Annotated in this window: 55 protein-coding genes and 1 pseudogene (1 of these 56 only partly in view); 34 read left to right on the plus strand and 22 right to left on the minus strand. The window is 58.7% G+C overall.

The window, feature by feature from the left end; translation table 11 throughout:
- Positions 1–456 precede the first annotated feature (456 nt).
- The 5 genes from BMZ63_RS03715 (at position 457) to BMZ63_RS03735 (ending at position 2469) form a co-directional block, all read left to right on the plus strand.
- Positions 457–720, plus strand: coding sequence for a BrnT family toxin (locus BMZ63_RS03715; RefSeq protein WP_091701871.1), 264 nt, complete (start codon positions 457–459; stop codon positions 718–720).
- On the plus strand, positions 710–991 hold the full coding sequence (brnA, locus tag BMZ63_RS03720) for a type II toxin-antitoxin system BrnA family antitoxin (RefSeq protein WP_091701877.1): 282 nt from the start codon (positions 710–712) through the stop codon (positions 989–991). The genes BMZ63_RS03715 and brnA overlap by 11 nt, the downstream gene beginning before the upstream one ends.
- Positions 992–1062: 71 nt before the next feature.
- Positions 1063–1473: a GFA family protein gene (locus BMZ63_RS03725; RefSeq protein WP_091701879.1), complete on the plus strand. Its 411-nt coding sequence runs from the start codon at positions 1063–1065 to the stop codon at positions 1471–1473.
- A 115-nt stretch (positions 1474–1588) separates the two neighbouring features.
- The gene (locus tag BMZ63_RS03730; RefSeq protein WP_091701881.1) at positions 1589–1996 is read left to right on the plus strand and encodes a GFA family protein; all 408 of its coding nucleotides are present in this window, start codon (positions 1589–1591) and stop codon (positions 1994–1996) included.
- A gap of 35 nt (positions 1997–2031) precedes the next feature.
- Positions 2032–2469, plus strand: a complete 438-nt coding sequence (locus BMZ63_RS03735; RefSeq protein WP_218141218.1) for a PAS domain-containing protein — start codon at positions 2032–2034, stop codon at positions 2467–2469.
- A 70-nt stretch (positions 2470–2539) separates the two neighbouring features.
- Here BMZ63_RS03735 and BMZ63_RS03740 read toward each other — a convergent pair whose 3' ends face one another.
- The 4 genes from BMZ63_RS03740 to BMZ63_RS03755 form a co-directional block, all read right to left on the minus strand.
- On the minus strand, positions 2540–4732 hold the full coding sequence (locus BMZ63_RS03740) for an OsmC domain/YcaO domain-containing protein (RefSeq protein ID WP_091701884.1): 2193 nt from the start codon (positions 4730–4732) through the stop codon (positions 2540–2542).
- Positions 4733–4781: 49 nt separating this feature from the next.
- The gene (locus BMZ63_RS03745) at positions 4782–5621 is read right to left on the minus strand and encodes a M90 family metallopeptidase (RefSeq protein WP_227663500.1); all 840 of its coding nucleotides are present in this window, start codon (positions 5619–5621) and stop codon (positions 4782–4784) included.
- The gene (locus BMZ63_RS03750) at positions 5622–6041 is read right to left on the minus strand and encodes a universal stress protein (protein WP_091701887.1); all 420 of its coding nucleotides are present in this window, start codon (positions 6039–6041) and stop codon (positions 5622–5624) included.
- A gap of 96 nt (positions 6042–6137) precedes the next feature.
- A complete protein-coding gene (locus BMZ63_RS03755; RefSeq protein WP_091701890.1) occupies positions 6138–7112 on the minus strand; it encodes a ribonuclease Z in 975 nt (324 codons plus the stop codon).
- A 91-nt stretch (positions 7113–7203) separates the two neighbouring features.
- On the opposite strand from BMZ63_RS03755, the gene BMZ63_RS03760 reads away from it, so the two are divergent.
- Both BMZ63_RS03760 and BMZ63_RS03765 read left to right on the plus strand, forming a co-directional pair.
- Complete coding sequence (locus BMZ63_RS03760; protein WP_091701893.1) at positions 7204–8058, plus strand: crotonase/enoyl-CoA hydratase family protein; 855 nt, start codon at positions 7204–7206, stop codon at positions 8056–8058.
- Positions 8059–8102: 44 nt separating this feature from the next.
- Complete coding sequence (locus BMZ63_RS03765; RefSeq protein WP_177187024.1) at positions 8103–8693, plus strand: CPBP family intramembrane glutamic endopeptidase; 591 nt, start codon at positions 8103–8105, stop codon at positions 8691–8693.
- Positions 8694–8701: 8 nt separating this feature from the next.
- On the opposite strand, the gene BMZ63_RS03770 is transcribed toward BMZ63_RS03765, so the two are convergent.
- Positions 8702–9106: a DUF2721 domain-containing protein gene (locus BMZ63_RS03770; protein WP_091701896.1), complete on the minus strand. Its 405-nt coding sequence runs from the start codon at positions 9104–9106 to the stop codon at positions 8702–8704.
- Positions 9107–9215: 109 nt separating this feature from the next.
- Here BMZ63_RS03770 and BMZ63_RS03775 point away from each other — a divergent pair, with 109 nt between their 5' ends.
- Both BMZ63_RS03775 and BMZ63_RS03780 read left to right on the plus strand, forming a co-directional pair.
- Positions 9216–9821: a LysE/ArgO family amino acid transporter gene (locus tag BMZ63_RS03775; protein WP_091701899.1), complete on the plus strand. Its 606-nt coding sequence runs from the start codon at positions 9216–9218 to the stop codon at positions 9819–9821.
- A 47-nt stretch (positions 9822–9868) separates the two neighbouring features.
- Positions 9869–10339 carry a DUF4442 domain-containing protein gene (locus BMZ63_RS03780; protein WP_091701902.1) on the plus strand — a complete coding sequence of 157 codons (471 nt, stop codon included), beginning with the start codon at positions 9869–9871 and terminating at the stop codon, positions 10337–10339.
- Here the strand turns inward: BMZ63_RS03780 and BMZ63_RS03785 are convergent, their stop codons facing one another.
- A complete protein-coding gene (locus BMZ63_RS03785; protein WP_091702495.1) occupies positions 10340–11389 on the minus strand; it encodes an alpha/beta hydrolase in 1050 nt (349 codons plus the stop codon). It abuts the gene before it with no gap.
- 119 nt (positions 11390–11508) lie between these two features.
- Between BMZ63_RS03785 and BMZ63_RS03790 the strand changes: the two genes are divergently transcribed.
- The 7 genes from BMZ63_RS03790 to BMZ63_RS03820 all read left to right on the plus strand — a co-directional run bounded on the left by BMZ63_RS03790 (position 11509) and on the right by BMZ63_RS03820 (position 16343).
- Positions 11509–12180: an SDR family oxidoreductase gene (locus BMZ63_RS03790; protein ID WP_091701905.1), complete on the plus strand. Its 672-nt coding sequence runs from the start codon at positions 11509–11511 to the stop codon at positions 12178–12180.
- Between the two features lie 28 nt (positions 12181–12208).
- On the plus strand, positions 12209–12745 hold the full coding sequence (gene thpR, locus BMZ63_RS03795; RefSeq protein ID WP_091701908.1) for an RNA 2',3'-cyclic phosphodiesterase: 537 nt from the start codon (positions 12209–12211) through the stop codon (positions 12743–12745).
- 99 nt (positions 12746–12844) lie between these two features.
- Positions 12845–13234 (plus strand): hypothetical protein, encoded by a 390-nt coding sequence (locus BMZ63_RS03800; RefSeq protein WP_091701911.1) that lies wholly within the window; start codon positions 12845–12847, stop codon positions 13232–13234.
- Positions 13235–13237: 3 nt separating this feature from the next.
- Positions 13238–13846 (plus strand): ABC transporter ATP-binding protein, encoded by a 609-nt coding sequence (locus BMZ63_RS03805; protein WP_227663502.1) that lies wholly within the window; start codon positions 13238–13240, stop codon positions 13844–13846.
- Entirely contained in the window at positions 13833–14636 is an 804-nt protein-coding gene (locus BMZ63_RS03810) for an ABC transporter permease (RefSeq protein ID WP_091702498.1), read from the plus strand. Before BMZ63_RS03805 ends, BMZ63_RS03810 begins: the two co-directional genes overlap by 14 nt.
- Before the next feature lie 59 nt (positions 14637–14695).
- Positions 14696–15697 (plus strand): CobW family GTP-binding protein, encoded by a 1002-nt coding sequence (locus tag BMZ63_RS03815; protein WP_091701913.1) that lies wholly within the window; start codon positions 14696–14698, stop codon positions 15695–15697.
- Entirely contained in the window at positions 15687–16343 is a 657-nt protein-coding gene (locus BMZ63_RS03820; protein WP_091701916.1) for a class I SAM-dependent methyltransferase, read from the plus strand. The genes BMZ63_RS03815 and BMZ63_RS03820 overlap by 11 nt, the downstream gene beginning before the upstream one ends.
- On the opposite strand, the gene BMZ63_RS03825 is transcribed toward BMZ63_RS03820, so the two are convergent.
- The 6 genes from BMZ63_RS03825 to BMZ63_RS03850 all read right to left on the minus strand — a co-directional run bounded on the left by BMZ63_RS03825 (position 16317) and on the right by BMZ63_RS03850 (position 20724).
- Positions 16317–17303, minus strand: coding sequence for a PA2778 family cysteine peptidase (locus BMZ63_RS03825; protein WP_091701919.1), 987 nt, complete (start codon positions 17301–17303; stop codon positions 16317–16319). The two genes, BMZ63_RS03820 and BMZ63_RS03825, sit on opposite strands and share 27 nt — an antisense overlap.
- Positions 17304–17317: 14 nt before the next feature.
- Positions 17318–17719, minus strand: coding sequence for a PA2779 family protein (locus BMZ63_RS03830; protein WP_091701921.1), 402 nt, complete (start codon positions 17717–17719; stop codon positions 17318–17320).
- Positions 17720–17830: 111 nt separating this feature from the next.
- On the minus strand, positions 17831–18571 hold the full coding sequence (locus BMZ63_RS03835; RefSeq protein WP_091701924.1) for a glutamine amidotransferase: 741 nt from the start codon (positions 18569–18571) through the stop codon (positions 17831–17833).
- Between the two features lie 30 nt (positions 18572–18601).
- On the minus strand, positions 18602–19327 hold the full coding sequence (locus BMZ63_RS03840) for a YebC/PmpR family DNA-binding transcriptional regulator (RefSeq protein ID WP_091701926.1): 726 nt from the start codon (positions 19325–19327) through the stop codon (positions 18602–18604).
- Positions 19328–19484: 157 nt separating this feature from the next.
- Positions 19485–20285, minus strand: coding sequence for an oxygen-binding di-iron domain-containing protein (locus BMZ63_RS03845; protein WP_091701929.1), 801 nt, complete (start codon positions 20283–20285; stop codon positions 19485–19487).
- A 76-nt stretch (positions 20286–20361) separates the two neighbouring features.
- Positions 20362–20724 carry a thiol-disulfide oxidoreductase DCC family protein gene (locus BMZ63_RS03850; protein ID WP_091701932.1) on the minus strand — a complete coding sequence of 121 codons (363 nt, stop codon included), beginning with the start codon at positions 20722–20724 and terminating at the stop codon, positions 20362–20364.
- A 160-nt stretch (positions 20725–20884) separates the two neighbouring features.
- Between BMZ63_RS03850 and BMZ63_RS03855 the strand changes: the two genes are divergently transcribed.
- The 3 genes from BMZ63_RS03855 (at position 20885) to BMZ63_RS03865 (ending at position 24341) form a co-directional block, all read left to right on the plus strand.
- Complete coding sequence (locus BMZ63_RS03855) at positions 20885–21988, plus strand: AI-2E family transporter (protein WP_091701934.1); 1104 nt, start codon at positions 20885–20887, stop codon at positions 21986–21988.
- 125 nt (positions 21989–22113) lie between these two features.
- Positions 22114–23256 (plus strand): alcohol dehydrogenase catalytic domain-containing protein, encoded by a 1143-nt coding sequence (locus tag BMZ63_RS03860; RefSeq protein WP_091701936.1) that lies wholly within the window; start codon positions 22114–22116, stop codon positions 23254–23256.
- On the plus strand, positions 23256–24341 hold the full coding sequence (locus tag BMZ63_RS03865) for a proline racemase family protein (RefSeq protein WP_091701938.1): 1086 nt from the start codon (positions 23256–23258) through the stop codon (positions 24339–24341). Before BMZ63_RS03860 ends, BMZ63_RS03865 begins: the two co-directional genes overlap by 1 nt.
- 146 nt (positions 24342–24487) lie before the next feature.
- Here BMZ63_RS03865 and BMZ63_RS03870 read toward each other — a convergent pair whose 3' ends face one another.
- A complete protein-coding gene (locus tag BMZ63_RS03870) occupies positions 24488–24769 on the minus strand; it encodes an ACT domain-containing protein (RefSeq protein WP_091701941.1) in 282 nt (93 codons plus the stop codon).
- On the minus strand, positions 24766–26466 hold the full coding sequence (gene ilvG / locus BMZ63_RS03875; protein ID WP_091701944.1) for an acetolactate synthase 2 catalytic subunit: 1701 nt from the start codon (positions 26464–26466) through the stop codon (positions 24766–24768). Before ilvG ends, BMZ63_RS03870 begins: the two co-directional genes overlap by 4 nt.
- 281 nt (positions 26467–26747) lie before the next feature.
- Between ilvG and BMZ63_RS03880 the strand changes: the two genes are divergently transcribed.
- The 4 genes and pseudogenes from BMZ63_RS03880 (at position 26748) to BMZ63_RS03895 (ending at position 32372) form a co-directional block, all read left to right on the plus strand.
- Positions 26748–27830 carry an efflux RND transporter periplasmic adaptor subunit gene (locus tag BMZ63_RS03880; protein ID WP_091701946.1) on the plus strand — a complete coding sequence of 361 codons (1083 nt, stop codon included), beginning with the start codon at positions 26748–26750 and terminating at the stop codon, positions 27828–27830.
- Between the two features lie 5 nt (positions 27831–27835).
- Positions 27836–30919: pseudogene (locus BMZ63_RS03885) on the plus strand (efflux RND transporter permease subunit).
- A complete protein-coding gene (locus BMZ63_RS03890) occupies positions 30912–31673 on the plus strand; it encodes a pseudouridine synthase (protein ID WP_227663503.1) in 762 nt (253 codons plus the stop codon). The pseudogene BMZ63_RS03885 and the gene BMZ63_RS03890 overlap by 8 nt, the downstream one beginning before the upstream one ends.
- A 90-nt stretch (positions 31674–31763) precedes the next feature.
- The gene (locus BMZ63_RS03895; protein ID WP_091701951.1) at positions 31764–32372 is read left to right on the plus strand and encodes a methyltransferase family protein; all 609 of its coding nucleotides are present in this window, start codon (positions 31764–31766) and stop codon (positions 32370–32372) included.
- A 28-nt stretch (positions 32373–32400) separates the two neighbouring features.
- Here BMZ63_RS03895 and djlA read toward each other — a convergent pair whose 3' ends face one another.
- Together djlA and BMZ63_RS03905 are read right to left on the minus strand one after the other, a co-directional pair.
- Entirely contained in the window at positions 32401–33183 is a 783-nt protein-coding gene (djlA, locus tag BMZ63_RS03900; protein WP_091701953.1) for a co-chaperone DjlA, read from the minus strand.
- Positions 33184–33231: 48 nt separating this feature from the next.
- Positions 33232–36069, minus strand: a complete 2838-nt coding sequence (locus tag BMZ63_RS03905) for an HD domain-containing phosphohydrolase (RefSeq protein WP_227663504.1) — start codon at positions 36067–36069, stop codon at positions 33232–33234.
- A gap of 44 nt (positions 36070–36113) precedes the next feature.
- Between BMZ63_RS03905 and alkB the strand changes: the two genes are divergently transcribed.
- The gene (alkB, locus tag BMZ63_RS03910) at positions 36114–36767 is read left to right on the plus strand and encodes a DNA oxidative demethylase AlkB (RefSeq protein WP_091702506.1); all 654 of its coding nucleotides are present in this window, start codon (positions 36114–36116) and stop codon (positions 36765–36767) included.
- Between the two features lie 2 nt (positions 36768–36769).
- Here alkB and BMZ63_RS03915 read toward each other — a convergent pair whose 3' ends face one another.
- Positions 36770–38050 (minus strand): MgtC/SapB family protein, encoded by a 1281-nt coding sequence (locus tag BMZ63_RS03915; protein WP_091701956.1) that lies wholly within the window; start codon positions 38048–38050, stop codon positions 36770–36772.
- Positions 38051–38203: 153 nt separating this feature from the next.
- Between BMZ63_RS03915 and BMZ63_RS03920 the strand changes: the two genes are divergently transcribed.
- Together BMZ63_RS03920 and BMZ63_RS03925 are read left to right on the plus strand one after the other, a co-directional pair.
- Positions 38204–39055, plus strand: a complete 852-nt coding sequence (locus BMZ63_RS03920) for a universal stress protein (RefSeq protein ID WP_091701958.1) — start codon at positions 38204–38206, stop codon at positions 39053–39055.
- Positions 39056–39080: 25 nt separating this feature from the next.
- A complete protein-coding gene (locus BMZ63_RS03925; RefSeq protein WP_091701961.1) occupies positions 39081–40616 on the plus strand; it encodes a phospholipase D family protein in 1536 nt (511 codons plus the stop codon).
- 38 nt (positions 40617–40654) lie between these two features.
- Here the strand turns inward: BMZ63_RS03925 and BMZ63_RS03930 are convergent, their stop codons facing one another.
- Genes BMZ63_RS03930 through BMZ63_RS03940 form a run of 3 tightly spaced genes read right to left on the minus strand, consistent with a single transcriptional unit; the run spans position 40655 to position 44017 of the window.
- On the minus strand, positions 40655–41860 hold the full coding sequence (locus BMZ63_RS03930) for a BaiN/RdsA family NAD(P)/FAD-dependent oxidoreductase (protein WP_091701963.1): 1206 nt from the start codon (positions 41858–41860) through the stop codon (positions 40655–40657).
- Between the two features lies 1 nt (position 41861).
- Positions 41862–42509 (minus strand): response regulator transcription factor, encoded by a 648-nt coding sequence (locus tag BMZ63_RS03935; protein WP_091701966.1) that lies wholly within the window; start codon positions 42507–42509, stop codon positions 41862–41864.
- Positions 42506–44017 carry a sensor histidine kinase gene (locus tag BMZ63_RS03940; RefSeq protein ID WP_091701969.1) on the minus strand — a complete coding sequence of 504 codons (1512 nt, stop codon included), beginning with the start codon at positions 44015–44017 and terminating at the stop codon, positions 42506–42508. The genes BMZ63_RS03935 and BMZ63_RS03940 overlap by 4 nt, the downstream gene beginning before the upstream one ends.
- Positions 44018–44180: 163 nt before the next feature.
- On the opposite strand from BMZ63_RS03940, the gene BMZ63_RS03945 reads away from it, so the two are divergent.
- A complete protein-coding gene (locus tag BMZ63_RS03945) occupies positions 44181–45812 on the plus strand; it encodes an acyl-CoA synthetase (protein ID WP_091701971.1) in 1632 nt (543 codons plus the stop codon).
- A gap of 107 nt (positions 45813–45919) precedes the next feature.
- Here BMZ63_RS03945 and fdxA read toward each other — a convergent pair whose 3' ends face one another.
- Entirely contained in the window at positions 45920–46243 is a 324-nt protein-coding gene (gene fdxA, locus BMZ63_RS03950; RefSeq protein WP_023009330.1) for a ferredoxin FdxA, read from the minus strand.
- Between the two features lie 160 nt (positions 46244–46403).
- Positions 46404–49025, minus strand: a complete 2622-nt coding sequence (mutS, locus tag BMZ63_RS03955) for a DNA mismatch repair protein MutS (protein WP_091701974.1) — start codon at positions 49023–49025, stop codon at positions 46404–46406.
- A gap of 58 nt (positions 49026–49083) precedes the next feature.
- Between mutS and BMZ63_RS14845 the strand changes: the two genes are divergently transcribed.
- The 7 genes from BMZ63_RS14845 to BMZ63_RS03975 all read left to right on the plus strand — a co-directional run.
- A complete protein-coding gene (locus tag BMZ63_RS14845) occupies positions 49084–49278 on the plus strand; it encodes a hypothetical protein (RefSeq protein WP_143072191.1) in 195 nt (64 codons plus the stop codon).
- 100 nt (positions 49279–49378) lie between these two features.
- Entirely contained in the window at positions 49379–51589 is a 2211-nt protein-coding gene (locus tag BMZ63_RS03960) for a peptidase domain-containing ABC transporter (RefSeq protein ID WP_091701980.1), read from the plus strand.
- A gap of 45 nt (positions 51590–51634) precedes the next feature.
- Entirely contained in the window at positions 51635–52183 is a 549-nt protein-coding gene (locus BMZ63_RS14850; protein WP_143072192.1) for a hypothetical protein, read from the plus strand.
- Complete coding sequence (locus tag BMZ63_RS03965) at positions 52164–53606, plus strand: hypothetical protein (RefSeq protein WP_143072193.1); 1443 nt, start codon at positions 52164–52166, stop codon at positions 53604–53606. The genes BMZ63_RS14850 and BMZ63_RS03965 overlap by 20 nt, the downstream gene beginning before the upstream one ends.
- Entirely contained in the window at positions 53603–54202 is a 600-nt protein-coding gene (locus tag BMZ63_RS03970) for a hypothetical protein (RefSeq protein WP_091701985.1), read from the plus strand. Before BMZ63_RS03965 ends, BMZ63_RS03970 begins: the two co-directional genes overlap by 4 nt.
- Positions 54203–54433: 231 nt before the next feature.
- Positions 54434–54937, plus strand: a complete 504-nt coding sequence (locus BMZ63_RS14855; RefSeq protein ID WP_143072194.1) for a hypothetical protein — start codon at positions 54434–54436, stop codon at positions 54935–54937.
- A gap of 557 nt (positions 54938–55494) precedes the next feature.
- Positions 55495–55896, plus strand: the start of a protein-coding gene (locus BMZ63_RS03975; RefSeq protein ID WP_177187025.1) for a VCBS domain-containing protein. The gene runs 11196 nt beyond the window's last position; 402 of the gene's 11598 nt are visible here — the first part of the coding sequence; its start codon is at positions 55495–55497; the stop codon falls past the right edge of the window.

A 55896-nucleotide genomic window follows, 5' to 3' on the forward strand; every position in this document is an offset into this window, starting at 1 on the left:
CAAAGCGACGAACGTGGGCTTCGGTGTTTGGAATGGTGTAGAACTGCCCGGAGGGATGAAGGGCGATGTCCAGGTTGGCTTTACCGACATCGACACCGACATTGACTGGGGTTTGGATTTCCGTGTTGTTCATAATAAGCTGACTCTGCCTTGCTATACGGGCTCGAGGCCCCGATGACTGTTCGAGTTATCGCTTGAGAGTCATGCAGCGCTGCACACTTGTTATCGGTCTCTCGGAAGAGGAACCTTGCAGGCATCGAGCTGCTGCATGAAGGCCCCCAGCGGCCACTGGGGGTGGGCCTCAATTTACCCAAACACGGAAGAAATTATCCATACAAAGTGCTGTTGCCGGACGAATTTTTCGCTCCGCTACAACTTCGCCGAAAAGCACGGCGTTAGCAACTACAGCTTCCTCCAAATCTTGCGGAGTGAGTAAAAAAGGAATAATTTGTACTCATGGATGAATTTGAATTCGACGAAGCCATAAGCCAAGCCAACTTGGACAAGCACGGTATCGATTTCGTTGCTGCTCAAGGGCTGTGGAAAGATCCATACTTGCTGGAGATCCGCGCAAAATCAGAGGATGAGCAGAGATTTTTGCTGATAGACAAGATTGGTGAAAAGCATTGGTCGGCTGTCGTCACGTACAGGGATGCGCGTATTCGCCTGATTTCAGTTAGGCGTTCCCGCAAGAAGGAGGTTGAGCTCTATGAAGGCTAAAGATTTCGACAAGAAATTTGAGGAAGGGCAGGAAGATATCGTCGATGACCTCGATCTGTCCTCTGCTCGCCGCGTTAATCAGGAACAGAAGCGAATCAACGTCGATTTCCCGGCTTGGGTTGTGGAGTCGTTGGATCGTGAGGCTGTGCGCTATGGCGTTACGCGCCAATCGATCATCAAGGTGTGGTTGGTAGAGCGTCTTCAGGCAGAGTCTGCTAACAAGCCACTCAATGGTGGTGCCGCAGGCGGCGCAGATTTAGCGGAGCGTTAAAGCGGAAACCGAATCGTCGCAACTGATACTCATTGTGTATTCGTCCCCTTAAAGTCTTGAAAGGAAATCCAATGACTGATCACTCTGGTTCCTGCCTGTGTGGCACAGTGAGATTCGAGGTTTACGGGGATTTTGACAGCTTTTACCTGTGTCATTGTCAGCATTGCCAAAAGGATACCGGCTCAGCGTATGCGGCAAATCTGTTTTCGCGGTCTGCTCAGTTGAACTGGCTGGCGGGTGCAGACGCTGTGGCTTCCTTTACGCTTCCCGGCACTCGTCATAGCAAGAGCTTTTGCAAGCAGTGTGGTTCCGCATTGCCAAACACCCAACTGGCAGGTGCGCTCGTTGTTCCCGCAGGGTGTTTGGACACTGAAATCTCTGTGTTGCCAACTGCGCAGATCTTCAGCTCGAGCAGAGCAGGCTGGGAGCGGGCGCTTGGTGAAGTGCCGGAGTTCGAGGGTCTACCGCCGGAACGACAGTAGACCCACGGGTGCGACGATGGAGATGATCTGCTAAAGACTTCTTGGGGTTGAGCAGCAGGGCTTGTATTTCACAGCTAAACTCCTCCGAAAACGATAACGGTCTCAGGAGGCTGACATGACCTACCCCATCCACGGCGCCTGCCAATGCGGCGGCGTTACTTACCAGTTGTTGTCCGAGCCCAAGATGTTCGTGGCTTGCCATTGCAAGGAGTGCCAGAAGCTTTCCACCAGTGCGTTCAGTATCACCGCCGTGGTGGATGCTTCCCAGGTGGCATTCCAGGGCGAGATGGTGGAATGGCGCCGGCCGGCGGACAGCGGCAATGTCAGCGCCGCGAAGTTCTGCCCTACCTGCGGCAACCGGATTTATCACTTCAATCCGGAGCAGCCGGAGAAGATCAAGCTCAAGCCCGCGAACCTATCCGATACCAGCATCATCAAGCCCACTGCCCATATCTGGGTGAGCCAGAAGCAGGATTGGTACACCATTCCCGAGGGGGTGGCAGTCTACGACGGTCAGCTGTAAGGTGTATTCATAATGCACAATAAAGAGGTGGATTTATGCAGCTGAACGATGAGGTGATGGGCCGGCTTATCGAGCAGAATCCCGATGCCATGATCTTTGCCGATACCGAGGGCAGGATTCTGGTGTGGAATGAGGCGGCTGAGCGTGTGTTCGGTTTCACCAAGGAGCAGGCCATTGGCGAGAGCCTGGATATCATCATTCCGGAAAAGCTGCGCGAGCCGCACTGGCGCGGGTATGACGAGGCCATTAAAAACGCCGGCACCAAGTACTGGGGCCAATCCATGCCCACCAAAGCCATTCATTCGGAAGGCTCGATGATTTACGTGGAGCTTGGCTTTTCGATTGTGCTGGATGACGACGGCAAGGTGATCGGTGTGCTCTCAAGCGGGCGGGACATTACCGAGCGTTTCCAGAAGGAAAAGGAGAACAAGAAGCGTCTGGCCGAGTTGGAAAAGGCGCAAAAAGAAGGGTAGTTACAAGGGCATGGCAGGCCAGCCGGGTTGCCTTCATCAGGTGGCAACCCGGCTGGTAGCCCGGGTTTATCTACAGCGTGATGCCGGCCTTCCTGGCCCGCGCGGCGTGCAGCTTCTGGTAGCTTTCGATCATCTTCAGGTGCCGTTCCAGACCGTCCAGCTGCATGTTGGTTTCTTCCAGGCCGTGGAAGCGCACGGTGCCCTCGATGGAGCCGACCACGGCGTCCATCACCTCGTTGCCGTACATGCGGCGGAAGTTGTGCAGGTAGTCGTCCAGCTCCAGATCGTCTTCCAGGGTGGCTTCCAGCGCCGCGTGCATGGCCTGGTAGAACAGGTTGCGTTCGACGGTGTTGTCGTTGAACTGCAGGAACATCTCCACCAGCTCCCGGGCTTCTTCCAGTTCGCCCAGCGCCAGGTAGATCAGCAATTTCAGCTCAAGAATGGTCAGCTGGCCCCACACGGTGTTTTCATCAAACTCGATGCCGATCAGGGTGATGATGGTCATGTAGACATCCAGCTCGGCCTCTTCCAGCCGCTCCACCAGCGCCACCAGCTCGTCTTCGCTCAGTCGGTGCAGGTTCAGGATGTCTTCCCGGAACGCCAGGGCGGTGTTGGTGTTGTCCCACACCAGATCTTCCACCGGGTACACCTCGGAGTAGTCCGGCACCAGGATGCGGCACACCGGCGCGCCCAGGTCTTCGAACACGGCCATGTAGCTTTCCTTGCCCATGTCTTCGAGGATGCCGAATAGGGTGGCGGCTTCTTCCTCGTTCGTGCCTGAGAAGTCCCACTCCACGAAGTCCACGTCCGATTTGGCGCTGAAGAAACGCCAGGACACCTTGCCGCTGGAGTCGATGAAGTGCTCCACGTAGTTATTGGGCTCGGTGATGGCCATGGAGTTGAACGTGGGGGCGGGCAAGTCGTTCAGGCCCTCGAAGCTGCGGCCCTGCAGCAGTTCGGTCAGGCTGCGCTCGAGCGCCACGTGGAAGCTCGGGTGCGCGCCGAAGGAGGCAAAGACGCCGCCGGTTTTCGGGTTCATCAGGGTCACGCACATGACCGGGAACTGGCCACCGAGGGAGGCGTCTTTTACCAGTACCGGGAAGCCCTGGTCTTCCAGCGCCTGGATGCCTTCAACGATGTCCGGGTACTTGGCCAGCACCTCGTCCGGCACGTCCGGCAGGGCCAGTTCTTCCTCGATGATCTGTTTTTTCACCGCCCGTTCAAAGATCTCGGACAGGCACTGAACCTTGGCTTCGGCCAGGGTGTTGCCGGCGCTCATGCCGTTGCTCAGGAACAGGTTTTCAATCAGGTTGGAGGGGAAGTACACGGTTTTCCCATCCGAATGGCGTTGGTAGGGAATGGCGCAGATGCCGCGCTCCGGGGTGCCGGAGTTGGTGTCGAACAGGTGCGTGCCCAGCAGCTCGTCTTCCGGGTTGTAGATGCCCAGCGTGTAGTCGTCCAGGATGCCGTCCGGGATTTCGCCATTCGGCCCCGGCTGGAACCATTCCTCGTTCGGGTAGTGGACGAACTGGCTGTTGCCGATGTCCTGGCCGAAGTACTGGTCGTTGTAGAAGAAGTTGCAGCTCAGGCGCTCGATGAACTCGCCCAGTGCCGAGCAAAGTGCCGCTTCCTTGGTGGCGCCCTTGCCGTTGGTGAAGCACATGGGGGCGGCGGCATCGCGAATGTGCAGCGACCACACGTGGGGCACGATGTTGCGCCAGGAGGCGATCTCAATCTTCATGCCCAGATCGGCGATGATTTTCGTCATGTTGGCAATGGTCTGCTCAAGGGGCAGGTCCTTGCCTTCGATGTAAGTGCTCGCTTCGCCGCCGGGTGCTGCGGTGAGCAACGCTTGTGCGTCTTCGTCGAGGTTCTCCACCACTTCAATCTGGAAATCCGGGCCGGTCTGTACCACCTTTTTTACGGTGCAGCGGTCGATGGAGCGCAGGATGCCCAGCCGGTCTTTCTCGGAGATGCTTTCCGGCAGTTCCACCTGAATCTTGAAAATCTGTTTGTAGCGGTTTTCCGGGTCGACAATGTTGTTCTGGGATAGGCGGATGTTGTCGGTGGGAATGTCCCGGGCGTTGCAGTACACCTTCACAAAGTAAGCCGCGCACATGGCGGAGGAGGCCAGGAAATAGTCAAACGGACCGGGCGCGGAGCCGTCGCCCTTGTAGCGGATGGGCTGGTCTGAAATGACGTTAAAATCGTCGAATTTCGCCTCAAGTCGCAGGTTGTCGAGATAATTGACTTTAATTTCCATGGACAGCGTACCGGATTAACAGAGTGGGGAATAAAATGGTCCGGCGAGGTTAGCGGTCATGGCCACTGAAGTCTATGGGGTTTAACCGGTAGAAATCGCGCAGCGCCTGGTACACCTCGGGCTGTTCGTGCCACAGGTGTTGGGGTTGCTGGAAAAAGGTCTCGGTGAGCACCGCGAAGAACTCGGCCGGCTCGGTGGCGCCGTATGGGTCCAGCCAGGGTTTATGGTGGTGCTTCAGGGTGGTTTGCAGGTGCTCCCAGGCAGTGCTCATGGTCTGTTGCCAGCGCCGGGCCTGCTCAGTGCTGAGCGGTGGCGCGCCGTCGGCGCTGCCGTCCAGGTAATCCAACTGGTGGGCGAATTCGTGCAGGATCACGTTGTGCGGGCCGTGGGGCTGGGAAACAGCCTGCTGGCACTGGTTCCAGGCCAGCACCACTTGCCCGTGGGAGGAGGCCTCGCCGGCACGGATTTCCTGGTGGGTGCTGACCACCACGCCATCGCTTTCGGTTGTCTGGGCGCTGTACACGTCCGGGTACACCAGAATGGCGTGTACGTCGTCGTAATCGGAGAACGGGCGCTCGAGAATCAGCAGGCAGGCGTGGCCGGCAATGGTGAGCCGTACCCGGTCATCCACGTCAAAGCCGTTGCAGCCATAAAAGACTTTTTCGTTCAGGAAGAGTTGAACCCGCTTTTCCAGCTGCTGTTTCTGGCGGTCGCTCAGGTGCCTGTAAACGGGCATTTGCCGGCGTAGCAGTGTGCGCCAGGCCTTCGGGAAGGGGTGTTGCAGCGTCCGGTTTCTGCGCCAGCGCTGGAAGAAAAACAGGTAGAACACCGTCAGGCCGATGAGCCCGACGGCGAACAGTGCAAAAAGAAACGGATTTGAGGCCAGCACTTACCGGACGATGAAAACCGAGACGTCGGTGTGTTTGACGATTTCCGCGCCGTTGGAACGCAGCAGGTGCAGCTTGTCCCCCATGCCCGGCGGATGGGAGGCCATCACCACCAGGTCGGCCTGGATGTCCTTGATGGCGCCAATCAGTTTTTCGTCCAGCTCAACGGCGGTGTCCACGGACTCCAGAACTTTGTAATCGGTCTGGATGCCGTGGGCCTGGCCCTGTTCCCTGGCAAACGTTTCCATTTTCGCCGCCAGTTCTTCCGGGTTGTGGGCCGCCGTGCCGGGGGTGCTGTTGGTCACTGTCACGTAGTGGAGCCTGGCGTTGTAATGCTTGGCCATGTCGATGGCGGTGTTCAGGGCTTTTACCAGCTTGTCCAGGTGGGACAGATCGACTGGCACCAGAATCTCGTGATACATGGCGTTGCTCCTTTTGCTGATTAAGTGAACCATCCAATAATGACAGAGTGACACTGATTCGGCCGACCTGCCAACCCGATTTGGCCGGGCGATTGATTAGCCACTGTTTTCCAGCCGGTGCAAGGTGAAGTCTTTCTCCAGCCGGTAGGTGTCGAAATCCCTGGCGAGAAAAAGCTGGCCTTTGTAGTGCCGCAGGGCTTCGGCAGCCAGCTGGTTAATGTTCGGCGTGCCCTCAGTCCCGGATTGATAGCGGGAGCTGAAGTGAGTCAGCACCAGGTTGGGCAGTTGCGCTTGCCGGGCAAAACGCGCCACCTGTTCCGCACTGCTGTGCTGTGGCCAGGGGCCAACACGCTCCGCCACATCCTGGGTGTAGGTGGCTTCGTGTACCAGTACCTGGGCGCCCTGGCAGGCGTCAGCCAGCAGGTCTGGCGTGTCGTTGTCGCCGGCGACGATCAGTTTGCGTGGGGCCCGGGGAATGCAGGTGTAGTCGTCGGCTTTCAGCAACCGGCCATCGGCTAGCTGTACGTCTTTGCCTTTTTGCAGATCGCCCCATTCCGGGCCGGCTTCAATGCCGTTTGCCCTTAGTTTGTCCTGTTGCAGTTGGCGCTCCAGATTTCTTTCGGTGAACACGAACGCCCGGCAGGGTACCCGGTGCGAAAGCGGTACGGCGGTCACGCTGAAATACTCGTCCTGCCACTGGAAACCCTCGGCCTCGGAGTTGATCAGGTTCAGGGAAAAGCTCAGGCTGGAGTCGCTGTTTTCAATGGCGGCCTGAATAAACCGGCCCACCTGTGGCGGAGCGATGAGATCCAGCGGTTCTTCCCGGCCGAGCATGGAGGCGCTGGTGAGCAGGCCCGGCAGGCCGAAAATGTGGTCGCCGTGAATGTGGGTGATGAAGATCGCCTTCAGCTGCATGACCGAATAGCGGCTGCGCAAAAGCTGATGCTGGGTGGCCTCGCCGCAGTCCACCAGGTACCAGGGTTTGGGGCCGCGAGGGCCGAGTGCCAGTGCGGTCACGTTGCGTGAGCGGGTGGGGGTGCCGGCGGAGGAGCCCAGAAAGGTAAATTCCATCGTGCCTCGTTTCGCGTTAGTGTCGGTTGCGTGTCTAATGGTAAGCAAAGCATAAACGGTATTCAGAGAACAACGAAAAAGGAGCCGAGCCGTGGCCGAATTTGCCCAGTACGAATGTTTCCGGGTCGGGATTGACCAGAAAATTGCCCATGTGCAGTTGTGTCGCCCGGAGGCGATGAATTCCATGACCAAGGCCTTCTGGCTGGATCTGCCCGATTGCCTGCGCCGAATTGAGGCGGAATCCGATGCCCGGGTGGTTGTGATCTCCTCCACCGGCAAGCATTTTTCCGCCGGCATGGATCTGGGCGTGTTCAGCGACCCCAAGGCGGTGCCCATGTCCGGTGACCCCGGTCGCATCGCGGAAAACCTGCGAAGAATTGTTCTGCAGATTCAGGACACGGTCACCTCGCTGGAGAAAGTTCGCCTGCCAGTGCTGGCGGCGGTGCAGGGCGGCTGTATTGGCGGTGCGTTGGACATGGTGTGCGCGGCCGACAGCCGCTATTGCACGCAAGAGGCTTATTTCACCATCAAGGAAACCGAGCTGGGCATGACCGCGGATGTGGGCACCCTGCAGCGGTTACCCAAGCTGATGCCCGAGGGCGTGGTGCGGGAGCTTGCGTACACCGGGCGCAAGTTCGGCGCCGAGGAAGCTTACCGGCTTGGCTTTGTGAATGCCGTGTTCGACGATCAGGACGCCTTGCTGGCCGGAGTGATGGACATTGCCGCGAGCATTGCCGCCAACTCTCCGCTGGCGGTCACCGGCTGCAAGGAGATGCTGAATTTCAGCCGGGACCACAGCGTGGAAGACAGCCTGAAATACATGGCCACCTGGCAGGCGGGCATGTTCCGGCCCACGGACATGATGAAAACCTTCCAGGCCAGGGGCCAGAAACAGGCGCCGGAATACGACGATCTGTTTCCGGTCAAAGGGCTGTTCAGTGACTGATTCCCGGCGCGGTCTGGAGGGATATTGTTGATGGGCAGGTATTAATGGCAAAGCTGGGCAAATCTTCCATTTCCAGCCTGGCGGCGCTGGGGTTCCAGGCGGGCATCGGGCTGGTTGGCCTGGTGGCCGTCTGGTTGTTTGATATTCCCATGCAGTGGGGCGATATGGGGCTGGCCGGGGCAGTGTTTTTCGGAGCACTCGGGGCTTTGGCCACCTACTTTTCGATCCTGCTGGCTTCCCGCATCCCGGGCCTGTTTCCCGACAACCTCGACCAGCAAATGCGTGGGTTGTACAACTTTGCCCGCAGTTATTCCTGGCCGGTGCTGGTGAGTTTGTCAGTGCTGGCGGGTGTGGGGGAAGAGCTGTTGTTTCGGGGTGCGGTGCAGGGGTGGCTGTTGCAGCACACCGGGCCCTGGACGGCGGTTATTGCCGCCTCGGTGTTGTTCGGCCTGGTGCACTATGTGTCCTTTACTTACTTCCTGATGGCCACTGGCCTGGGGTTGATCCTGGGCACGGCGTACCAGTTGTCCGGCAGCCTGGAGCTGGTAATGGCCTGGCACGCCCTGTATGACATGGTGGCGATTTTCTGCCTGCTGCGTTTCCCGCACTGGTTTGGCGTGAAGCCGGGCCCGTAACCAATGTCTTATTGGTGAGGGTTGCTCTTGCGCCACTCGAAGTTTTCCAGCTCCACGTTAATGGCATTGGTGGAGATCTGGATTTCCCACAGCGAATACACCAGTGAAAGCGACAGCAGCACCAGGCTGACGCCAAATGCCACAACGCCGGGCTGTTCCAGCTGCAGGAACAACAGGAACATCGACACCGTGCACAGCAGAAAGCTCAGCACGCCAAAGGCCTGCATGCGCTTGGTCAGAACAATGCGCTTGCGCAGGGCGGAAAGCTGGCGCTCGATCAGGGCGTGATCTTCCTCCGTGTCCATTTCCTTGAGTTTGCGAATTAACTGGGCCAAAACCAGGAATCGGTTGGTGTAGGCCAGGAGCAAGAGCGAAATGGCGGGGAAGAGCAGGGCGGGTGTGGTGAGGTCCAATCTGGATTCCTTGATGTTTCAGTTGCTTGGTTAAATGGAGTATAGCGATCCGTCATGACAAGTATAATGCCGGGAAACTGCTATGGGTTTTCTTCGGAGAGATTGATCAGTGATTGAAAGTTATCTGACCGGGTTGGTGGTGTGTGGCGGCATTATCATTGCCATCGGAGCACAGAATGCCTATGTGCTGGGCCAGTCCATCCGCCGGGAGCATCACTGGTGGTCGGCCGGGCTGTGCATGACCTCCGATGTGATTCTTTTCACGCTGGGTATGTTTGGTGTCAGCGCGGCACTGATGGCGATGCCCCAGGCGCTGGAAGTTCTGCGCTGGCTGGGCGTGGTGTTTCTGGGCTGGCTGGCGGTGCAGGCATTGATACGTGCCGGCTGGGGCCGAAGTGCCCTGGAAACGGACACCGCCACGCAGCGGAGCGTCAAGGGTGTGGTGTTCACCACCCTGGCGGTGACTCTGCTGAATCCCCAGGTGTACCTGGATACCCTGCTGTTGATTCCCTCCATCGGTGCCCAGCAGGAAGATGCCGCCAGCTTTGTGGCCGGTGCCAGCAGTGCCTCGGTGCTCTGGTTCGGTGGCCTGGCGTGGTTTGGGTCTTCAATGGCACCGGTTCTGTCCAAACCCGCAGCCTGGCGGGTGATTGACGGGCTGATTGGCCTGATGATGGCAGCGATTGCCTTGCAGTTGGCTATTGGGGGATTGTAGTATTCAAACGGTCGTATGAATCCATTCTGCTACCGGAGCCCGATGCCATGACCCCTACCCTTCGCCGCTGGTTTGCGTCTGCCGGTGCCTTGCGCCGCATGCTGACGCTCTACCCACCCAATCTTGGCGCGGGCATCAAGGTGACGCATCTGGCCGAAGACTTCAGCACCGCCACCGTGCAAATGCGCCTGCGCTGGTGGAACCGCAACTACGTGGGCACTCATTACGGCGGCTCGCTCTACAGCATGGTGGACCCCATGTACATGCTGATGCTGGTACGCCGCCTGGGCCACGAGTATGTGGTCTGGGACAAGTCGGCCCACATTGATTTTGTGCGCCCGGGCCGGGGCACCGTCAGCGCCCACTTCGAGCTGACGGACGAGCGCCTGGAGGAAGTGCGCCAGGCGACCGCCGACGGCTCTAAATACCTGCCCACCTGGGATGTGGATGTGGTGGACGACAACGGCGAGCTGGTGGCCCGGGTTCACAAGGTTCTGTACGTGCGCAAGAAGCGCTGATCAGTTTGATTCAACCTGTTCAAGGAACTGGCGAATATCCTCAAACGCTTCTTCGGCTTCGGGCAGTTGCTGGCGGAACATTTGCCACACGTGCACCAGGCCGGGCCAGATGTGCAGCTCCACCGGCGACCCGGCGTTGCGGGCGGCAGTGGCGTAGCGCCGGGCGTTGTCCAGAAGCATTTCCTGGTCGGTGGCGTGGATGAGGGTGGGCGGCAGGTTGGCAAGGTTGCCCCTCAGAGGGGAGGCCGCCGGGTTTGTGGGCGACACCCGGAAGGCGAGCAGCGTCAGCCACCAACTGAGCCAGCGGGGCACTTTTCCCATGGGGCCGGCCATGGGGCCGAGCAGGGCATCGGTGGCCAGGTTGTTCCGGTTGCTGGGGGCTGTCAGTGTAAGGTCAGTGGATGGCGCCAGCGCTATGGCGGCGTCGGCCTGGCGCAGGCCCTGGTCACGCAGCCAGGCGATCAGCGCCAGGGTGTGACTGCCACCCGCTGAATCGCCGGCCACGACCATGAAGGACGCGGGTTCCGGGCCGTTGGGGCCGTTATCGAGCAGCCAGCGGTAGGCCTCGCGGCAGTCTTCCACGCCATCCATGAAGCGGTGTTCCGGCATTAACCGATAATCCAGGGAGAACACGGCGGCGCCGGTTTTTTGTGCCAGCCGCTCGGTAATGGCTCGGTGGCTGCGAGGGCTGCCCACCAGCCAGCCTCCGCCGTGGATGTAGAGAATGCGGCGCTTGGTATCGGCGCCGGGAGCCAGTACCCACTCACCCGCTGGCTGGCTCTGGGGACGAACCTCAGCGGTGATTTCCAGGTCGTCGTTCAAGTGGTCCATGAAGTGGCGCAATGCTTTCAGCTTGGCTTTGCCCTTCAGTGGTTTGACGGTCTGATGAAGCTCCCGGATCTGGGCCAGCACCTCATTCAGCCCCTCCGAAGGTGGCTGCTGGCGAACAGGATACGGGGTGCTATCCAGATGGGAGAGGTCACGAATGCCGAACAGAAAGCGAGGTGCAATGGCCAGAAAGGCCACCACCAAAACAATAAAACCGATGATTCCCACGCTGGACTCCCTGATTTCTCATCAAATTGGCCCGATCCCGACCTTGGTTTTACAGTGTATGCCCATAGGGTTGTTGTCATCCAGTCAACAAAACTGATTTCAAAGGAGAAGTCATGAGTGCATCCAACGTTGTAGTGATTACCGGCGCCAACCGGGGCATTGGCCTGGAATTGGCGAAACACTACGCCCGCGAGGGTCAGCAGGTGATCGGCGTGTGTCGCCAGTCTTCCGATGAACTGGCCGAAGTAGCCGCTGAAGTGGTGGATGGCATTGATGTTACGACCGATGCAGGCATCGAGAAACTGAAAGCCGCGCTGGCGGGCAAGCAGATCGGTTTGTTGATTAACAACGCAGGGCTGATGCAAAACGAAGAGCTGGGCCAGATCGACTTCGATTCCATCCGTACCCAGATGGAAGTGAACGCCTACGGCCCGCTGCGGGTGATTGACGCACTGCTGCCGCAACTGGGTGAGGGCAGCAAGGTCGGCAACATCACCAGCCGCATGGGCTCCATTGCCGACAACGATTCCGGTGGCAAGTATGGCTACCGGGCGTCAAAAGCCGCACTGAACGCCTTCGGCAAATCCCTGTCGGTGGACCTCAAGCCCAAAGGTATTGCCGTGGCTCAGCTGCACCCGGGCTATGTGCAAACCCGCATGGTCAACTTCGGTGGCTTTATCTCTCCGGAAGAATCCGCCAAGGGCCTGGCCGAGCGCATCGCCAACCTGAACCTGGAGAACAGCGGTTCGTTCTGGCACAGCAACGGCGATGAGTTGCCCTGGTAAAGGGCATATCTGAAAAGGAGTGCCCGGCATGCCCCGTGTCTTCTTCGGGCTCGAAATCCCCGACGCCGTCAAGAAGCGCCTGTTGGCGCTTCAGCGGCCAGTAAAAGGGGCTAAATGGCAGAACTGCAATCAGTTACACCTGACGCTGGCGTTCCTTGGCAAGGTGGACGACGAGCGCGTGCCGGAACTTTGCCAGGCTGCGGCTCGGGTTAAGTCGCCAGCCTTTGAGCTGGAGGCGAAGGGTCTGAACACCTTTGGCCGGGCGGAGAGCCCTCGCAACCTCTGGGCCGGCGTGTCGGGTGATACGCCCCTGATGCAACTGCAGCGCCGGTTGGTCAAGCAGTTGGCCGACGCGGGATTCGAGCCCGACCATTCGGGTTTTCAGCCTCACATCACCCTGGCCCGGTTCCGCAAACAGGCAGGTTCTGTGGCTCCGCTTCTGGCTCAACATGGCAATAATCACTTCGGGCCCATGCCGGTGACCGAGTTCGTACTGTTCGAGAGCACGCCGGGCCATTCGGGATCGGTTTACACGGTGATCGAGCGCTTTCCCCTGGTGGAGTGACCACGACTGAGCGTTTTGTCTGGGTGACACCGGCCGTAACTCTCTGCCATATTGTCTGGCCAACCCATCAGCCTTCAAAATAATAAGCTCAGGGATTCCATGGAAAAAGTTCGCACTACCATCGTTGCCGTTGCCGGCATTATTCTGTTCTTTCTAGCCAATTACCTGTTCCGCTTCCTGCTGGGGATAACCGGGCCATTGGTATCCTTGATCCTGGCGGCACTGATCGCGCTGTATATGGCCTTTTCGTTGGCCAAAACACTGGAACGTGTGCCCACCAAAGAGGAAAAAGCCCGCTTTTTGTGGATCTACGGTGGTTTTATCGGTGCCCTGTTTGTCGCCTTCGCCGGTTGGCTGTTTCTGGGTGAAGGTCTGGATGCCGTTACCCTGGCGACCCTGGTTCTGCATTACCTGCCGTATCCCGCGCTGGCCCATGTGTGCCTTTCTGAAGGCGTGATGGGGCGGTTTCTGAAAAACAAAGGTCAGTAACCCGTGCCAGATCTGCGTCTGGACACCGTGGCCATCGGTACTTTGGCCGATGTGTCCATGACGGTGCGTGCCGGTGAAGTGGTGTGCCTGTCGGGCGCGTCTGGCAGTGGCAAAAGCCGGTTGCTGCGGGCGGTGGCGGACCTGGAGCCCCACCAAGGGCGGGTTTATCTGGACAACACCGAACAGGCCTCCGTACCGGCTCACGACTGGCGCCGACAGGTAATGATGGTGCCCGCCGATAGCCAGTGGTGGTTTGATGAAGTGGGCGCCCATTTCCCGAAAGGCAATCAGGAGCCGCTGCCCGAAGCCTTGGGTTTTCCGCCGGAAGTCATGCACTGGACCATCAGCCGTTTATCTTCGGGCGAGCGCCAGCGCTTGGCGTTGTGGCGGGCGTTGGCCGGTCAGCCGAGGGTGTTGCTGCTGGACGAGCCCACCGCCAACCTGGACCACGACATGAGCCTTGCCGTGGAAAACTGGCTGCTATCGGAAATCAGGAAGCAGGAAATGCCAGTACTTTGGGTGGCGCACGACCAGGCACAGATTCAGCGGGTTGCCGACCGGCACCTGCACATTGTGGACAATCACCTGGAGCCAGCTCATGGAAGTGATTGATCTGGCCTGGTGGAAGCTCGGCCTGGCGGCGTTGCTGATTCTGGTGCTGGCGGGCGTGAGCCTGTATGCGCGGCTAGGGGTAACACGCAACCTGCTGGTGGCAGCGGCCAGAACCGGTATTCAGTTGGCCCTGATTGGCCTGGTGCTGGAAGCGCTGTTTGCTTCGGCACAGCTGTACTGGATCGCCTTGTTGTCCGTGGTTATGTTACTGGTCGCCGGGCGGGAGGTGATGGCCCGCCAGAAACGCCGGCTGCATGGCTTCTGGGCGTTTGGCGTAGGCACCGGGGCGATGTTTGTCTCCTCCTTCGCCGTGACCATCCTGGCATTGACCGTGATTATCGGGCCCAATCCCTGGTATACCCCGCAATACGCCATCCCACTGCTGGGCATGATGCTGGGCAACACCATGACCGGCGTGGCGCTGAGCCTGGACCGCCTGAACGATTCGGTCTGGAGCCAGCGGGCGGTGATCGAGAACCGGCTGATGCTGGGCCAGAGCTGGCGCGAGGCCATCGAGGGTATACGCATGGAAGCCATGCGCAGCGGCATGATGCCGTCGATCAACGCCATGGCGGCGGCGGGCATTGTCAGCCTGCCGGGCATGATGACCGGCCAGATTCTGGCGGGCAGCCCGCCGGCGGTGGCGGTAAAATACCAGATTCTGGTGATGTTGCTGATTACCGTAGGCACCGGCTTTGGCACGGTGATGGCGGTGAGCTGGGGTAGCCGCCGGTTGTTCGATGATCGTGAGCGGCTGCGGCTGGACCGGCTGATAAACACAAGCCAATGAGTGGCGATGGTCTCCGCTACCGGTTTTTGTTATAGTATAACATTTTGGAGGCCCGGCCGATGACGGATCAGTTAAGCGCGATTCCTACCAACCTGATTCTCGGGTTTCTCGGCGTTGGTAAAACCACTGCCATCCTTGATCTGTTCAGGCAAAAGCCGGCGTGTGAGCGTTGGGCGGTATTGGTGAACGAGTTTGGCGAAGTGGGCATCGATGGTGCCATGCTGGAGGTGGAAGGCGCCTTCGTTCGGGAAGTCCCGGGCGGCTGTATGTGCTGCGTGGCGGGCTTGCCCATGCAGATCGGCCTGAACCAGCTGATTCACCGGGCCAGGCCGGACCGGCTGTTCATTGAGCCCACCGGGCTTGGCCACCCGTCCCGGATTCTGGACACACTGACCAGCGAGCATTACCAGAACGTACTGACGCTGGGGCCGGTTCTGACGCTGGTGGATCCTCGCAAGCTCGAAGATCCCAGAGTGTTGGAGAATGTGCAGTTCCGGGATCAGGTAGCCGCGGCGGACATTCTGGTGGCCAACAAGACCGATCTCTGCAGCGCACAGCAACTGGCGGCGTTTGACCGCTGGGCCAGTGAGTTGGAGCCGGCCAAACAGCATGTCTTTCATACCCGGCAGGGCCGGCTTGCGCCGGCGTGGCTGGATGGCCGCCCCGATGCCAGAGACGTGAGCACGCCCCATGCCCATCATCACCACACCGTCCGGAGTGAGCCGGCGCCGCCGGATATACAGGACCAGCCCTGGCAGTTGGTGACCAACGAGGGCCAGGGGCATTTCAGCTTTGGATGGCGTGTTCATCCTGATTACCGGTTTGATGAGAACCAGCTTATGGCGTTGGCCGGCGATGAGCGCATTGTCAGGTTCAAGGCGGTGGTGAACACGGACGATGGCTGGCGGGTCATCAATATGGCGGACGGTGCCCTATCCGCGTTTGACTCGCAAGCCAGGGAGATGAGCCGTATCGAGTTGATCAGTGCCGGCGTTCTGAAGGCCAGTGAGATGGATCAAGCGGTGCGTGCGGCGGCGGGGCTGAGTTCATATGACGAATGATCTGGAGTATTGCCCGGTTTGCCTGGAGTCCCAGCCGGTGCCGTTCAGGCAAGTGGAGGGGAAGGACTATCTACGGTGTCTGAATTGTGAAGCCACCATCATGGCACCGCAGTCCAGGCTGACGGCCGAACAGGAAAAAGAGATATACGAACTGCACAACAACGATCCCGGCGATGCCCGTTATCGCCGTTTCCTGGCCAAACTGGCAGACCCGTTGATGGCTTGTCTGTCTGAAGGTGCCCGGGGACTTGATTTTGGTTGTGGCCCGGGCCCCGCGTTGGCGCAGATGTTTACCGAAGTGGGCTTTGACATGGCCCTGTATGACCCGTTTTTCCATCCTGACCCGTCAGCACTGGAAGCCCGTTACGATTTCATCACCTGCACCGAAGTGGCGGAGCACCTGTACCGGCCGGCAGAGGTTTTTGATCAGTTCGACGCGTTGCTCAAACCCGGTGGCTGGCTGGGCATCATGACCTGCTTCCAGACTGACGATGCCCGTTTCGACAACTGGTACTATCGTCGTGACCCCACGCACGTAATGTTTTATCGTCCAGCCACTTTCCATTGGCTGGCAGCCCATTATGGCTGGCAGCTGGAGATTCCCCGTAAGGACGTGGTGCTACTGAACAAGCGGACAGCTGGGTAAAGCCGGGCAGTGGTCTGCGTTTGAGGAGGCGGTTGGCCGGGATTGGTCATCGAACCGCTCTGGCGCCAGGTTACCCGCGCAGGCCTTGGCCTGATAGGCAAAGACGTTGCAGCCCTGAGCCTCAAGCGCGTAACCCAGATTGTTCCAGCCGGCGGCGAAACCGGGGAACCGTTGAACGGCCCTCCGGAAGTGGTCGGTCGCTTTTTCCACCCTATGTTGGCTGAAGGCCAGATTCCCCTGGGCCATGATTGGTGTTGGATCGTCCGGCCACCGTTCTTCTGCGGTCCGGTAGGCGGTCAGGGCTGCCTCTGGGTGGTTGCTGGCCTCCAGATCGTGGGCTGCCCGCAGGTAGGGCAGCCGTTGGGCGGTTGCCGGTGTTTGAGTTGGTGGCAGGGTGACCACGGCCCAGTGATCGGCCCGGGCCCAGGTGGCCATGAATACGTCATGGGGCATGGAGTAGTGCTCCAGGGTCCCGGTGTTGAGAATCAGGGTTTCCTCGCCCCGGTCGTAGCCGGTAACCACGGCAAAGTGCCATTGGGGCCACCAGTCCAGTTGAAGGTTCTGCAGGATCAGCACCGGGTTGCCCGCCGCCACTTCCTCCAGCACGGCGCCCAGTTCCGGCTCCAGGGGATACACCAGCAGGCCATGGGCCCTGGCGGTGGCGACCATCTCCACTTGCAGTGAGCCCTGCCGGCCGGGAATGAAAACCTTGTCTTTCAGGCTTTCCGGATCGGTGTCCAGTCCCCGGTGATTCAGTACCGTGGCCAAAGCGGCGGGCCCACACTGGTATTTTTCCTGGGGAAAGAAGGGAACGTCGCCCACCATGACGGTTGCCGGTTCGATGTCTTCGGCCTGGGGGGCAGCGCCTGTCTCGGGCCAGGGCGGGGCAGAGGCACAGCCGGCCAGAAGGCCAAGTGCCAGAACGGCACCCAGCCCCCGGCCCAGATGGCAGCCAGTCATGTCAGAGTAAAGACTTAGCGTATGCAACGAACAAATGGGAACAGGTCGGTCGCACACAGCATGTCGGTAACAATGAATACCAGGAAGAAGAGCACGATGATACCGACCACACCTTCGCCGGCCGGCGCCTGGGCCAGCTGTTGCTCGAATTCAGCCAGTTCGGCCGGTGTGAGGTTCTGGATGCGTTCGGCCACGGTGTCCTTGCTGACGCCGAGTTCTGAGAGCTTGTCCTGAACGTCCTGTTTTTCCAGCATGTTCAGCAACTGCTGGCGGTCCAGTTGAGTCTGTTCCTGCTGGATCATGTCCCCGGTGCTGACCATGGTTGCGTTGGCAACGCTGGAAAAAGTGGTGGCCATGGCCAGCACCGCAATCATGACAAGCGAAATCTGTTTCAGACAACCACGTAGTTCAGACATGTCAGACCCTCCCCGGTTCTGTGTTGAATAAAGCGTAGGCAGAGTTGGTTGATGGTTCAAATTACTGAGAATCAATCCGGACTCTGCCGCAGCACGAGGAGCTGGGGTCTGTCAGGCGCTGGCAAACCGATCTGTGACCAGTTCCGAAAAACGGGTCAAAACCCTGCTGGCCGCCGGTGCGGGCGTGACTTCGGCGAGGAGACGGGTGGCATCAAGACCTTCTTTGTTCAGGTCTGGCGTTTGTACCTCGAGGTAGGCCCTCATGATCTGGTCGGTGAACTCGGGGTGAAATTGCACGCCCCAGGCATTGCCGCCCACCCGGAACGCCTGGTGAGGTTCAAAACTGGAGTTTGCCAGTAACACTGCCCCGGGCGGGAGTTCCAGCACCGATTGCTTGTGGGTCAGTTGCGCCGGGAATTGCGCCGGCAGGTGCTTGAACAGGGGATCGCTTTGGGCGGTTTCCAGCAGGGTGACCTGTTTGGTGCCGGTGTCACGACCGTCGGGATGGAACCCCACCTTGCCGCCCAGTGCATGGGCCAGAAGTTGATGGCCGTAGCAAACCCCCAGCACCGGCACGTGCGCGTCCACCGCCTGGCGTGTCCAGGCAGCCGTGGTCTCGCTCCACTCTGGCCGGTCACTGACCATCGCCGGAGAGCCGGTAATCACGATGCCATCCCAGTCCTGTGGCTGGCCGGGCGGTGGCTGTCGGGTGACATCCACCACGGTCAGGTCCAACTGGTCTGACAGCCCCCGCACAAACCAGTCGTCGAAATCACCGAACTGCGCCCTGATTTCCGGGTAGGTGGTACCGGTTTTGAGAATCAGTACCCTGGGTTGGTTTGTGGCTGTCATGACAAACTCCTGGTGGCGGTGAGCGGCGTTTTAATCCTGGGGCAATTCCGCGCTGTGGTAGACGTTCTGCACATCGTCCAGGTCGTTCAGCATGTCCATGAACTTCTCGAACAGCGGAATGTCGTCGCCTTCCACCGGGGTGGTGGTCTTGGGCAGGAACTGGATTTCGTCCACATCAAACTCGATGCCTTCAAATGCCTCTTCCAGCGCCTGCTTGGCCTTGGCGTACTCGGTGTTGGGGGTGAATACGGTGATTTTGCCGTCTTCGTGCTCGATGTCGGTGACGTCCACGTCGGCCTCCATCAGTGCTTCCAGCACCGCTTCTTCGTCGTCGCCGGCAAAGGCAAAAATGGCGCAGTGGTCAAACATGTGGGCCACGGCCCCGGGGGTGCCGATTTTGCACTTGGTCTTGGTGAATGCCAGGCGTACATCGCCGAAGGTACGGTTGGGGTTGTCGGTCAGGCAATCGACAATGACCATGCAGTTGCCCGGGCCATAGCCCTCGTAGCGGGCCGGTGAGTAGTCTTCGCCGCCGCCGCCATTGGCCTTGTCGATGGCTTTCTCGATAACGTGGGCCGGCACCTGGTCTTTCTTGGCGCGCTCAATCAGACCGCGAAGGGACAGGTTGGCCTGGGGATCGGTGCCGCCGGACTTGGCGCACACGTAAATCTCACGCCCGTATTTGCTGTAGACCTTGGTTTTTGCCGCAGCCGTTTTGGCCATGGACTCTTTGCGGTTCTGGAACGCTCTGCCCATCAGTGGTGCCTCTCGGTTTTCCGTCAAAAGACGGGATTTTACTCAACCACGGGGCAATGGAACAGGGTTATCTGGCCAGGGTTCTGTGGATGGTGTTTTTGGACAGGGAATCTGGAAAAGAGGGCTCCGCATCCTTGCAGAGCCAGGGGGGAAGAGTTCAGGCGTAATCCACCGGCTGGCGATAGTTATCCTGGGTTGCCAGATCAATGCCGCAATCCACGCTGGAGACCCAGTTCAGGAATTTGTCGACCATGGCCGGACCTTCAAAGCGCTTGCCATGTTGCGGCACAATCGCCTGCACATCCATTTTGCGAACCATGTTGGCCCACAGCTGGCACACCTGCTTGGAGGCAATATAGCGGCGATGGAAGCCAATCATGTGTTTGGTGTGCTCCTCGAAATTCTCCACCGGTTTGTGGTCTTCCTCGGCACCCAGGGAAGCGCCCAGATCGCCGGAGAACAGGATTTTCGAGACCGGATCGTAGAACTGCAGGTTGCCCACGGAATGCATGAAGTGGGCAGGCAGACACTGGATGAACGTGTCGCCGAAGTTCACGTTGATACCGCCATCCGGCACGCTGATAATCCGGTCATAGACGCTGCCGCTGAGCTGGCTGGTGACGTAGCTGGAAACCAGGTGGGGCAGGAAGCGGGCCCACAGTTTGGAGGTGACGATTTTCGCGCGGGTGTGGATGATCCAGCGGTCAATGGCACCGATGATGTCCGGGTCCTGGTGCGAGGCGAACACGAAATCCATGTCCCGGATGTTCATGTATTTGGAGGCGGCGACAGACAGCGGGGTATAGGTGAGATCGCCGCCCGGATCAATCAGGGCTTCGTGCTTGCCATCGACAATCAGAAACTGGTTGGACTGTACACCTTCGCCAGTCACCAGGGAATCGAACATCAGGCATTTGTGGTGCCCGTCGTCGTACAGAACAATCGGTTCGGCCGCCATTAAGAAGCTCTCCTGCGGTGTGTTGCAACATGATGATCAGGTTACAGAATCACCGCAGGATTCTACTTGCCGCAGGTCAAGTGCCAATAGCGCATGCGTATTTCTTTTCATACCGGCGGTCGGCCCAGCGCTCGTAGATGAACCTGGCCACCGGATAAATGCCCGGCCAGAGCAGGGGCCTGAACAGAAAACCAAAACGGGTGTGTGACCAGGCCCTCACATTGGCCGGCAGACCAACCACCCATTCGCCGGTCCAGGTTTTCATGTGCAGCCGGCGCAGCAGGGCCTCGTGCGAGGGAATATCGGCGTTGGCCGACCACTGCTGGTGAATATCGGCGAAGATCAGGTTGCCGCGCTGTAACGTACGCAGAGTCTCTACTTCTTTTGCGCACAGTGGACAGCTGCCATCATAGAACAGGGTGTCGTAGCGGGGGGACATCTCATAACTCCTGTGTGGCTGATAACAACGTTTACGTGGCGCTGGTGCCTGCCGGTTCAGTCTATCCGGCGAATGTTTGCAGTTTTATAACAAATAGGCTCCAATCTCAGGACGTTCCGGCCTTTTCCGGTGGCGCAACAAATTGAGGTATTCTGGGTTAATGAACGAGCAAAAGCCCGAGCAGACACAGACTCACGAGGACGGTATCAGGCGCCTGATCAGGGAGCTTTCCACGCCTGTGTACGGGCTTTTCACTCTGGGCATTCTCTATACCCTGTACCTCGCTCACCAGATTGTCCTGCCGATTGTGCTGGCGATCATGACCAGCCTGTTGCTGTCGCCGCTGGTCAAAAAGGCTCACCGAAAATGGCGTGTGCCCCGGGTGGTCAGTGCCCTGGTTCTGATCTTGCTCGTACTGGCGGGCATTGTCGGCTTGGGCGCGGCAGTGACGGCTCCGGCGCTGGAATGGGCGGAAAAGGCACCGCAGGGATTGTCCCGGATCCTGGTGGGCGACAGTGAGATCATGCGTCAGCTCGACCGGGTCAGCCGCTCTGCCCAGGAGGTGGAAAAGTCGGTCGAAGGCTTGTCTGAGGAAGGCAAAAGCACGCCCACCACGGTGGTCCTTCAAACCGAATCCTGGCGCAGCCAGTTGATGTCCAGGGCGCGCAACGGGCTGGCCGGTCTGGCACTGGCGCTGGCGCTCAGTTACTTCCTGCTGGTCAGTGGTGACCGGCTGATCCGCAACTTCATCAAGCAATTGCCCCGCAAGGAACGCAAAACCGTCCTGCGGATTACTCACGATTCCCAGCACCTGATAGCCCAGTTTCTGGCGGTGCTGACCTTGAACAACGTGTCTGTGGGTCTGCTCACCGGCCTGATCTGCTGGGCCATAGACCTGCCAGACCCGGCGGTCTGGGGCCTGGTGGCGGGGCTTGCCCGGTTTATTCCCTACCTGGGCAATATGCTGACCATCGGCTTGCTGGCGCTGGTGTCGGCCATTACCTTCGACAGCCTGTGGATGATGGCCATTGCGCCGGTCAGCTTTACTGGCCTGGTGATGCTGGTGGGGCTGTTTCTGGAGCCATGGATTCACGGTTTCCGGATGGCCATCAACCCGGTGGTGATTTTCGTGTCCATCTTTTTCTGGGGCTGGCTATGGGGGCCGGTGGGTGTGCTGCTGGCGGTGCCATTGATGACCGTGATCCAGGTGGTGCTCAAGCAGATTCCCAAACTGCAGCCGGTATACAGGGTTATTGCCCGCTGATCTGGCAGATATCCGAAATACCCTCCTGACACCGCGGGGGAAGTTACCTATCCTGTTGGCAATACCGATACCGGGCTGAACTCCCGGTATTTGATTGAATCACCAACACGGAGGCATGTACGCGGATGATGCCAGAAACCATGAAAGCCATGGTACTCACGGGCCATGGCGGTATCGACAAGCTCGAGTATCAGGATGTCGCGGTACCGCAGCCGGGCCCGGGGCAGGTGCTGGTCCAGGTGACCGCCACCGCCAAGAACAACACCGACCGAAAGGCCCGTGAGGGCCTGTATCCCACCAAAAAAGGCGAGATGACCTCGTTCCAGATGGGCGGCAAGCCCACGCTCAGTTTCCCCCGTATCCAGGGCGCCGATATTGTTGGCCATGTGGTGGCGGTCGGTGACGGCGTCAGCGACCGCCGCATTGGTGAGCGGGGCCTGCTGGATTTCAACCTCTACGCCAATGACCGTACCGACATCAACCTGACGCCGGACTATTACGGCCACGGCGCGGATGGCGGTTATGCCGAGTACGTCGCCCTGCCTTCGGACCAGTTCCATCACATCCCCAACCCGGAACTGGCGGACGCGGAGCTGGCGTCCATGGGTATGTGCTCCTACCAGACCGCCTATCACATGCTGACATCCGCCAACGTGCAGGCGGGTGAGCACGTTCTGGTTACCGGTGCCAGTGGTGGGGTGGGCACGGCGCTGATCCAGCTGTGCCGCATTATCGGTGCGATCCCCTACGCCCTGAGCCAGCAAAGCAAGGCGGCTGCATTGCTGGAACTGGGTGCCGAGGCGGTGCTGGATCGCGGCGACATGGACACTTTCGTGGACCGGGTCAAATCGGTGACCGGCGGCCGGCCGCTGGATGCGGTGATGGACCTGGTGGGCGGCGAGATGACCGACCGCTTCATCGACGCCATGATCTTCGACATGAACGCCCGCAGCACCTACCCGCGCCTGAGCATCGCCGGAGCCAGCGGTGGCAACATCAGTGAGATCCTGTGGACGCGGATCTATCTCTACCAGGTTCAGATATTCGGGGTCTCCCATGGCACCCGTGAAGAAGCCGCGCAACTAATGACCTGGATTCGTGACGGGCACCTGAAGCCGGTGCTGCACGGTGCCTTCCGTCTTTCAGAGCTGCATAAGGCCGAAGAATACTTCGTACACCGGGGCAGCAATTACCTCGGCAAAATCGTGATCGTGCCGGATTCTCAGTGGGCAGAACACGGCCAACCCTACGCCCTGGAGGCCAATTGATGAAACCGGAACTGAGCATCCAATTGATGGACACCCACGCCGGCGGTGACGTCAGCCGCATTGTGACCGGCGGCATTGACCTGCTGCCCGGCGAAACCGTGCGCGAGCAGATGGAATACCTGCGCGACGACGCCGACGGCCTGCGCCGGCTGCTACTGGAGGAGCCCTATGGCATCCCGGAAATGTCGGTGGACCTGCTGGTGCCGGCCACCGACCCGCGCGCGGCGGCCGGTTACATCATCATGGAGGTGATGGGCTACCCGATCTATTCCGGCTCCAACACGATTTGTACGGCCACAGCAGTGCTGGAAGCCGGCATTGTGCCCAAGCAGGAAGGCAAGCAGCATTTTATGCTTGAATCGCCGGCCGGGCTGGTGAACATTGAAGCCACGGTGCACGACGGTGTGGTGGAGGCGATTACCTGCGAGGGGCTGCCCAGTTACATTCACACCTACGAGGCCACCATTAATGTTCCCAATATTGGTGAGGTAACCTACAGCGTGGCCTACAGTGGCGGGTTCTACGCGCTGGTGGATGCCAAAGAGCTGGGTTTTGACCTGACCCTGGATGAAGAACGGGCCCTGGCCCGGACTGCTCACGCCATTGTCGAGGCCATCCAGGCCGAAAGGGGCTTCTCCCACTACACCCTGGGCGACGTTGGCCCCCTGCCGTTCCTGCACTTCATGGGCCCGGTTGAACAGGTGGCGGATGGCTATTTCCGTTCCCGCTCGGCCACCTATGTGCATCCCGGCGTGATCTGTCGCAGCACGACCGGCACCGGTACCTCGGCCCGGTTGGCGTTGATGCACTACCAGGGTCTGATCCAGCCGGGTGACAAACTGGAAACGGTATCGCTGCGCAATACCGGCTTCATTGGTGAATTCACCTCCATGCACACCGAAGGGGAATACCAGGTGGTGAAGAACAGCATCACCGGCAAGGGCTATGTGATCACCCGTTCGGACATTGTGGTGAACTGCGACGACCCGATGGTGGAATGCGATGGTTTGCATCACATTCTGTCGAGTCGTCATTCTCACAATATTTCCACTGCCGGTAGTAAAACGATACTTCCTGGAGCCTAGGCGATATCTGAGATGTCTGAAAAAAGCAGGCGGGTCGGCCTTCCCAAAACTGTCTGCAGCCATGGATGGCTGCAGTCAAGCCCTACAGGGACGTACTTGCGGGCGTGTTTTGGGAAGGCCGACCCGCCTGCTTAGGCACAGACCTATCAGGCTGAGTGACGCGCCAAAGCCTCAGCAGGCTGCTTAACAGCCACCTCAGCCACCGTATGCAACTTCTCCAATTGACTCTGCAACATGGCCACAGGCCGTGAGCCTTCCAGCGTCAGATTAATGTCGAAAGAGTCACCGACGGTTTCCACCGCCATGCGGGCAACCCGGAAGCCACGAATGCGCACCACCTGGCACAGGCGTTCGATGGCGGCGGCTTCCTGGGCCATGCGGCAGTTCAGGGTGTAGCTGGGGGCTGTATTTTCATTGGTCGGGTTCATGCTACCTGTTCCTTCTTGGCGGTGGTGGTGCGCTTGGGTTCGTCGATCATCTCCTTGTTGCTGGCGCCGGGTTTGACGATGGGCCAGACGTTCTCCTCGCGGCTGATGGCCACGTGCAGCAGCATGGGGCCGTCGTAGGCCAGGATGGTTTCGATGCCCCGGCGGATCTGGTCGGTGCGTTCAATGTGCAGCGAAGGGATGTCGAAGGCCCGCGCCATGGCCACGAAATCCGGGTTGTCGTCCAGGTCGATCTGGCTTTCCCGGTTGTTGTAGAACAGCTCCTGCTGCTGGCGGACCATGCCCAGGCACTGGTTGTCCATGATGATCAGCTTCAGCGGCAGGTTGTAACGGCGGATGGTGGCCAGCTCCTGGGCGTTCATCATGAACGAACCGTCGCCGGTGACGTTGATCACGGTGCTTTCCCGGTTGGCGAACTGGGCGCCGATGGCCGCCGGCAGGCCGTAGCCCATGGTGCCCAGGCCGCCGCTGGTCAGGTGATGGCGGGGGTGGTCGAAGTGGTAGTGCTGGGCCACCCACATCTGGTGCTGGCCCACGTCGCAGGCGATGATGGCGTTGTCGGGGGTGATGCGTGAAAGCTGGCGGATAAAGGCCGGGCCGGTGATCGGCGCCAGTGGTTCTTCGTTGTCGGCGGCCTGGAAGCCACCGGTGGTGCGCCAGGTCTGGCACTGGGCCCGCCACTCGTCGATGGCCAATGGCTGGGCTTCCATTTCTCGGGTGAACGCGGCCAGAATGTCGTCCAGATCACCGCGCAGGGCAACATTCGTCGCCCGCAATTTATTGATTTCGGCCGCATCCGTGTCAATGTGAATGGTGCGCGCGTTGGGCGCGAAACCGTCCAGCTTGCCGGTGGCGCGGTCGTCCAGCCGGGCGCCGACAATGAACAGCAAATCGCATTCTTCGACCGCCCGGTTGGCGGCCCGGGAGCCGTGCATGCCCAGCATGCCCAAATCGTTGGGGTTGTGCTTACCGGCATTGCCGATGCCCTTGAGGGTGACCACGCCGGGCAGGGCTGAGGCGTTGGCGAAGGCCCGGAAACTGTCCTCGGCATTGGCCAGGGAAACCCCGCCGCCGCTGTAGAGCAGGGGGCGTTTGGCTTCGCGCAGCATGGCCAGGGCCTCGGAGAGGTCCGGTGTGCCGGTTGACTCCGCCCGGGACGGCCCGGGCGCCGGTGTGGCCACCTCGGTCAGCAGAATGTCCTTGGGAATGTCGATCCACACCGGCCCGGGGCGCCCGCTCTGGGCGAGGGTCATGGCTTCTTCCATGATCGCCGGAAGTTCTTCGGCATCATCCACCAGGTAGCTGTGTTTGACGATACCCAGGGTCATGCCCAGTACGTCGGTTTCCTGGAAGGCGTCGGTGCCGATCATGCCGGAGGCCACCTGGCCGGTGATCACCAGCATGGGGATGGAATCCCGGTGGGCATTGGCCACCCCGGTGATCAGGTTGGTGGCGCCGGGGCCGGATGTGGCGATGCAAACGCCCAACTTGCCGCTGGCGCGGGCGTAACCGTCGGCGGCGAGGGCGCAGGCCTGCTCGTGGCGGCACAGCACATGCTCGACGCCGACATCGTCCACCAGGGCATCGTACAGGGGCATGATGCAGCCGCCCGGATAACCGAAAACCGTGCCGATGTTGTGGCGGTGGAACGCGTCGAGAATGTGCTGTGCGCCGTTCATGGTCGTTTTCCCTTTTTCTTCGGTGCAAAAAAAAGCCCCCGGAACCTTGCGGTGCCGGGGGCCTTGTCGTGTCTTGTCAGGTTGTCGTATCTGCTATCTCACCTGTCTGTCCACGCAAAAGCCCCCGGACGGTACCACGACCACCAGGACAAGCTTCACTAGGACGACTACGGCGTTGAAATTCATAGAGACGACAATCCGCTCTGAATAGATTGAATCAATGTGTGTAAAATCTACCTCACGGTTTCAATCGATTGCAACCCTTTTCTCAAGAGCTGCCCATGACAAAAGCAAAATGGAGTTCGCTTGGCCTGTCATTCCTGGTCATTCTGGCGCTGGTTCTCTGGCTCGCCACCGGTGATATTCACCAGGCCCGTGACCAGGCCCCGGCTGAACCGGAGGCTGCTGCAGTCGAGTTGCCCCGGGTACAGGTGCAGTCTCTCGAAGCCCGGGTGTATCAGCCGACCATCAGGTTGCAGGGTCAATTGCAGCCATGGCGGACGGTGGATATCAGTGCCCGCGCCAGTGGCACGGTGGAACAGCTGCATGTGTCGCTGGGGCAGACGGTGGAGGCCGGGGAGCGGCTATTGACCCTGTCTACCGATGGGCGGGATACCGTGGTTGAGCGCTGGCAAGCCAGTGTCCGCAAGCTTGAAGCGGACCTGGCGGCGGCCCGCCGTTTACGGACGAACAACCTGGCGGCGGAAAATGAAATTCTTGGCCTGCAGAGCGACCTGTCAGCGGCCCGGGCGGAATTGACCGCGGCCCGTCTGACCCTCGAACATCTGCAACCGGAGGCGCCGTTTACCGGCACGATCAACCGCCGCGATGTTGACCCGGGCACCCTGGTGCAGGTTGGCTCGCCGTTATTCGAACTGGTGCAGATCGAGCGACTGAAGGCAACCGCACAGGTGCCCCAGCAACAGGTGCGCCGTGTTGCCTTGGGGCAGGCTGTGGATGTGCGATTGCTGGATGGCCGCCAGTTGGCTGGTGAGGTTCGTTTTGTTGCCAGCGCGGCTGACCCGCAAACCCGCAGTTTTGAGCTGGAAGTGGTGGTGGACAATCCGGAGGGCCTGCGGGTGGCTGGTGGTTCCGCCAGTCTCAGGATTCTCTTGCCCGAACAGCCGGCCACCTTTATTTCCCCGGCCTTTCTGGCTCTTGACGAGCAGGGCCGCCCCGGCGTGAAACATGTGAACGCCGATAACCGGGTGGTGTTCACGCAGGTGAATCTGTTGAGCGTGGGCACCGACGGTGCCTGGGTGACCGGTTTGCCGGACGAAATCAGGCTGATTACCCGCGGGGCCGGGTTTGTTGCCGAAGGTGAACGGGTTGAACCTGTTGAATCCGGCGGGCAACGGAGCTGACACCCATGCGCGCACTGATCTCCGCGGCCATGGACCGCAGCCGCACCACCCTGCTGACGTTTCTCTTTCTGGTGGTCGGTGGCCTGGCTGCGTACCAGACGATCCCGAAAGAATCCAATCCGGACGTTACCATCCCGATGATTTATGTGGCCATGGTGCTTGAAGGCATCAGCCCGGAGGATGCTGAACGCCTGCTCATTCGCCCCATGGAGCAGGAGCTGCGCTCGCTGGAAGGGATCAAGGAAATGCGCAGTACCGGTGCGGAAGGCCACGCCTCAGTGATGCTGGAGTTCGACGCCGGCTTTGACCCCGACAAAGCCCTGCAGGATGTGCGGGAAAAAGTGGACACCGCCCGCAGCAAACTTCCCCGGGATGCGGACGAACCACGCGTTCACGAGATCAATGTGTCGCTGTTTCCGGTGTTGTCCATTGGCCTCTCGGGGCCCTTGTCCGAGCGAGAACTGATTACCGTGGCTCGTCGGCTTCAGGACTCTATTGAAGCCATTCCCGAGGTGCTGGAGGTCGACATCGGCGGTAACCGGTAAGACCTGCTGGAAATCGTGGTGGACCCGCAGGTGCTGGAGAGCTACGGCATTGATTTTGACCAGTTGGCCAGCCTGGTCAGCCGAAACAACCAACTCGTGGCGGCCGGCTCACTGGATACCGGGAATGGCCGTATGGCGCTGAAAGTGCCGGGCGTGATCGAGAATATTGAAGACGTCATGGCCATGCCGGTGAAGGTCAGTGGTGATACGGTGATCACTTTTGGTGACATCGCCATGTTGCAGCGCACCTTCAAGGACCCAGAGGGCTTTGCCCGTATCAATGGAGAGCCGGCGCTGGTACTGGAGGTGTCCAAACGCTCCGGCGCCAATATCATCGAGACCGTCCAGCAGGTGCGTACGCTGATTGATCAGGCCCGGCCCCGGTTGCCGGACACGCTGGAAATCCGCTACATCATGGACCAGTCCGAGGAAGTGCGCGACATTCTCTCGGACCTGCTGAACAACGTGATGACCGCGATTGTGCTGGTGCTGATTGTGGTGATCGCCGCTATGGGGCCGCGTTCTGCCCTGTTGGTGGGGCTGACTATTCCCGGAGCCTTTCTGACCGGTATTCTGGTGATCTGGGCCATGGGGCTCACACTCAATATTGTTGTGCTTTTCAGCCTTATTCTGGTGGCCGGCATGCTGGTGGACGGCGCCATTGTTGTGTCCGAACTGGCCGACCGCAACCTGAGTGATGGCCAGTCGGTCAGTCAGGCCTGGGTGGATGCCGCCGCGCGCATGGCCTGGCCGGTGATCGCCTCGACCGCCACCACGCTGGCGGTGTTTGTCCCGCTGTTGTTCTGGCCTGGGGTCGTGGGTGAGTTCATGAAGTTTCTGCCCATGACGGTGCTGATTTGTCTGCTGGCCTCCCTGGCCATGGCGCTGGTGTTTCTGCCTGTGATGGGCGGCGTCAGTGGTGGCCGGCGAGTGCATCGGACTGTGTCCGAAAGCCGTGGGGTTCGGGGTTACCGGTGGCTGTTGGCGCGATTGCTGCGCCGGCCAGGGCTGACTCTGATGGCCACCCTGCTTCTGATCCTGCTGATTTACGCCGCCTATGGGCGGTTCAACCATGGGGTCGAGTTTTTCCCGAGCGTGGAGCCGGATTCGGCCCAGGTTCAGGTGCGGGCCCGGGGCGATCTGTCGGTCTGGGAACGCGACGCCATCGTCCGGACCGTCGAACAGCGCCTTCGGAACATGCCAGAGGTAAAGGCCCTGTACGCCCGCTCCATGCTCAGCTCCGGCGACCAGATGGCGCCAGACGTGATCGGCGTGCTGCAATTCCAGTTTACTGACTGGTACACCCGCCGTACCGCCAGCCGGATACTCGACGATTTCCAGCAACGCACGGCCGACATCCCCGGTGTGCAGCTTGAGTTTCGCAAGCAGGAAGGGGGGCCGGCCCAGGGCAAGCCGGTCGAGCTGCTGGTCAGCGGGCCGGATCCTTCGGAGCTGGATGCCTACGTGGATGAAGTCGAGTCAAGAATGCGGGATCTGGGCGGTTTTGTTGATATAGAAGATGATCGCAGCCTGCCCGGTATTGAATGGCGCCTGAAAGTAGACCGGCAAGCCGCGGCCCGCTTTGGCACCGATGTATTGAGCGTTGGCAGTGCGGTGCGCCTGGTAACCAACGGGTTGGTGCTGGCCACATACCGACCGGAGGATGTGCGCGATGAGGTGGATATAGCGGTGCGACTACCCAACAACTGGCGTGAACTGGACCAGTTGGAGCGCCAGACCATCAATACGCCGCGAGGACAGGTGCCGCTATCGCAATTTGTCACTCTGGAGCCGGGGGATAAAACCGGCACCATTGTGCGGGTGGATGGACAGCGCACCGTCACCATAAAATCCGACATCGGCGAGGGCGAACGCATGGATGTGCTGTTACAGCAACTGCAGCAGCAATTACCACGGGCGCCTGATGGCATTACCCTGACCGTGGCCGGTGAAAACGAGGACCAGCAACAGGCGGCGAATTTCCTGATCACGGCCTTTCTGGTCGCCCTCGGGTTGATGGTGTTGATTCTGCTCACCCAGTTCAACTCCCTGTACCAGACGCTGCTGGTGTTGTCGGCGATCGTGCTGTCCACCGCCGGTGTGTTGCTGGGGTTGCTGTTCAACGGCCAGCCGTTTGGTGTGGTGATGGTGGGCATGGGCATTATTGCGTTGGCTGGTATTGTGGTGAACAACAACATCATCCTGATCGACACCTATAACCAGATGAAGCAGGAGGGGCGAAGCGCCCTGGAAGCGGCGCTGGAAACCGGCTGTCTGCGTTTCCGCCCGGTGCTGTTGACGGCGATAACCACCGTGCTGGGGCTGATGCCCATGGTGCTGGGCATCAATGTGGATCTGCTGTCGCCCTCCCTGGGGCTGGGAGCGCCATCGGCCCAATGGTGGACCCAGCTTTCCAGCGCCATTGCCGGTGGCCTGGCCTTTGCCACCCTGCTGACGTTGCTGATGACCCCTGTGCTTCTGGCCCTGGGAGACAGGGCGGGGCAGCGTGTTAAAAACTGGCTTGGCCGGAGTGATGATGCCTGATTCGAGCAATCCGTTAACTGAAATCTACCGCGACCAGTGGTTGCTGGCGGTGCATAAACCGGCGGGTCTGCTGGTTCACCGCAGCCCCATCGACAGACACGAAACCGAGTTTGCCCTGCAGTACGCCCGGTCCCTGAACGGTGGTGACCATGTGTACCCGGTGCACCGGCTGGACAGGCCCACCTCCGGGGTACTTTTGTTTGCCCGTGATCCGGATACTGCTCGTGCTCTGGGCCAGGCGATGATGGCCGGTGAGGTGAGCAAAACCTATCTGGCCGTGGTGCGGGGCTGGCCTCCGGAAGCCGGTACCATTGATTACCCGTTGCGTGAAGAGCCGGACGACAAACGAAAAAGACACGACCCGCAACCGGTGCGTGAGGCAGTCACCCATTACCGGCGGCTGGCCACCACTGAAATCCCCGTCGCCATCGAACGCTATCCCACCAGCCGCTACAGCCTGGTGGAACTGCACCCGGAAACCGGCCGCAAGCACCAGTTGCGCCGACACATGAAACACATCAGCCACCCCATCATCGGCGACGCCAATCATGGCCGGGGCCGGCATAACCGGTACTTTGCCGAGCGCTTCGGGGAAGGGCGGTTGTTATTGGCTGCGACTCACCTGAGTTTTTGTCACCCGGTGTCGGGGGAGAGGATTTGCCTGTGTGCGCCACCGGAGCCGGGCTTTAAACGGGTGCTCGATTTGTTTGACCAACTCCCCGATGATTGGCGCCAATTGCTGACAGACCATTAAAAATTATCATTTTCCGGATTGATGGATATCACTTTCCATAGCAAGCGACCCGCTTTATGCTGAGCCTTCACTTTTGGGTCGGGACGTTTGATGGAGCTCGTGGAGCCGGTTGTCCGAATTTTTCTGGGCATTTTCTTTCTGATGATTGGCCTGCAGTTTTCGGCCCGGACTATCGGGTTGTATGACCGCATGGGCTTTTCCCACATTCACTACGGGGCCCGTGGCAAGGCCACCTGGTGGCACCGCCATACGTTCAATGTATTCCGGGCCGCCATTCTGCTGATCTGTTTGCTGCGTATCGGTGTGGAGATTGACCCCTGGCTGGGCCTTTTCCCGGCGCTTTATCAATGGCCGGTGTTGCTGGCTGGCATGCTGGTGCTGATGGCGTCGTTCACCATGGTGAATTACCTGCAGGCTTACATGCATGATGACTGGCGTTCGGGTATTGACGAGGGGGCCGGCAAGCGCAGGCTGGTGACCGGTGGGCCCTTTGCCCGCAGTCGCAATCCTTTGTTTCTGGCCGTGATGGCCGGCCAGTTCGGCTTTTTCCTGGCGCTGCCCAGTGTGTTCTCACTGGTGTGCCTGGTGGCGGGTGTGCTGGTGATTACCCGCCAGGCGAGGGAAGAAGAGAAGGTGCTGGCGCGGCAATTCGGTGAGGAATACGAGGCTTATCGCCAGCGCGTGCCTCGGTGGCTGTAGTTAGAGGCCCCACCACCTGCTGAATGTATTACTGCTCTTTGCTACGGGCTTCTTTTACCACATCATAGGCGTGGCTGATTTCACGGGTACGTTCTTCCGCCATTTCCCGCATGCTCTCGGGCATGCCCCGGCCGGCCAGTTTGTCCGGGTGGTTTTCACTCATCAGCTTGCGATAGGCCCGTTTGATTTCCTGGTCAGAGGCTTCCGGGCCCACGCCCAATACCTTGTAGGCATCGTCAATCTGCTGGCTGGTGGAGTAGTTGGAGGCTCCCCCGGCCTGGCCGGCATGAGCACCGCGCAGCATGGCTTCGAGCTGGTCCACCTGGCTTTCCGGCAGGCCCAGGCGGCGGGCAATGCGCACCAGCATCTCGTGCTCGGCCGGGTGTACCTGACCGTCGGCGGCCACGGCGGAAACCTGCACCTGCAGGAACATTTGCAGGAAAGCAGGCTGGCGGCCGGAGTTGCGCAGGAAATGGTCCAGTTCGGCATCCAGATCAAAATCCGCGGATTTGCCCCGGTTGAAGGCTGCCTTGGCCCGGGCTTTCTGGCTTTCGTTCAGTCGGAACCGCAGGAACATGGCTTCGGCCATGTCGATTTCGTCCTGGCTCACCTGGCCATCCGCCTTGCACAGCGCGCCCATGACGGCGAATACCGATTCAATAAAGCTGCTTTGCAGCTCCTGCAGGCGGTTGACCACACGACTTTTGATCCGCTTGACCAAAAAGACCGCCAGGGCGCCACCAATCAGAAATCCGGGGAAACGGCCAAAGGCATAACCGATCAGGCCGCCAATAAAGAAGGCAAACAGCATTGAATATCCTTGAGTCTTGTCTGAACCGGTTACTATACGGATTTTTGCTCAAAGGTTCATGAACCGGCTTTCATCCACCGTGTCGATTTGCCTGGGCTTCATGTGCTTATCGGCATACTCTCGATAAGCGCCGGAGTGGACAAACAGTTTGAACACCTCCCGGTCCAGGTGCCCGTTCTCGACCATACCTGCCATCAGCTGCAGGGATTCGCTGAGGGTTTTGCCCCGTTTGTAGGGCCTGTCGACGGCGGTCAGCGCTTCGAACACATCGGCCACCGCCATGATCCGCTCAACCGTGCCCATTTCCTCCCCGGTGAGTTTGCAGGGATAACCCTGGCCGTCCATTCGCTCGTGGTGGGTGCCGGCCAGGCGCGGCACGTTGGCCAGGCGGTCGGGCAGGGGCAGGGCGTCGAGCATGCAGATGGTCTGCACGATGTGTTCCTGAATGCGGAACCGCTCTTCCGGGTTCAGGGTGCCACGGCGAATACAGAGGTTGTGCAGCTCGCCATGGTTGTAGGCATTGTCGGGCAGCTCCATGTCGAAGCCCCAGCGGTTGGCCGGGTCGTTCCTGTCTACCGGCGGTACGTGCGCCCCCCAGGCTCGCAGATGGTCAGGCTTGTCGGCCAGCAGCCGTTCAGTGACGGGCAGCTCCGGTTCCGGAATACCTTCAACAGCCTGGCGCTCATCTTCAGACAGCCCCAGCCGGTCGGAAAAGTGTCGCTGCCAGGTGCGCTCGCCAATACGGCGGATGCGTTCGATGTCTTCATCGGACATGGCTTCAGTGCCCTGATTGCACTGGGCAAGAAAGGCAAAGTCCTGCTGAAGCTCGTTCAGGACCCGGTCGCGCTGGTCGGCGGCCGTTTCGGCCTCCTGGCCGGCCAGCCGTGATTGCAGATAATGGATCTGGGTATCCCGATACAGCACCTCGAAACGGGTGCGAATTTCGTGCAGTCGGTTGTGGATGGTTTCCAGCTTGACGGATTTGTCCACCACGAACTCGGGCGTGGTGATCTTGCCGCAATCATGCAGCCAGGCGGCCAGATGAAATTCGTAGCGTTCCTGCTCGCTCATGGCAAAATCGGCAAAGGGGGCATCGGTGCTGCTTTCCGCTTTTTCGACCAGCATTTGGGCCAGTTTGGGCACCCGTTCGCAGTGTCCTCCGGTATAGGGCGATTTGGCGTCGATGGCGTTTGCCACCAGGCGAATGATGCCCTCAAGCAGAGCCTGCTGGCTCTCGATCAGTTCGCGGGTTTCAATGGCAACGGCGGCGGAGCCCGCAATTTCGTTCACGAACACGATCAGATCGTCACTTAAATCCGTTTGTCTGCCCAGCTCCATCTCCACCACCAGCACCCCGATCAGTTGGTTTTCCCGGTTGCGGAGAACGGAAAACACCGGGTGGCCGTCGATGCTGATCCGCAGGCGTCGAATCAGCTCGCTGTCTTCGCAATCGGGCCCAATGTCATCCAGCGTTTCAGGCAGCTGCATTTGCTGGTTCACGGCGAGGTCGAGTTGCCGGGCCTGTCGGCTGAACAGGTAGACGGCCCCGCGTCGCTGGCCAAGGATACTGATGATCTGCTCCAGCACCTCCTTCAAGAGTTCATTCAGGTCCTGGCCGCGGTTGAGCGTGGTGGATATGTTCTGAAAGCTGCGAATGGTATGAGCCATGTCGTCCAGGGCAATGCTCAGCTCCGAGGCTTCGCGGATGTGGGAATCCGAGCGCACCGGCGTGTCGAAGCGAAAACGCGACAGCCGGCTGACCCTGTCGGTCAGTTGCGTCAGCGGCTTGCCCACCTGCCGGCCCAGCAGCCAGCCCACCACCAGCAGCAGGCCGGCAATGGCAATGGCGATCAGGGTCTGGCGGGTCAGTGCGTCCCAGACATCGGCCAGTAGTTCATCGGCGGGAATCGCGATGGCGATGGTCAGTTGTTCGTCAGGCAGGGAGGACAGATCGGCGGTGATGGTGTACCAGTCCCGCTGTCCGAAATCCGCATTCTGTACCTGTTGTGTCGGTTGTGCCAGAGCCTGCCTGATCAGCGGGCCGGGCAGGCTGTCGCTTTGATCCTCCGAACTGGCGAGTACCTCGCCGGTGCGATTCACAATGGCAATCCGGCTACCCGGGGTTTGTTTCAGTTCACTGAGCTTGGCGCCAAGATCGGTCACGGTGACATCGATTCCCAGTACGGTTTCCGGCAGCCCCGCAGCCTTCCAGGCCAGGGTCAGGCCCGTCTGACGGGTGGTGAAAAAGGTATAGGGCGAAGACAACTGCATGGTGTCTTGCTGCTGAGCCTGCTGGTACCAGGGGCGTTGGCGGGGGTCGAAGCGGTAATCGGGCAGATCCTGGCGTCTCAAAAGATTCAGTGCCTGGTCGTAAAACAGCCAGGTGCCCCGAACCTGTTGTCCGCTTCTTTCAACGCTTTGCAGCAGGTAGCGGCTATCGGGTGGGGCGTCGGCGAAACGCTCGGAGTCTTCGTGAGCCAGATCCCTCAGCAAAAAGAAATCGCCGTTGCCGTAGCCGGCGTAAATGGCGTTGATGATGTCGCTGGTGTTCAGTACCTCGGCCACCGGTTGCAACCTGTCGAGGCGCTGGTCAAGGTTGGCGGCACCGGCAAGCGGGTCATGACGCAAGGCGGTCAATGCCGTGGCGGGCGGTTGAGTGACCGCGTGAATGCGGTCGTCCACACTGGTGGCCAGTTGCCCGGCCATGGCTTCGGCAGCGGTAATCTTGGCCTGTTCCATGCCCCGGAAACTCTGGCTGATCAGCACCACCGTGAGGGTCAGCATGGCCAGGGTAATGGCGGAGGCAATCACCACTGCCAGCGAGATCTGGCCGGGCTGGTGGCCGTCGGGCAGGGTTCTTTGGTGAGGTGGTTTTGTGAACAGCACGATTGTCGATACCCTGATCTTATCGATGTGGAATGGTGATGGCGATGACGCTGGATTTATTCGACCCGCAAACCCCGGAGCCATGGCTGGAGCGGGAAGCTGATGGTGTTTTTGTGCTACGTCGTTTTGCTTCGGCACGGGCAAAAGACTTACTGGACAGCATAGCTGAAATTGCCGGCCAGGCGAGTTTCCGCCAGATGGTTACCCCTGGCGGTCACCGGATGTCGGCGGCCATGACCTGTGCCGGGCCGCTGGGCTGGGTGACCGACCGCGCTGGCTATCGATACCAGCGGCAGGATCCGCAAACGGGGCGGACCTGGCCCACCATGCCCGATGGTTTCATTCAACTGGCTGAAAATGCGGCGGAAGAAGCCGGTTTCTCCGGTTTTGTGCCGGACGCCTGCCTGATTAACCGCTACCAGCCTGGCGCCAAAATGGGGTTGCACCAGGACCGGGACGAGCAGGACTTTGCCTGGCCGATTGTGTCCGTGTCGCTGGGTTTGCCGATTGTCTTTCAAATGGGCGGGCGCAGGCGCAGTGACAAGCCCCGGCGCATTCTGCTGGAGCACGGCGATGTGCTGGTGTGGGGTGGCCCTGCACGGCTCAATTACCACGGGGTCCTGACCCTGAAAGCCGGTGACCATCCGCTGACCGGCCCCTATCGCTATAACCTGACTTTCCGCAGGGCTGGTGAATAGACTTACTGCAGCCAGGCCACCAGAAGCCCCGCCGCCAACGACAGAACCATGGGAATGCCCACCAGCAGCCCGGCCTGGCGGTTGCCAATGCTCCAGGCCATGCCGGATTTCACCAGATTGTTAACGGCGGCGGCGATGACAATGCCGATCACCGCCACATCCATGGCCAGGTTGTTGTTGGACATGCGGGTCAGCGACAGGGTGATCGCATCCACATCCGCCACGCCGGAGGTGGCCGCCAGGGCATAGATACCGGCATCGCCGAAGCTGTTCTTCAGAAACTCGCCCAGCAGCAGAATGCCAGTCAACAGGGCGCCAAACACCAGGGCTGACGACAGCTCCAGCGGGTTCTGGCTCAGGCTCGGCTGGCTGACCTGCAACTGCCCGGAATGCTTGCGCCAGATGAAAAAGGCCGGCCCGTAGAGCAGGGCGGTCATCACCACGACCGGCCAGATCAGGCTGGGGAGCAGGGCGGTGTTGATGATCAGACAGTAGATCAGAATGCGGGGGAACATGGTGCCGCAGGCAATCAGAATGCCGGAGGCGAATTGCGGGCTGAACTCCGGGTTCTTCGCCGCCTGCCGGGAAAAGTGCAGGGTCAGGGCGGTGGAGGAACTCAATCCGGCAAACAGGCTGGTGAACAGAATGCCCTTGCGCGCACCGGCCACCCGGATGGCGAAGTAGCCGACAAACGAGATGGAGGCGATCATCACCACCATGTACCAGATCTCGCGTGGGTTGAGCACGCCGCCCGGCCCCATTTTTTCGCTGGGCAGCAGCGGCAGCATCACCACGGAAATCAGCAGGAGTTTCAACGCTGCGTCCAGTTCATGGGATTGCAGCTTCTGCAGCCAGCCGTGGATTTCCGCCTTGTTGTCCAGAATCATTGCTGTCACCACGGCGGCCGCAGTGGCGATTACCGGGTCCACAGCCACGGCAATGGCACCAAAGCAGAAGGTCAGTACCATGCCAACCATGCCGGTAATACTGAAGTTGCGAATATGGGCGAGCCGTTCACTGAACGCCACCAGCCCCATGGCGACCACGCTGAGCAGCAGGACGGGAAAGGCCCAGACGGTAATCTCGGCAGCCAGGATGGCGGAAATGCCGCCGAGCAGGCCGATCAGGGCAAAGGTGCGTATGCCGGCAATGCGTTCGCCGGCTTTCTGGTCCCGGGCATCCCAGCCGCGCTCCAGGCCGATAATGGCCCCGAGCAGCAGGGCAATGGCCAAGTGAAAGGTGGTTTGGTTGTTGGCCAGAAACTGGCTGGCAACATCATCCATGCACGGGTGCTCCGGTTGGTCTGGGTTAGCAGGACACTGAAATTTGCGGCACTATATTCGTGATTCAAGACGAAAAAATGCGCCACAGCAACGCAAGATCATAAGGTTGGCTGCCACAATAACAAGCATAGTGATTTCAAGGCGAGGTGGAAGATGTTGCAAATCGTGTCCTGTATTGATGACTCCCGAGCGGCCCCGGCGGTCTGTGATTACGGCGCCTGGGCCAGCCGGCACACGCAGGCACCCCTGATGCTGCTGCACGTCCTGGACGAGGAAAAATACCCCTCCGAGCCCGACCTTGCGGGCAATATTGGCCTGGGTAGCCGGGAGCAACTGCTGGACGAGCTGGCGGAGCTGGACCGTAAGCGCGCCAAGCTGGCCCGGGAGCATGGGCACCATTTGCTGGACAAGGCCGAGGAACGGGTACAACAAAGTGGCCTGACCGAGGCGGTCAAGCGCCAGCGTCACGGCACACTGGTGGAAGCAATCCAGGCGCTGGAAAAGGACACACGGTTGTTCGTCATGGGCCTGCACGGTGAGAGCAGCTCCGACCGGGATTTGCACCCGGGCGGTCAGTTGGAAACCGTGATTCGCAGCGCCCACCGCCCGATACTGCTGGTGCCGGACGAATACACCGACCCGAAAAGCGCCATGGTGGCGTTCGACGGCAGCGAGGCGGCGTTCAAAGGAGTGGAGCTGATTTCCACCAGCCCGGTTCTGAAAGGCATGCCTCTGCACCTGGTGATGGTGGGCGCTGATACCGCGGACCGCTGGGAGCAGTTGAAAAAAGCGGAAAAGATGCTGGCCGGTCTGGATGTGGAGATCACCCTGGCCATCCGGGCAGGCGACGTGGAGCCGGCCTTGCACCAGTACCAGCAAGAGCACGATATTGACCTGTTGGTGATGGGAGCCTACGGCCGCTCCCGCATCCGCGAGTTTTTTGTTGGCAGTAACACCACCAATATGCTGAAAACCGCCGACAAGCCGTTGGTGATTCTGCGCTGATGGTCTGGGCCGGGCGGTAACCACTATGCTTGTAGGAACATGGCGCAAGGTATTTCTGGCGCTGGTATGCGCCAGTGTTCTGACCGGCTGCGCGAGTGGTCTGCAGCCGGTAAAGCACGGAGACAGTTCGGGAGCAGAGTCAGTGGCTGATTCGTTTTTACAGGAGCAACGCCAGCAGCACCTCGACTCCCAAACCGGGGAATCCGGCTTTGCCCTGCTGAACACCGGGCGCGAGGCCTTCCTGGCCCGGGCGGCCCTGATTGAAGTGGCAAACCACAGCATCGATGCCCAGTACTACATCTGGAACGACGATGCCACGGGCCGTTACCTTGCTGGCCGGCTACTGGTCGCCGCTGATCGTGGGGTGCAGGTGCGGCTGTTGCTGGACGACATTAACCTGGCGGGCAAGGAGCCACTGTTTGCCCGGCTTGATGCCCATCCGAACATTACCGTGCGTGTTTTTAACCCGGTGCGTGCCCGGAATGGGGTGTCCCGTCTGTTTGCGTTGGCGGCGAATTTCGACCGCATCAACCGGCGCATGCACAACAAGAGTTTCGTGGTGGATGGCCACGCGGGCATTGCCGGTGGCCGCAATATCGGTGATGAATACTTCGATGAAGACCCGCTGCAGAACACCCGTGACCGTGACATATTGGTGCTCGGCCCGCTGGCCGACCCCCTGGGCGACAGCTTTCAGGCCTACTGGCAGGATCTCTGGGCATACCCGCTAGATCAACTGCACGAACTGAGCCCCGGGGACCTGCCCGAAGTGCTTGAGCAGAGTGTTGAGAGGCCGGCATTGCGGACCCGCCCGCCGGCGGGCGAGGAGGCTGCCCGGAAGTATCTGGATCAGACGTTCGCGGGGGTGATACAGGCTCCGGCCGAACTGGTGTTTGACCCGCCGCCGGAAAATCCGGAAGGCCCCGCCAGCACCCCGAAAGCCACCGCACGGGCATTGTATCGGCTGGCGAATGCGGCCGAGACCGAAATCCTGATTGAATCTGCCTACCTGATTCTCACCGACGAGGAACTGAACGGCACCAGCGGCCTTGGCAACCCCGATGTGTCGGTGACAGCGTTCACCAACTCACTGGCCACCAATGACCTGCTCACCAATCACTCGGGTTATGCCCGCTGGCGCAAGGCGATGCTGGCAAGCGGCATTGATCTGTACGAATTACGCCCGGACTCACCCGCCTGCAGGCAGTGGATTGCAGATGGTGTGGCCTGTGGGCCAGGCGGCCTGAGCCTGCACTCAAAAGCGGTGGTGTTTGATCGGAAGACCCTGTTTGTCGGCTCGTTCAACGTGAACCTTCGGTCGATTTACCTGAACGGCGAGACCGTTTTTATCATTCACAGCCCGGAACTGGCCAGGGCCGTGGCGGATGACATTGATTATGCCACTGGCCCGGAAAACAGCTGGCGGGTCAGCCTGGATGAGAACGGCGATCTGCGCTGGCATGCGGGCGACCTCACGGTTGGCCATGAGCCGGATGTGGGCTTGTGGCGTCGATTCCAGTCCGGTTTTCTGTCCTGGCTGCCGATTGCCAAATACCTGTAAATGCCCCTGATGAGGCGCGAGCAAACGCTTGGCTGGTCTCAGGCCACGTTCCCGGCCGCCACGCCCGAAGCCCAGGCCCACTGGAAATTGTGCCCGCCCAGGTGCCCGGTGACATCCACCACTTCCCCGATAAAGAACAGGTTGGGCTGGTCCTGAACCGCCATGGTTTTCGAGGATAACTGGCGGGTATCCACCCCGCCCAGGGTGACCTCGGCTGTGCGGTACCCTTCGGTGCCGGCCGGTTTGATGGTCCAGTCGCCCAGGGCCTGGGCCACCTGCCCGATGTCGGCATTGCGGTATTCCTGCAACGGCCCTCGCCAGCCCTGCAGTTCGTTGAAGGCCTGGGCGAAACGCTTGGGCAGGTGCTGATTAAGGTATTGGAGAAGGGTGGATTGTGGTTTGTCCCTGCGCAGGTCCAGCAGGTCCTGCTGGATTTTCTGTGCCGGCAACAGGTTGATGTGTATCTCATCGCCGGGCTGCCAGTAACTGGACACCTGCAGCATGGCCGGCCCGCTCAGGCCCCGGTGGGTAACCAGCATGGGTTCGCGGAAATGTTCATTATGGCAGTGGGCGTCCACCGGACAACTGACGCCGGACAGCGGAGCCAGTTGCTGCTTGAGCTCCGGATGCAGGGTGAAGGGCACCAGCCCGGCGCGGGTGGGCAACACTTCAAGGCCAAACTGTCTGGCAATGTCGTAGCCGAAACCGGTGGCGCCCATGGTGGGAATGGACAGGCCGCCGGTGGCCACCACCAGTGACTCGCAAGTAAAGTTGCCAGCGCTGGTGGCCAGGTGGTAACCGTCGCCGGTTTCGGTCACCGAGTTCACGGAGGTCTCCATGCGGATCTCGGCACCAGCCCACTCGCATTCGGTCAACAGCACATTGAGTATGTCTTTGGCGCTGTCCTGGCAGAACAGTTGCCCCGGTGCTTTTTCCTCGTACTCCACGCCGTGGCGGTCCACCAGCTCCACGAAATCCTGCGGGGTGTACCGTTTCAGGGCAGAAATGCAGTAGTGGGGGTTGTCCGACAGGAAATTCGCCGGTGTGCTGTTCAGATTGGTGAAATTGCAGCGCCCTCCACCGGACATCAGGATTTTCTTGCCCGGCTTGTTGGCGTGATCCAGCACCAGCGTCCGCCTGCCCCGGTAACCGGTGGTGGCCGCACACATCAGCCCGGCGGCACCGGCGCCGATAATGATGACGTCGTGATGGGTTGGCTGACGGTTGTTTGAAGGAGGTGCCATGTTATTGCTTGCGCAGATCCAGCGGGTCCAGCAACCCGGCGGCAATGGCCAGGCCGGTAACATCCGGCAGACGGTCGGCGCCCAGACGTTTCATCACCCGCGCCCGGTAGAGGTCGATGGTTTTCACGCTGACGCCCAATTGGTCGGCAATTTCCCGGCTGGTGTAGCCCTGGGCCAGGGGCAGAAAAACGTCCCGCTCGCGTCGGGTCATGCTGGCCAGGCGTTTTTCCGTGCTGGCGTCGGCGGCATGCTGGCGGCCGTTCTGGTGTTCCTGCAGGGCCTGCTGCACGCTGTCCAGCAGCAGCTGCTGGTTGAAGGGCTTTTCAATGAAATCAAAGGCGCCGGATTTGAACGCCCGCACCACGATGGGCACATCGGCGTGGCCGGAAACAAAAATGATCGGGATGTTCAGGTCCCGCTTCTGCATCTCTTCCTGAACGTTCAGCCCGCCCAGGCCGGGCATGCGCACATCCAGCACCACGCAGCCGACGTTGGTGTCGTCCACCGTGTCCAGAAAACGGCGGCCGTCGCTGTAGGCCTTGACGGTCAGGCCCACCGACTCCAGCAGCCACTGGGTGGATTCAAGCATGCCGGCGTCGTCGTCTACCACGCACACCGTGGCCGGCTGGCTGTTGGCTGAATCAGTCATCTGAACTCTCCATCCGAACTCTCCATGGGTACTGGCGTGTTTCTCTGGGTGTTTGCCGGAAAACGGCAGGTCAGGGTCAGGCCGCCGGTGCTGGCCGGGGCGGCATCCAGAAAGCCGCCAAAGTCTTCGATTATAGAGCGGCTCATGGACAATCCAAGTCCCAGCCCCTGGGGTTTGCTGGTGTAGAAGGGCTGGAAGATCTGCCGGATGGCCTCTTCGCTCAGACCGGGGCCTTCGTCGGTGACTTCCAGCAGGACTTCGCCGTTGTCGTTCAGGCGGGTTTCAATGACCACGTTCGCCAGCTCCGCCTGAATTTTGCTGCCGTTCTGGCGGGCTTCAACGCTGGCGTCGATGGCGTTACGAATCAGGTTGATCAGAACCTGTTCCAGCAACACCGGGTCGGCCGTGATTATCGGCTGGCTGTCGGTCAGGCTTTCAACGATTCGCACGCGCTTTTTTTCGGCCTCCCACTGGCACAAACGGGCAACATTGGCGGCGACATCATTAACGGCAATCGGGGCCATGCGTTTCTGACCCTTGCGCAGGAAGGCCCGCAGCCGCTTGATGACTTCCGATGCCCGGTTTGCATGGTGGACGATTTTCTCCAGCCCGTCTTCCACCTTGGCCAGGCGGGCGGGCTGTTGCTGGGCGCCCTGCAGAAATCGCTGGCTGGCGCTGGCAAAGTTGACAATGGAGGCAAGCGGCTGGTTCATTTCGTGAGCGACACTGGAGGCCAGCTCGCCGAGCGTCGCCAGGCGGGTGGTGTGTGCCAGTTCATCGGCCAGAAGCCGGTTTTTCTCCTCCGATTCCACCCGGGAGGTAATGTCGCGGGACACGCTGATGACCTCCACCACCGCACCCGTGTAGGTTTCCCGAATGGCCCGGCTGGAGATTTCCAGGTACCGGGCCTTGCCGTCCGGATGGGTGATGTTCAGTGTGAGGGTGGCATAGCCTTCTTCGCGCAGTTTTTCCTGGGCTTCGGCCAGCTTTTTGGCGGCCTGTTCGCTGTCAAAGACTTCTTCAAGGGTCTTGCCGCGCAGCGCTTCCGGGCGATAGCCCAGCAATTGCCAGGAGGCGGGGGTGGCATCGATAAAGCGGCCGTCCGGTGCGTGGCGGGAGATGAGGTCGGTGGTGTTTTCGGTAATCAGCCGGTACAGGCGGTTGGAGCGTTGGGCCTGTTCACGCAGGCGAATCTCCCGGGTGGCTTCCCGGCCACGGGCGATCACCTGCTGGCTGCCGGTGTCGGGTATGAAGCACCAGATGCAATCGTAGCCGGCAAACCGGGATTCGACGTTCTCGATGGCGCGATTCTGGGTGAGCGCTGCCCGTATCAGGTGTACGGTGTTTACCGGCAGCATGGCCTCGGGGCTGCTGAGCCCGGCGTCTTCCATCAGTTGGTGAACTGAGCGGGTGGATGCCACTACCTGGCCACGCTGGTCCAGAATCAGGGTAGGCTGCGGGTCGTTGGGCAGCAGCGGGTAAGGTGTTGGCTGATCGGCTATGCTCATGCGGGCCCTGGTCGGTGCATCGTAAGATTTCGACCGGTTTTATGATATGGTTCCGGCGCTTCGGGTTTCGCTGCCACACAGTATACCTGTTTAGGCAGCGCCTGTTAGAAGAGCATAACGTTCCCATTGCATTCCCAAAACAGTGAGGCGGTCAGAGGGTTCCATGGCGACATCCATTTACGATCAGGGTCTTGAGCCGTGTCAGGCCAATTACGCCGTGCAGTCGCCGGTTGATTTTCTTGAACGTACGGCCAGCGTTTACCCGGACCAGCCTTCCATTATTCATGGTGCTATCCGCTATACCTGGGCCGAGACCGGCGAGCGTTGCCGCCGCCTGGCCTCGGCACTGGCCGGGCGGGGCATTGGCCGGGGCGATACGGTGGCGGTGATGCTGCCCAATATTCCGGCCATGATTGAATGCCATTTTGGCGTGCCCATGGCGGGGGCCGTGCTTAACTCCCTGAATGTGCGCCAGGATGCGCCGGCCATCGCCTACATGCTGGAACACAGTGAAACCCGGGTGGTGATTGCCGACAGGGAATACGGTGAGGTGATTCGCCAGGCGGTTGCCCGTCTCAAGCAAAAACCGTTGCTGATTGAGGTGGATGATCCGGAATACGGCGAGGGTGAGCCGGTCAGCGAGCTGGATTACGAAGCATTTTTGCTGGAAGGCGACCCGCAAGCCGAGTGGTCATTTCCGCCGGATGAGTGGGACGCCATCTCCCTGAACTACACGTCCGGCACTACCGGTAATCCGAAAGGGGTGGTGTATCATCATCGCGGCGCGTTCATGCAGGCTCTGGGTAACCAGACCGCCTGGTCCATGGGCATGCACCCGGTGTATCTGTGGACGCTGCCCATGTTTCACTGCAACGGCTGGTGCTTCCCCTGGACCATCACCGCCATGGCCGGTACTCATATTTGCCTGCGCCGGGTGGACCCGGAAAAGGTGTTGCAGCTGATTCGCGCCCATCAGGTCACCCATTTGTGCGGTGCGCCGATTGTTTTGAATGCCTTGCTGAACGCATCGGCCGAAGCCAAGGCGGAACTCCGTCATGAAGTGAACGCCCTTACCGGCGGTGCTGCGCCGCCCGCGCAACTGATTCAGGGCATCGAGGAAATGGGCGTGCGGGTCACCCACGCCTACGGGCTGACCGAAGTTTACGGCCTGGTGACCCTGTGTGCCTGGAAGCCGGAGTGGGACGGCCTGCCGCTGGACCAGCGGGCCCGGCTCAAAGCCCGGCAGGGCGTGCGTTACCAGACCCTGGCCGGCACCATGGTGGCCGACCCCCGTACCCTGAAACCGGTGCCGAAAGACGGCAAAACCCTGGGTGAGATTTTCCTGCGCGGCAATACCGTGATGAAGGGCTACCTGAAGAATCCCGAAGCAACTGCGGACGCTTTCCGTGGGGGCTGGTTCCATACCGGGGATCTGGCGGTGTGGCACAAGGATGGTTATATGGAGATCCGGGATCGGTTAAAAGACATCATCATTTCCGGTGGCGAGAATATTTCCACCATCGAAGTTGAAGATGCGCTCTACAAGCACCCGGCGGTGCTGGAGGCGGCGGTGGTGGCCGGGCCGGATGAACGCTGGGGAGAAATTCCCTGTGCCTTCGTGACCCTGAAGCCGGACTCGGACGATGTCACGGAGGATGAAATCATTGCCTTTTGCCGACAGCATCTGGCGATTTTCAAGGTGCCTGGCAAGGTGGTGTTTACCCGTTTGCCGAAGACATCCACGGGCAAGATCCGCAAGTTCATGTTGCGTAATCAGGCGAAGGAGATGCAGTGAATCGGAGAAGAAAGCCGGGCTGGTGATCGGTAGTGATCGAGGGGTGAGAGGTGATATGAGCCGCCAGGGCGGGGAAGCCCTGGCGGCGATAGGCAGCGCAGTCTGGTTTAGCGCTCCAGGTACTGCAGCTTGTCCGGCTTGCCATCCCACTCTTCGGCGTCTGGCAGCGGGTCTTTCTTTTCGGTGATGTTCGGCCACTTGCCTGCCAGGTCGGCGTTGATCTCAACAAAGGCTTCCTGGCCGGCCGGCAGCTCGTCTTCCGAGAAGATCGCTTCGGCGGGGCATTCCGGCTCGCAGAGGGCGCAGTCAATGCACTCGTCCGGGTCGATTACCAGAAAGTTCGGGCCTTCGTAGAAACAGTCTACCGGGCAGACTTCCACACAGTCGGTGTATTTGCACTTGATGCAGTTATCAGTAACGATAAAGGCCATAGTCAGATCCCTGGTCGTGGAGTAATCGGTCTCATCAGGAGCTTGTGTAATTTGGCTCCGGTTCTGATTTTGTGCGCGATATTGTAGGGAGCGACCCGCACAGCCGCAAGCTTTCGCTGGCTATATCCTTATTGCCTGGGTCAATTCTCCGTCACTTTTTTCAGCTTTCCAGTTTTTCCTTGAGTTCGTACAGCCGGTTCAGAGCCTCCCGGGGCGTCAGGTTGTCCAGATCCAGCTTGCGCAGGCTTTCTTCCACAACGCTTGGCTCCATGCTGGCGAACATGTCGCCCTGCATGATGGTTTCCGCCGGACGGCTTTGGGGCTCAGGGGCGGCCGGCTCACGCGCTTCACCGGCTGGTGTGGCGGTGGGCCGTTCCTCGCCTTCCAGTTGCGCCAACTGACTTTTCGCGTGGGTGATCACATTTTGCGGCACACCGGCCAGTTTGGCCACCTGCAGCCCGTAACTCTGGCTGGCGGGGCCGTCGTGCACGTTGTGCAGGAACACGATGGAATCGTCATGCTCGGTGGCGGTGAGATGCACGTTCACCGCATGCTCCAGGTCTTCGGCCAGTTGGGTCAGTTCAAAATAGTGGGTGGCAAACAGGGTGTAGCAGCGAATGTGCTTGGCCAGGTGCTCGGCGGTGGCCCAGGCCAGGGACAGACCATCGAAGGTGCTGGTGCCCCGGCCTACTTCGTCCATCAACACCAGGCTGTGTTCGGTGGCGTTGTGCAGGATGTTGGCGGTTTCGGTCATTTCCACCATGAAGGTGGAACGGCCGCCGGCGATGTCATCCGAGGAGCCCATGCGGGTGAAAATGCGGTCCACCGGCCCAAGCACGGCACGGTCGGCGGGCACGAAGCTGCCGGTGTAGGCCAGCAGTGCAATGAGCGCCGCCTGGCGCATGTAGGTGGACTTACCGCCCATGTTGGGGCCGGTGATCACCAGCATCCGGCGCTTGTTGTCCATCAGCAGGTTGTTGGGTACGAACGGCTCGCTCAGCAGTTGTTCCACCACCGGATGGCGGCCTTCCTCCACGTTGAAGCCGGGCTGGTCGGTGAATTCCGGGGCGGTGAAGCGCAGACTGGTGGCACGCTCGGCAAAGTTGCTCAGCACATCCAGCTCGGCCAGGGCCTGGGCCGCGTCCTGCAGCGGCGCCAGTTGTTCGGCCACGGTTTCCAGTACCTCGTCGTACAGCCCTTTTTCCCGGGCCAGTGCCCGACTCTTGGCGCTCAGGGCCTTGTCTTCGAACTCTTTGAGCTCCGGGGTGATGAAGCGCTCGGCGTTTTTCAGGGTCTGGCGGCGGATGTAATCCACCGGTGCCTGGTCGGACTGGGCGCGGCTGATTTCGATGTAGTAACCGTGCACCCGGTTGTAGCCCACTTTCAGGGTGGAGATGCCGGTGCGTTCGCGCTCGCGGGTTTCCACATCCAGCAGGAACTGGCCGGCGTTCTCGCTGATGTTGCGCAAATCATCCAGTTCTTCATCGAAACCCTCGGCAATCACGCCACCATCGCGTACCACCACCGGCGGGTTTTCGATGATGGCACGCCCCAGCAGGTCCGCCAGTCCCGGATACTCGCCGACGGTCGCCGCCAGTTTTACCACGTGGTGAGAGTTGACTGGCTTCAGCGCATCCTGCAGTTCCGGCAGGGCCTGAAAGGCATCGCGCAGGCGAGCCAGGTCCCGGGGGCGGGCCGAACGCAGGGCGACCCGGGACAGAATGCGTTCGATGTCGCCGACCTTCTTGAGCAGATCGTGCACCGGCTCGTAGTGAAAGCCGTCCAGCAGGGCGGAAACGGCCTGCTGGCGGTGTTTGACGGTTTCCACGTCCCGCAGTGGCCGGTTCAGCCAACGGCGCAGTTCCCGGGCGCCCATGGCGGTGGCGGTGCGGTCCATGACCCAGGCCAGGGTGTGCTGGGTGCCGCCCATCAGGTTGGTGTCGATTTCCAGGTTGCGGCGGCTGGTGGCATCCAGGATGACCGCATCCTCTCGCCGTTCGCGGCTGAGCTTGCGGATGTGCGGCAGGGCGGTGCGCTGGGTTTCCCGGGCGTATTGCAGCAGGCAGCCGGCGGCGCAGATGGCCAGGTGCAGGTCTTCACAGCCAAAACCGGTGAGATCCTTGACCTGCAATTGCTGGGTAATGATGCGGTGGGCGGAGTCTTCCTCGAACAGCCAGGGGCCCTGGCGCCGAATGCCGGTAAATCCTTCCAGAATCTCGCCGTAGGGGAAGTCCTCACTGATCAGAATCTCCGCCGGGCGCAGGCGCTGAAGCTCGCCCTGCAGTGCTTCGAGGCCTTCCAGTTCGGACACGGCAAAGCGGCCGCTGGAGATGTCCAGCGAGGCAATACCGAAGCTTTCCTTGTGGCTGAAAATGGCAGCCAGCAGGTTATCGCGCCGGTCTTCCAGAAACGCCTCGTCACTCAGGGTGCCGGGCGTGACAATACGCACCACTTTCCGTTCCACCGGCCCCTTGCTGGTGGCCGGATCGCCAATCTGCTCGCAAATGGCCAGCGAATGCCCGCCCCGCACCAGCCGCGCAATGTAGTTCTCCGCCGAGTGGTAGGGAATGCCCGCCATGGGAATGGGGTTGCCGCCGGACTGGCCCCGGGCCGTGAGGGTAATGTCCAGCAACTCCGCCGCCTTCTTGGCGTCGTCGTAGAACAGCTCGTAGAAATCCCCCATACGGTAGAACACCAGCTCGTTGGGGTGTTCGCCCTTGATCTTCAGGTATTGCTGCATCATGGGGGTGTGTCGGGGCTGTTCGGTTTGGGGTGCTGGCATGGAGGTGTCCGGTTGAGGTTGCCGTTGGTAAAGAAAGGAATTGTAGGAAAATTGCGGCTTGGATGAAATGGACCGCAAAGCCAAACTATTCAAAATCGGTAGCCGCCGTCGCCGAACCAGAACCAAAACCAAAGGTGGTCCTTTTTTGTCAAGTCCGATCATGGGCATGGAAGTGCTGGCGATCTGCTGCGGCCACGTTGCGTCGGGAGTTGGGGATTTGATGTCGGGATTATATGACACTCACACGATTTGACCACTGTCAAAAAAACGTGAGCATACCCTTGCCTGTCTCTGGATGAGAGCGTACGAATAGGTGTGGGACCAATGGATTGGTTTCGGGCGGTTAATCAGAAATGTCGCCCAAACACAGGGACGAAAGCGTCAACGAAATGGATTTTGTAACTACTCTAAAGGAAAGCCATGCCGTCTGGGTGGCAGGTAGCCTCTGCCGCTTCCATCGTATCCCCTTCGATTCCAGGTTGTTTGTTCAGCAGCACCCACCGGTCAACGGCACGTATAGCATCGCAGACCTTTTTCAGGCTCTTAAGGAATTGGGGCTGAGGCATGGTATTTGCCCACTGAATCAGGTTCCGGGTTTGGCCGAGGTTAACCTGCCTTGCATTGCCTACTTGCGAGATCCCGAAAATCTGGGCTGCTCCGAAGAGTCATCAAAGGAGCCAGAGACCGAGGGAGTTGTTGGCGTTGGCCTGCGGTTACCAATTCTTATTTCTGCCGTTGACGAAGACGGAGTCCACTATTTCAGGCCTGACTCCCAAGACATGCACACGATTCAGACCTCTGAATTGGAGGGTTTAATAGAGCCAGAATTGTGCTTGATTGCCCCAGTCTCGGAAGAACTGAAGGATGAAGACGGAAAAAGGGCGTCAGTTGAGAAGGAGTTCGGATTCCGATGGTTTATACCGGAGCTCCTGAAACATAAACGAGTCTGGCGAGACATCCTTGTAGCCTCTCTTCTTTTGCAGCTTGTTGGGCTAGCCACACCTCTGTTTACACAAGTGATCATTGACAAGGTGGTCGTTCACCAGACCCAGAGTACTCTGATCGCAATCGGGGCCGGGATGGCATTGGCCATTATTTTTTCTGCTGTATTTACTTGGGTCAGGCAGTATCTGGTGATTCATACCGGAAATCGAATTGACGCGGTATTAGGCCACCGGGTCTTTTCTCATCTTCTTAAATTGCCAATGCCTTACTTCGCCAATCGTCCCACTGGCACGCTGGTGGCCCGTATTCAGGGGGTGGAGACAATTCGTGAGTTTGTTTCGGGCGCGGCCGTATCGCTCTTGCTGGATGTGCCCTTCATGCTTGTCCTACTGGCAGTGATGTTCTGGTATAGCTGGCAACTTTCTCTTATCGCGGTAGGGCTTTTAGCACTCCTCGCTTTGCTAAGTCTTGCCGTCACGCCAACCCTGCGAGACAGGTTGAATAAGCAGTTTCTTTTGGGAGCGCGGAACCAGGCTTACGTCACTGAATACGTGGGCGGCATGGAGACGGTTAAATCTTTGCAGCTGGAGCCGCAATTGGAGCGACGCTACGGTAATTTCCTGGCGGATTATCTGCACTCCACGTTTTCTACGCGACAACTGTCAAATACTTACAACACCCTGTCCCAGTTCCTCGAACAACTTCAGACGCTTGCAATTTTGGTGGTTGGCGCGCTTCTGGTTATGCAGAACGATGGGTTTACGATCGGCATGCTCGTGGCTTTCCAGATGTTCTCCAGCCGGCTCTCGCAACCTCTCCTCAGATTGGTTGGCCTATACCAGGAATTCCAGCAGGCAAATCTGGCTGTGAAGCGGCTGGGTGATTTAATGAACGTGCCCACCGAACCCTATGCCCTGAAGCCAAATAGGGCGAAAGGTGACGAACCCAAGATTGAATTGGAAAATGTTGGGTTCCGATATAGCGAGGATCATCCCTGGCTCTTTCAAGACCTTTCCTACTCCTTCACCCCTGGAAAGACAACATTGGTGATGGGGCCATCGGGCTCGGGCAAGAGCACGTTGGCCAAGCTCATTCTTGGCTTCTATCGCCCGTCCAGTGGTCGCATCCTATTGGGCGGACGGGATATCCGGCATTTTTCCGCTAACGAATTGCGATCAAAAATTGGTGTGGTTCCCCAGGAGACCAGACTTTTCTCAGGCTCTGTGTACGAGAATGTGCAAATGGCCAATCCCTTGGCCAGTTTTGAAGAGATTGTATCGGCGTGTCGTTGGGCGGGTATTCATGACGTGATTGAACAGTTGCCCGATGGGTATCAGACGTCTCTGGGGGAAAATGGTGTTGGGCTTTCGGGTGGGCAGAAACAGAGGATAGCTATTGCTCGGGCATTGTTAAAAAAACCAGAGATTCTCATCTTTGATGAAGCTACTTCTAATTTGGACGACAGTTCCGCGGAAGATCTCGCGAGAACTGTTAATAAAATAAATGGAAGGGTAATGATTGTTTTCATAGCTCATAAGGTTCCCGGTAATTTGATAGTTAAGGAGCGTTTAGTTATGAGTGGGGGGCGACCTTGGAGTCGATGTTTAAATATATCATAGGGCGTTTTGTTTTTTTGTATTAATTTTTGGGTTTTGGTGAGCTGGGTGACGTTGAAAAAAGTTTTAGGTTTGGTCAAGGGTACACGGGTTTGGCTGTTTGTACCAATAATGGTTTTATTCGTGGTGATACCTAAGTTTTATGTATGGGTGGCGGAAGTTCCTAGCCTAGATGAATTAAAAATATATAAGGGGTTTGTATATAACAAGAAAGTGTCCAGTAGAAAAGGATGGAAGGTTGGTGTCCGTAACGGAAAAGAAACTAAACTTTTCACTTGTGGTTCTGGATTAGGTGCTATGTACAATTGCTATTCAGGCCATGTGGGTCTTCATGAGAAGGAAGGCTTAGAAGGAAGAAGTGTGACTGTGTGGTGGTATGAACAACCTGTTTATTTGTTTTTAGAGCAGAACCGGTTAGTAAGGCTAGATGTTTCAGGTGAAACTATAGTTTCTAGGAATGATACCATAGAAGATGTAAGGCGGAATGCTAGTAAAGCGCCTTTTTGGGTGGGGTTGTATATTTTTGTTTTTTTATTATTAAGTGCTTACTTTGTGGTTATGGAGATGAGGAAGACTCATGGAAAAGAGTACGATTGAGGCAGTTGGTACCGTTTATGGTTATTATACTAATCCAGTAGGGGTTGCCCCTTTAGTCAATAATGTTTCTGAGGGCGATGCGAAAGATATAGCAATTAGTAGTCTTCAAGCAGCTGGCGGTGTTTGGGAAATGCTTGGAAAGAAATTGCCTTCGATTAATCTGGCTGGAAGATCCCATCCAATTGCCGCAGTCGGTTTAGGGGCTGTTGGATTGGGGAACGATATCGATAAGATGACTGAATATTATCAAAAAAATGATGGAGAAGTATTAGATACTCATATATATTCTGCTTCCTCAAATCTCTCCTCTATAGCGAGTGCGCTGGCATTGAGCGGTGCCTTTGCGGCTTCTTCACCAGCTTTGTTGGTCGGAGCGGGCTTACTAGCGGTTGGAAGTGCTGCCATGACAGTGATGTCTATGAGGGAGGGCAGTACAATTGATGTTGATTCATTGATGGAAGGTTTTAAGGAAAATTTCAATAATATTATAGATGCAGGTGGTGATAAAGTAAGTGATGCATTTCAGGAAATAGATGACTTTTTTTCTGACAGGTTCTCAGATCTTCGTGATTTTGGAGATTGGCTCAAAGAGACAGCTCAAGATGCCTTTGCCAAGTTAATGGAAGAGATTGAAGATGGCTTTGAATCCATTGGTGATAAAGTTAACGATCTATATAATGATGCCCGCAATTGGATCCAACGCAGCGACCCTCTAACCCTTGATCTCGATGGCGACGGCCTCGAAACCACCGGCATCGATCCCACCAACCCCATCCTCTTCGACCACGACGGCGATGGCACGGCGAATGCCACCGGCTGGGTCAAGCCTGATGACGGCTATCTGGTTCTTGACCGCAATGAAAACGGTCTCATCGACAACGGCACCGAGCTCTTTGGCGACTCCACACCACTGCTGGACGAAAACGGAGAAATAGTTGGTCAAGCCGCCGACGGCTTCGCTGCTCTCGCTGCAGAAGACACCAACGGCGACGGCATTGTCGATGCCAATGACGCTAACTGGGACAAGCTGCGTGTCTGGCAGGATTTGAACTCGGATGGCAAGACCGACGAAGGTGAACTCAAAACATTGGAAGAACTCGGCATCGCCGGTTTTCACGTGGAGAAAGAGGAGAATAGCCAGATTCTCTCCAACGGCAACGCCATTGCCGACCTCGGATCCTATATCAAGACGGATGGTTCCGAGGGGGCTCTGGGTGAAGTTACCGGCAACATGGCGGACATCGACCTGGCCGACAATCCCTTCTATCGCGAATTTGACGATTCCATCCCCTTGACGGAGCAAGCCGAAGCGCTTCCGAATATGCAGGGCACCGATAATATGTGCAAGTTGGCGAGTACCTATGCCCTGAAGAACTGGAATATTTCTGGCGAAGAGGCTTCTTCACGGAGGGTGGCTGCATGAGGATTAAAAAAGAGAATATGTTTCCAGTTTTCTATTCGAAAATGGGGAGAACTCTTACAAAAAAAGAACGCAAGAAAGAGTGGGTGGCAGTGCTCGTCCTAATTATTGGATTCATGTTTGTTGCTATTGCGACATACACATTGCCTGATGATGTCTTAACTAGAAATCCCACTATTGGAAACATAATAAATATCCTATCGAATTACGTGCCTAGTATTGGTCGTTTTGGGAGAATGTCCGAATTCCCTGAGGTGGCGCAAGCCATTTATGCTGCAGAGCTGATGTGCGTCCCATTTCTGATTATCTGGATGCTCAAGTCGTTTGGGTTTGAGGTCGCCAGTATGCCAGCGGCGAGGTGGAGAGTGTTACTGGCACTTCCATTTTTTGCGGCAATGATATGGAGTGCATTGGTCTATTTCCCCGGATCGTCAGACGGAACAGCGCCCTCGTCGAAAATTAGTCGTACTCTTTTGGAATCCCGGTTAGGGTTTGCTTTTTGGAGTGTGGTTATGACTGTTGCTCTTGCTGGCTTCATGTCGTTGTTGTATGCCTGGGCCAAGGCGGTTCCTAAGGTTTTTAACAAGTACCAACACTGAATGAATCGGTTTAGCCGTGGCCGGTCTCGGCTCTTACTGTTGCTCTAATGGCAACGAAGGTATTCTGAGCGAAGTTGCCCATAATATGGTTTGTTTCAATTTTGTTTCAAAACTTAAGAATAAGGCTGAGGTAGTTTTGGGGCACAACGTAGCATGGAAATATGGTGAGTTTTTTAGAGCTCGTGATTTTTAACTTTTCAAGGTGTGATAATGCTAGGTTTGCGTAGCAGGATGGAAGTAAGAAAAAATGTTGCGCCATGCATAATAGTATGGATGTTGTGCGGTTTTTTGGTGGTATTGATGCCGTCTTCAATTTTAGTTCTGAATGAAGAAGTTGATCTGCTAAGAAAGGCCTTGCCAGCAGCCGATTTTTATTATTATGAATCTGGTATGTTTGGATCAGTAGTATTTTTACTTTTATATGAAGTTGTGTCGCTGCCAATACTGGTTTACTTTGTAGTTAAAAAAATATTTAAGTTTGGATCTGCGTTTTCTGGGCATGACTGTGTGGTTGCATTTTTGTTTCTGTTTTTATGCCCTATGGGGGTGTTTATGGCGGAAGGGTTGTGGGCAGATACAGGATTTAAATGGGGTCGTATGTTTCTGGCATTAATCCAGTCCGGACCAATTGGGGTTTTAGTTTATTTTTATTTTTGGTTTGGGTGCTTTGCATATGGGGTTACAGTGATCCTAGTATGTATAGCAGCTAAGTGGCATGAGGTGAATTGTAAATAGGAGAGAATGGAATGAGCTCTGAAACTGATAAGGAATTCTGGGGCGAATATAATGATTATTGGAATACTTTTACAGGTACCCTGGCGAGTAGTGCCAGTCACATGGCGGATTTGGAAGCGGCCGGAGCCTTGGATGATGCCACAATCTTGGCATCTGAAGCTGATAAGCTTGCCGAGAAGTATGAGTATTATTCTCAGCGATCAAAGGAAATTGCCGGGAAGGCAGTCGACCTAAACAACCCTGCTGCTAAAAGCGCTAGACAGGCGATGGACTCCATATCAGATGCGATGGCTGATCATGCAGGTCAAATCCGCACGGAAGGATTGCAAGCATATGGAGACAGCCATCAAGCAATGATGCGCTCTGCGTCAAAGATTCTTCAGAAGGGGGTGGCTGAAGTTATTGGGGGAGTGGGGGATGCTGCGGAGGTCGTTATTAAAGCAGAAAGCGGTGACTACTATGGGGCCGCAGCTTCTTATGTTGGAGCGGTAGCAGGCGCTGCAGTTATTGCATTCGCTGCAACTATTACCTGGCCTGCGATTGCAGGCTCAATAATATTGGGCTCTCTCACTGGTTGGGCATATGATAAGATTTTTAGTTGGTTAGACCCGCTAGGCATAAATAACGATACAAACAGTGGCTTTTTAAATGCCCGAAACTGGATCCAACGTAGCGACCCTCTAACTCTGGATCTCGATGGCGACGGCCTCGAAACCACCGGCATCGATCCCACCAACCCCATCCTCTTCGACCACGACGGTGACGGCACGGCGAATGCCACCGGCTGGGTCAAGCCTGACGATGGCTATCTGGTTCTTGACCGCAATGAAAACGGCCTCATCGACAACGGCACCGAGCTCTTCGGCGACTCCACACCGCTGCTGGACGAAAACGGCGAAGTGGTTGGGCAGGCTGCCGACGGCTTTGCCGCCCTGGCCGCCGAGGACACCAACGGCGAC

Origin of the sequence: Marinobacter persicus, assembly GCF_900114155.1 — a bacterium.
Lineage (GTDB): Bacteria > Pseudomonadota > Gammaproteobacteria > Pseudomonadales > Oleiphilaceae > Marinobacter > Marinobacter persicus.

What these genes read in the sequence shown, in the direction of transcription:
- BMZ63_RS03765 (WP_177187024.1), top strand. Translation starts at nt 8,103, where the DNA reads ATGGCAAAGCTGGGCAAATCTTCCATTTCCAGCCTGGCGGCGCTGGGG.
- BMZ63_RS03945 (WP_091701971.1), top strand. Translation starts at nt 44,181, where the DNA reads ATGGCGACATCCATTTACGATCAGGGTCTTGAGCCGTGTCAGGCCAAT.
- BMZ63_RS03715 (WP_091701871.1), top strand. Translation starts at nt 457, where the DNA reads ATGGATGAATTTGAATTCGACGAAGCCATAAGCCAAGCCAACTTGGAC.
- BMZ63_RS03940 (WP_091701969.1), bottom strand. Translation starts at nt 44,017, where the DNA reads ATGAGCATAGCCGATCAGCCAACACCTTACCCGCTGCTGCCCAACGAC.
- BMZ63_RS03970 (WP_091701985.1), top strand. Translation starts at nt 53,603, where the DNA reads ATGAGGATTAAAAAAGAGAATATGTTTCCAGTTTTCTATTCGAAAATG.
- BMZ63_RS03930 (WP_091701963.1), bottom strand. Translation starts at nt 41,860, where the DNA reads ATGGCACCTCCTTCAAACAACCGTCAGCCAACCCATCACGACGTCATC.
- BMZ63_RS03835 (WP_091701924.1), bottom strand. Translation starts at nt 18,571, where the DNA reads ATGACAGCCACAAACCAACCCAGGGTACTGATTCTCAAAACCGGTACC.
- BMZ63_RS03730 (WP_091701881.1), top strand. Translation starts at nt 1,589, where the DNA reads ATGACCTACCCCATCCACGGCGCCTGCCAATGCGGCGGCGTTACTTAC.
- BMZ63_RS03750 (WP_091701887.1), bottom strand. Translation starts at nt 6,041, where the DNA reads ATGTATCACGAGATTCTGGTGCCAGTCGATCTGTCCCACCTGGACAAG.
- alkB (WP_091702506.1), top strand. Translation starts at nt 36,114, where the DNA reads ATGACGCTGGATTTATTCGACCCGCAAACCCCGGAGCCATGGCTGGAG.
- BMZ63_RS03725 (WP_091701879.1), top strand. Translation starts at nt 1,063, where the DNA reads ATGACTGATCACTCTGGTTCCTGCCTGTGTGGCACAGTGAGATTCGAG.
- BMZ63_RS03850 (WP_091701932.1), bottom strand. Translation starts at nt 20,724, where the DNA reads ATGTCCCCCCGCTACGACACCCTGTTCTATGATGGCAGCTGTCCACTG.
- brnA (WP_091701877.1), top strand. Translation starts at nt 710, where the DNA reads ATGAAGGCTAAAGATTTCGACAAGAAATTTGAGGAAGGGCAGGAAGAT.
- thpR (WP_091701908.1), top strand. Translation starts at nt 12,209, where the DNA reads ATGCCCCGTGTCTTCTTCGGGCTCGAAATCCCCGACGCCGTCAAGAAG.
- BMZ63_RS03810 (WP_091702498.1), top strand. Translation starts at nt 13,833, where the DNA reads ATGGAAGTGATTGATCTGGCCTGGTGGAAGCTCGGCCTGGCGGCGTTG.
- BMZ63_RS03895 (WP_091701951.1), top strand. Translation starts at nt 31,764, where the DNA reads ATGGAGCTCGTGGAGCCGGTTGTCCGAATTTTTCTGGGCATTTTCTTT.
- BMZ63_RS03790 (WP_091701905.1), top strand. Translation starts at nt 11,509, where the DNA reads ATGAGTGCATCCAACGTTGTAGTGATTACCGGCGCCAACCGGGGCATT.
- BMZ63_RS03865 (WP_091701938.1), top strand. Translation starts at nt 23,256, where the DNA reads ATGAAACCGGAACTGAGCATCCAATTGATGGACACCCACGCCGGCGGT.
- BMZ63_RS03815 (WP_091701913.1), top strand. Translation starts at nt 14,696, where the DNA reads ATGACGGATCAGTTAAGCGCGATTCCTACCAACCTGATTCTCGGGTTT.
- BMZ63_RS03925 (WP_091701961.1), top strand. Translation starts at nt 39,081, where the DNA reads ATGCTTGTAGGAACATGGCGCAAGGTATTTCTGGCGCTGGTATGCGCC.
- BMZ63_RS03845 (WP_091701929.1), bottom strand. Translation starts at nt 20,285, where the DNA reads ATGGCGGCCGAACCGATTGTTCTGTACGACGACGGGCACCACAAATGC.
- BMZ63_RS14855 (WP_143072194.1), top strand. Translation starts at nt 54,434, where the DNA reads ATGGAAGTAAGAAAAAATGTTGCGCCATGCATAATAGTATGGATGTTG.
- BMZ63_RS03890 (WP_227663503.1), top strand. Translation starts at nt 30,912, where the DNA reads ATGCCTGATTCGAGCAATCCGTTAACTGAAATCTACCGCGACCAGTGG.
- BMZ63_RS03880 (WP_091701946.1), top strand. Translation starts at nt 26,748, where the DNA reads ATGACAAAAGCAAAATGGAGTTCGCTTGGCCTGTCATTCCTGGTCATT.
- BMZ63_RS03800 (WP_091701911.1), top strand. Translation starts at nt 12,845, where the DNA reads ATGGAAAAAGTTCGCACTACCATCGTTGCCGTTGCCGGCATTATTCTG.
- BMZ63_RS03840 (WP_091701926.1), bottom strand. Translation starts at nt 19,327, where the DNA reads ATGGGCAGAGCGTTCCAGAACCGCAAAGAGTCCATGGCCAAAACGGCT.
- BMZ63_RS03740 (WP_091701884.1), bottom strand. Translation starts at nt 4,732, where the DNA reads ATGGAAATTAAAGTCAATTATCTCGACAACCTGCGACTTGAGGCGAAA.
- BMZ63_RS03735 (WP_218141218.1), top strand. Translation starts at nt 2,032, where the DNA reads ATGCAGCTGAACGATGAGGTGATGGGCCGGCTTATCGAGCAGAATCCC.
- BMZ63_RS03755 (WP_091701890.1), bottom strand. Translation starts at nt 7,112, where the DNA reads ATGGAATTTACCTTTCTGGGCTCCTCCGCCGGCACCCCCACCCGCTCA.
- BMZ63_RS03860 (WP_091701936.1), top strand. Translation starts at nt 22,114, where the DNA reads ATGATGCCAGAAACCATGAAAGCCATGGTACTCACGGGCCATGGCGGT.
- BMZ63_RS03830 (WP_091701921.1), bottom strand. Translation starts at nt 17,719, where the DNA reads ATGTCTGAACTACGTGGTTGTCTGAAACAGATTTCGCTTGTCATGATT.
- fdxA (WP_023009330.1), bottom strand. Translation starts at nt 46,243, where the DNA reads ATGGCCTTTATCGTTACTGATAACTGCATCAAGTGCAAATACACCGAC.
- BMZ63_RS03855 (WP_091701934.1), top strand. Translation starts at nt 20,885, where the DNA reads ATGAACGAGCAAAAGCCCGAGCAGACACAGACTCACGAGGACGGTATC.
- BMZ63_RS03825 (WP_091701919.1), bottom strand. Translation starts at nt 17,303, where the DNA reads ATGACTGGCTGCCATCTGGGCCGGGGGCTGGGTGCCGTTCTGGCACTT.
- BMZ63_RS03960 (WP_091701980.1), top strand. Translation starts at nt 49,379, where the DNA reads ATGTCGCCCAAACACAGGGACGAAAGCGTCAACGAAATGGATTTTGTA.
- djlA (WP_091701953.1), bottom strand. Translation starts at nt 33,183, where the DNA reads ATGCTGTTTGCCTTCTTTATTGGCGGCCTGATCGGTTATGCCTTTGGC.
- BMZ63_RS03780 (WP_091701902.1), top strand. Translation starts at nt 9,869, where the DNA reads ATGACCCCTACCCTTCGCCGCTGGTTTGCGTCTGCCGGTGCCTTGCGC.
- BMZ63_RS03935 (WP_091701966.1), bottom strand. Translation starts at nt 42,509, where the DNA reads ATGACTGATTCAGCCAACAGCCAGCCGGCCACGGTGTGCGTGGTAGAC.
- BMZ63_RS03870 (WP_091701941.1), bottom strand. Translation starts at nt 24,769, where the DNA reads ATGAACCCGACCAATGAAAATACAGCCCCCAGCTACACCCTGAACTGC.
- BMZ63_RS03820 (WP_091701916.1), top strand. Translation starts at nt 15,687, where the DNA reads ATGACGAATGATCTGGAGTATTGCCCGGTTTGCCTGGAGTCCCAGCCG.
- BMZ63_RS03915 (WP_091701956.1), bottom strand. Translation starts at nt 38,050, where the DNA reads ATGGATGATGTTGCCAGCCAGTTTCTGGCCAACAACCAAACCACCTTT.
- ilvG (WP_091701944.1), bottom strand. Translation starts at nt 26,466, where the DNA reads ATGAACGGCGCACAGCACATTCTCGACGCGTTCCACCGCCACAACATC.
- BMZ63_RS03920 (WP_091701958.1), top strand. Translation starts at nt 38,204, where the DNA reads ATGTTGCAAATCGTGTCCTGTATTGATGACTCCCGAGCGGCCCCGGCG.
- BMZ63_RS03965 (WP_143072193.1), top strand. Translation starts at nt 52,164, where the DNA reads ATGGAAAAGAGTACGATTGAGGCAGTTGGTACCGTTTATGGTTATTAT.
- mutS (WP_091701974.1), bottom strand. Translation starts at nt 49,025, where the DNA reads ATGCCAGCACCCCAAACCGAACAGCCCCGACACACCCCCATGATGCAG.